This is a genomic window from Paenibacillus sp. sg306046 (genome assembly GCF_059821225.1).
In genome coordinates, this window is the sequence record NZ_JCAMRT010000014.1 from 115,344 (window position 1) to 158,653 (window position 43,310).

Genomic DNA, 43,310 nt, shown 5'->3' on the forward strand with positions numbered 1-43,310 from the left:
GCCCGCTCCCCTGTCTGCGCCATCGAGTCCATATGCATATCAATGCTGCGCGACAGATCGAAGCATAATGCCGGAGGCGCTTCGATATAAAGCTGCTGCAGGATGACAGGCATCGCCGTTCTCTCCTTCCTCCGTCCGGGGCCGCACATCGCCTGGCCGGACAGCTACCCGTTCATGTATTTGGCTTCAACCCTCTTGCCGATCAGCCACATCAGGCCAAACGCAGCCGCAATCACAAGCAATTTCCACGGCTGCCGCAGCAACCCGGCCACATCGCTGCCCGCCAGCGAGACAAGAAAAATCATGATCCCTTTGCCCAGCGCCGTCGCCAGCAGAAACGTCAGAAAACGCATCCGGGACAACGCCGATACAAGGGTTACGACCGCTGAAGGCGTGAACGGGAAGCAGGCCAGTATAAACACCGACGTAAAGCCATGCCCCTCCAGCCAATGCATCAGCCGCCCGGTACGCGGCAGCTTGCGCTCCAGCCAGCCGCGCAGCCGCGAGCCAAACGCCCGCACGATGGCAAATACGCTGACAGCTCCGCAAACGACGCCGATCCACGATAAGAGCATCCCTTCGCCCAGCCCGTAAGCATTGACGTTGGCGATCACAATCGCAAGCAACGGCAGCATCGGCAGGAACGCTTCCACGAAGGGCAGCAGAATGCCTGGAAGCGGGCCCAGCGCCTCGTACCGCTGCAGCCAGTGCTCGACATCCTCCCACGTTAAATTCGATAACGCTTGCGTCCACTCCATACGTCTGTCTTCAACCACCTTTGAAGTTAAACTGCTTCCCTCTATACGATTCACTATACGACGAAACGAAGGGCAAATCAAAGCCGCCCCCTGCACAGGGAGCGGCTGACGATTCGGATTACTCCTGCAGCCGCAGCTGCTGGGAAGCAAATTGCCGGTACAGCTCATGCGTGTGGTACAGCTCGTCATGCGTGCCGATGCCTGTGATCTCGCCTTTCTCCAGAAAGACAATCTGATCGGCGTCCATCACCGTCGAAAGCCGGTGGGCGATGACCAGCGTCGTACGGCCGCGCATCAGGTTGGACAACGCCTGCTGCACGACAATTTCCGACTTGCTGTCCAGACTGGAGGTCGCCTCATCGAGCATCAGCATTTGCGGGTCACGCAGCAGCGCCCGGGCAATCGCAATCCGCTGGCGCTGGCCTCCGGACAGCTTGATCCCGCGCTCGCCGACCTCCGTAGCATACCGGTCCGGCAATTCGTTAATAAATTCATCGGCATAAGCCATGCGCGCCGCCTGCTCCAGCTCGTCCACCTCCACCTCGCGGTCGAGGCCGTAGCACATATTTTCACGGATCGTGCCTGAAACAAGCGGACTTTCCTGCGACACGTACCCGATCCGGCTGCGCCAGGACGCAAGTGTGTAGTCCTGAATCGGCAAGCCGTCCAGCACGATCCGGCCTCCCGTCGGCGTATAAAACCGTTCCAGCAGCGAAAACAGCGTCGTTTTGCCGCTGCCGCTCGGACCGACAATCGCGGTCACCTTGCCCGGCATCACTTGAAATGACACCTCGTGCAGCACCGGCTCGCCGGACTCGTAAGCGAAGGATACGCGCTCCAGCCGAATCGCACCGTCGGTCGCTCCAAGCGGCTGGCCGACAAGCGACTCCTCCGGCTCGTCCAGCATCTCAATGATGCGCTCGGTTGCGCCCATCGCTTTCTGAAATTCGGTGAAAAACTGCGAGATTTGAGTGACCGGCATCACGATCTGGAACACATACAGCAGAAAAGCGACCAAGGCCCCGGCCGTTAAAGCTCCCGACGAAACCCGCAGACCGCCGTAGCCCATAATGAGCACAAACATCAGCAGCATAACCAGCGAGATGATCGGACTGAGCACCGCCTGAACCTTGCCCTCGCGAATTCCGTAGCTCAGCAAATTGCGGATGCCCTCCCGACCGTTCCGATATTCGCGCTCCTCGGCATTGGACGACTTCACAAGCCGCACCTCGGACAGCACCCGGTTCAAGGTGGACGTAAACTCCGCTGTCTCGCCCTGCAGTCCTTTGGAAATCGTATAAATGCGTTTCCCCAGCGGCACCAGCACAGCGGCGGCCAGCGGAATAACGACCAGCATCATCAGCGTCATCCGCCAGTCCAGCACAAACAGCATGACGAGCGCTCCGATAACCGACACAAGACCCGTAAAAAAGCCGGCCACATGCTCGCCGATCAAGCCTTTGAGCACGCTGGTGTCACTGGTCATCCGGCTGATCGTTTCGCCCGTCTGGTGCCGGTCATAATAGGACACCGTCAGCCGCAGCTGCTTGTTCCACAGCCGCTCGCGCAAGTTCGCCACGACCTGCTGGCCGACCCGGCTGAGCAAATAAATCGAGAAGCCGGACGCAAGCGCCTGAGCGACAAACGCCACGGCAATCAACGCCAGCTGCCCCAAGGATAAGCTGGATAGCGTAAACTGATCGACGAGATTACGCGTGAGCAGCGGGATAATCAATCCGGCTACTGTATTGATCAGACTGAGCGCAAGCGCCAGACCGAGGATGCGCCTCGGCGGCTTCGTTTGCAAAATCAGCCTGAGCAGCGCCCTCCAGCCCGGCTGGACGGCCATCGTTTGTTCCATATGCCTGCTTCCTTCTTCCTTTTACGTCGTTACGGCTGCCTCTGGTTGCCTTCCCTTCAAGAATACCGCATACTGAATGTACGTTTCATTACCCTGGGAGGTTGCAGCATATGCACATTGATATTTATTCAGATATGGTATGTCCTTGGTGCCGAATCGGCAAACAAAATCTGTTGAACGCGCTCGCCGCGTGGCCAGGCCGCGATCAGGCCGTCGTACGCTTTCACGCCTATGAGCTGGACCCGGGGCTGCCGCCGGAGGGCAAGCCGTTTCAAGACGTAATGGCCCGCAAGATGGGCGGGGCGGCCCAGGTTGCGCAGGCAACGAATCAGGTGACCGAGGCGGGAGCCGCCGTCGGCGTCACGTTCCGCTTCGATCAGGTCACACGGATGCCGAATACGCGGCTGGCGCACCAGCTGACCGCATTGCTCGCTCCCGAGCGTCAAGCGGCTTGGGTCGAGGCGGTCATGAAGGCTTATTTCGAGGATGGCCAGGACATTGCGCGGCAGGAGGTGCTGCTCGGGATCGCAGCGGAGCTGGGCGAGTCTGTCGGCGAGCTGGAGGCGCGGCTTGCGCAAGGAGACGGCGAGCAGCAGGTGAAGGCCGATCAGCAGGCGGCGGCCCGGATGGGGATTACCGGCGTTCCCTTCTTTGTCTTCAATAACAAATACGCCTTGTCCGGCGCTTACCCGGCTGAGCAAATCGTCAAGGTGCTGGAGCAGACGGCAGCCGATACAGCGGAAGGCTGATGCCCAGTCCTGCTTTGCCATTATGCCTGGCCCGGTACGCAACTCGCGCGCCAGCCGACAATGAACTAGTCAGACAACACACAAGGAGCTGAACCTCGCGACTGGCGGGGTCCAGCTCCTTTCTTTTAGCCAAGAAACGACTTGAGCATCCACACATGCTTCTCAAGACCGGCATGAATGCCTAGCAGCATGTCGCCTGTCGTCTCGTCCTGCTGCGACTGGGCCAGCTCCATGCCCTGCTTCAGCTCGGCGATCAGCACCTGGAAGTCGGAGACAATGGCGCTGACCATGCCTTCCGCTGTTTCACCGCCAGCCGCCTCCTGCACGGAGGCCAGCTGCAGGCTGCCTGTCATCGTCGCCACCGGCGCGCCGCCGAGCGCAAGCAGCCGTTCGGCCAGCGCGTCCACATGGAGCGCCGCCTCGGTGTACAGTTCCTCGAATTTGAGATGCAGGGTGAAAAACTGCGGCCCCTTCACATACCAATGATAATTATGCAGCTTCGTATACAGAACGGTCCAGTTGGCGATTTGCACGTTTAAAACGTCGGTTATTGGGGTTGGCATGCTTCTATTCCTCCTTGAATTTAGGTTAAAAGCTTCCGGGCGAAAGCCGCAGCCCTGCCCGAAACCAGGCTTAGCCTCTCCGCTGCTACGCTTGCTTCAAGCCTGACTTCCCGGCTCGCCCGCAGAAGGGCCGCCCGGCGGCTGCATATAGGCGGACAGGTCCACCCCGAGCCCCGCTGCAAGCCTTGAGCCGTATTCACGGTCAGCGCGGAAGAAATGACAGACAGCACGCAATTGAATTTGTGACGGGACAGCCTGCAGATCGTTGACCAAATTCGCAATCAGACGGTCGCGCTCCTCCGCTGTGAAGCTGCGGTATTTGTCGCCTGCCTGGGTAAAATCATCGACGGTTGCGATACGGCGACGCTCAGCCTGACCGTGCAGCGGCGCAGGAGTATCGCGGTATGCCGCCGCCTCGCGCGGGCTGTCCGCGGAGCTGTTCGGCTCATAATTGTAAGTGGACGCGTCCTGCTTCATCGCCATCGCCCCATCACGCTGGTAGTTGCGGACCGGCGCGTACGGACAGTTGACCGGAAGCTGCAAGTAGTTGGCTCCCAGACGGTAACGCTGCGTATCGGGGTACGAAAACAGCCGGCCCTGCAGCAGCTTATCCTCCGACGGCTCGATGCCGGGCACCAGCGCACTCGGTGAGAAGGCGGACTGCTCTACCTCTGCGAAAAAGTTGTCCGGATTGCGGTTCAGCGTCATCGTTCCTACCTTATGCAGCGGATATAGCTCCTCCGGCCACAGCTGGGTCGGATCAAGCGGATCGAAGCCGTGCGCGTCCAGGTCCTCTACCGGCAGCAGCTGCACATACAGTCCCCAGCGCGGAAACTGGCCTTGTCTGATCGACTCGTGCAAATCGCGGGTAGCGTGGTTGAAGTCCTGTCCCTGCATTGCCCGCGCCTCCTGCGCGGAAAAGCTCACGACGCCCTGCTGCGTTTTCCAATGGTATTTCACGTAGGTAACGCGTCCGTCCGCATTCACCCACTTGAAGGCGTGAACGCTGAAGCCGTCGAGCTGGCGGTAATTGGCCGGCGTCCCGTTGTCCGAGAACAGCCACGTCAGCATATGGGTCGATTCCGGGGACAGCGTCATGAAGTCCCAGTAGCGGGCCGGGTCCTGGATGTTCGTGTCCGGGGCAGGCTTGAGCGCATGCACCATATCGGGAAACTTCATCGCATCGCGGATGAAAAACACCGGCAGATGATTGCCGACGATGTCGTAATTGCCCTCCTGCGTATAAAACTTTACGGCAAACCCGCGCGGGTCACGAGCCGTCTCAGGCGACCCCGTGCCATGAATAACGGTAGAAAACCGGGCAAATACCGGCGTCGTTCGGCCCCGCTCGGCAAACAGATGCGCCTTCGTATAGGCGCTCATGTCATGCTCCGCTTCGAAGACGCCGTGGGCGCCTGCGCCGCGGGCGTGTACAACCCGCTCCGGAATCCGTTCGCGGTCAAAGTGCGCGAGCTTCTCCAGCAGATGGTAGTCCTCCAGCAGGGTCGGGCCGCGTTGTCCGGCTGTCCGCGAATGCTGGTTGTCGCCGACCGGTACGCCCTGATTGGTCGTCAGATAGGACGCCGCAGGCTTCGATTGGCCGGATAGATCAGCCGCAGGCTTGCCGGCCGGGCCGGTTGCAGGTGAAGAGGTAGCATGATTCGGGTTCATCAGATTCGCCATCCTTTATATTTAGACTTAATCTAAATTCATAAGCCAAGTATACAAGGATTGCCCGACGGCATCATGAAGACCACATGAGCATTCCATGAAGAATAGATGAAGGCCGGATGAACCGGCGGCCTGCGATCTATTCGTCGGCCAGCCGGTATCCTACACCACGTACAGTTACAATATAGAGCGGCGAAGCGGCGGGATCGCCGAGCTTTTTACGCAAGCTTTTGACATGCACATCAACGACGTTGCTGCCGCCGAAATATTGGCTGCCCCACAGACGATCCATAATCTCCTCGCGGGACAACACGCCCCCCTCGGCCTCCATCAACAGCAGCAGCAGCTCGAATTCCGTCTTGGTCACCTCGATGCGCCGGGCGGCGCGGGCGACCGTCATCCGTTTCGTATCCAGCACCAGATCCTTGAATACACGCACCGTGCCAGGCTGAGCGGGCCAAGGGCTGGACGAACCCGCAACGGGCAGCTCGGAAGCCGCTGCTGCGATTCCGCCGAGCTGTGCGGCCCGCGCCAGCAGCTCCAGCGACCGGTCGATCGCCACATCCAGCGGACAGGGCCAGACCAGCGTTGCGCTGACGTCTCCGCTGCTGCGAACCAGTGCCGCCTCGGCCGCTTCATCCGGCACCAGCCACAGAAATTCGGCCCGGCTCCGCGTATCGGCCGCTTCAACGTAGAGCTCTGCCGCCTCGCCCGCAGCCTCGGCCGCCCCGGTGTCGACAATAATCAGCTCCACGGGCAGGCCGTTCATCACCGCCGGATCGAAGCGATGAAATACGAGCACATCCAGACAGCGGGTGGACAGCTCGCCTACAAGCCGGTGGACCCGCTCCGGAAAGGCGCTGATCACAGCCACCCGCTGCGTTTCACTGCAATAAGCGCCGATTGGCATCTCGCCCGTAGCCGACGCCTGTGGCGGGACAGTCGGCTCACCGGGCAGGTGGCCCGTATCCGGCGAAGCAGCCGGCGGCGTTAATTTTGAGCGGATCGGCATGCGGCGCAGCTCCCTTCGAATACAACATGTGAACCGTCAACCCGGTAACCCGTCTCCTGCTCGACAGCGCTGATCCAGGCGGCAGGCGTAGCGGCATGCACTTCGTCAACCCGGCCGCACTGCCGGCAGACGATATGGTGATGGTCCTCCATCCGGGCATCATAACGGCTGGCCGCCTCGCCCAGCTTCAGCTCCCGGATCATCCCCATCTCGGACAAATAACGCAAGGAATTATAAACGGTGCCATACGCCAGATGATGCCCCCGCAGCCGCAGCCGCTCAATCACCTCGGCGGCGGTCGGATGATCCTCGCTCTGATGAAGCACATCGTAAATCGCTTTGCGCTGCGGCGTCAGATTCAATTTGCCCATAAGGCCGACCTCCCTGCATATATAGTTCATTCGTGATCTTGAAAGATATGAGGTCTGTGTATCGTAGCATCGCTGGCGCTCCCGAAACAAGAAATAGACCGCCCTTGACCAAAGGATGCGGTCTATTTCTGATCGGCCGATTAGCCTGTTGAAAACCCTCGCGCCTGCAAGCAGCACTGCTCGGGGAATTCTGTTAGCCGTACGCCCCGCGTTACCATGTACGCATTCTTACCGCCAGTGTACCACAACAGGCCGGAAAACGAAATATGCCGCTTGCTCCCGTAAACAGGCAGGGGAATGGAAGTTTCTGTCGAATGGGGGTTAAGGAGTAAGATGAAGACAACAACTGACGTACAATCATTCCAAGGAGGTATTACGTGATTAAGAAGACCTACAGCCTGTGGGCAGCAACGTTGTGCGCCGCAGTGCTTCTCACCGCCGCCCCGGCCAATTCAGAGGCAGCAGCCCCCGACGACTGCCACACCGGAATTTTAGAAGCAAGGCAGCCGCGTCCCAGCGGCACTATAAGTGCAGATGGGGTCGAGACATGGTTCGACTACTCCCACCTGCCTGACCCCAACGAAACGATTTTCGCTTGCGTAAATCATCAGTTTCTGTCCACCGATGTCCCGGTCCAGACGGAAAATGGCTTCTCGCTTATTCCGATGCGAGCGCTGCTGGAGGCGCTGGGCGCAGACATTGCCTGGGACGGTGACAGCCGTACCGCGACCGTCAGCCTGCAGGGCAAGACGATTGTGCTGCAGGTGGACCGCCCCGACGCCACCGTGAACGGGCAAACGATCATGATGGATGTGCCTGCGAGAATGAAGGATGGGCGGGTAATGCTGCCGACACGGTTTATTTCCGAGCAGCTCGGGGGCGCTGTGGCGTGGAATTCGGTCAGCAAAGCTATCCTGATCTACAAACCTCTTCAGGCCGAGGTCACCGCACACCCGCTCCAGATCACGGCGCAGCATACGGCCGGCTACCGCTACGACAATTATTTTTCGACAGCGGACCGGTTTTTATTGGGAAATAATAGTTCTATCATGCTGGTCGAGGACATGGGGGACGAGCTTCACGTGCAGAAGCTGACATCCGACCTCCAAAAAACAGAAGAAAAGCTGATCCCCACCCCTCTGCCACAGCTGGGCGGCGTCCATCTCGGCGAAGACGGCTTCTACTATGTCCTGTCTGGACAGTCCAATACCGAGGAATCACCCACCCAAACCGTCTATACCCTCGTCAAATACGACGAGTCCTGGACCAAATCCGGCCAGCTCGACATTAGCGATGTGTATGTGACCGCCCCGTTTTATGCGGGCAATGTGACGATGGATAGTCAGTCAGGGAAGCTGGCCATCCACGCCAACCGCGAGCGCTATCTGACTGAAGACGGGCTGAATCACCAGTCGAACATCACCTTTCTGGTCGATATGGCCAGCATGACCTTGTTATACAAAGGCGGGCAATGGCCGCGAAATCACGTCAGCCATTCGTTTGCCGCCTATGTTCGCTTCGATGGCGACAAGGTCGTCTATGCGAACCACGGGGACGGGTACCCGCGCTCGGTCGTGCTGCAGGTCGAGCAGCAGGAGCAAATCAGCTCGAAGCTGGATATTCTTGAGTTTCCGGGCGAAATCGGCGACAACTACACCGGCGCTCATCTGGGCGGTCTGGAGGTTGCGAAGGACCACTATCTGGTAGCCGGGTCCAGTGTGTCGCTAACGGAGCAATACGGCGCTTCCAAGACGAAAAATGTGTATCTCGGCGTTGTGCCGAAGGGGGCCCAGGATAATCGGGAGGTCAAGGTGCTGTGGCTGACGAGCCATGCCGTTGATTCGGGCGTCAACATCGTGGAGACGCATCTGGTGAAGCTGAACGACGACAAATTTGTCGTCCTGTGGAAGGAATACGGGGATGACGGGAGCCTCTTCTATGCCGTCGTGGACGGAGCCGGCAACCAGCTGCGTCAGCCGACTGCTCTGCCGGGCGTGCCGTCACCGGGTCAGCTTGATCCGCTAGTTCGCGGCGACAGCGTCCTCTGGTACCATTCCAACAGCCACAGCGTCGCCGAACACGATCCGGTTGTGTTCTACAAGCTTCAGATCGACTGACGGAGCAGGGCCGCCGCAGGCTGTTCGTTATAGCGACAGCTTGCGGCGGCCTGTTTGTGGTTTGTGGGCGGCGGGCTTGTCGTTTTCAGCTGACATTCAGAATTCACTCAGCGTCCGCTCAGTTGTTTCGGTTATAATGTAACCATCCCTACAGGGCTTCCAGAGAGGATGACAATCTATGAATATCAAATCCGTACAAGGCATCCGGCTGCTGCTGGTTGACGATGAACCGCATATTTTACATTTTTTAGAACTTGGCCTGATCAGTGAAGGCTTTCAGGTACGCACAGCCCCGGATGGCATGAGCGCCATCTCGGCCGCCCGCGAGTTTGAGCCGCACATCGTCGTGCTGGACGTCATGATGCCGGGCATGGACGGCTTCGAGGTATGCCGGATGCTCAAGAAATCGGGCCTGCCCCTGTCCATCATCATGCTGACGGCGCGGGATGAAGTGGATGACCGTGTCAAGGGACTGAAGCTGGGCGCTGATGACTACATGGCCAAGCCGTTCAGCTTTGACGAGCTGCTCGCGCGGGTTCATGCGCGGCTGCGCAACCAGTTTCCCCAGCTGCTGGAGGAGGTCGTCCACGGACCGTTCCGGCTGGACGACCGCCGCAAGGAAATCAGCTACAACGGCCGTGTGCTGGAGCTGTCCCCGACCGAATACGAGCTGCTCACCTATCTCGTTCACAATCATGGCATCGTGCTGAGCAAGGCGCTGATTCTCGACAAGGTGTGGGGGTATGATTTCGGCGGGGAGGAAAACATCGTGGAGGTGTACATCCGTTCCTTGCGCGATAAGCTCCAGGACCGCGAGCATCGGCTGATTCGCACGGTGCGCGGCGCGGGCTACCGCGTCGATCTCCCATGAGCCGGGGGCCTGCGGGCCGGATCAGACGGCTGCTGCCCGCAGGCTCGCTGAGCCTGCAGCTGCTGTCCCGCTCGCTGCTTATTCTCGCAGCGCTGCTGGCGCTGATCGGCGCGCTGCAATATGTGCTGATGAGCGAGGCGATTTATAAAAATAAAGCGGAAAGCATGCGCAGCCAGCTAAAATCGCTGCCCCCGGATACGATGTGGGGCAACCGTGCGGCCGGCGACGCGTCTCCCGGCGGCGGCGGGACAGGCGGCAGCGCCCCGCCGCACGCAGGCGGTCAGCCGCACGATCCCGGCGGAGCCAGCGGCGAAGCTGGCGCTGGAGCGGCTGATGTGGAGCAGCGTCACGCCGCTCCCGAAGGCCCGTCCGGCCGCGAGATGGGCCGAAAGCCGGTTGTTTTCCTGCCGGAAGGCGTGATCAGCTCGATCGACGCCGATGGCGAAGTGACCGATCTGCCCAACTGGAACGAAGCCGAAGCGCAAGCGGTTCCGCATTTGACGAAGGAGGAGTACCAGCAGTTCGCCCGCGGCAAGCAGGACTGGACGTACCGCGTCATGAAGGCTGCGGACGGGTCCGAGCAGCTCGTCGTCATCGCGCGCACTGACCGCGGCTCCCGCAGCTCGCTGCAGCAGCTAAGCGTCAGCACCAAGCCGCTGCAGGACGTGCTGCTGCGCCAGCTGCTTATTTTCCTGACAGTTTCGTGCATCGCGCTTATTGCCGGTCTGCTGACCTTCCTGCCGGTGCTGCGCCGGACGCTCGTCCCGCTGTCGAATGCCGTCGACACGGTCCGGCAGGTCGATGCGGGCAATCTGGCGATTCGCATGCCCGACCGGCAAGGGCAAGTGGAGATTGACCGGCTGGCGACCTCGTTCAACAGCATGGTGGAGAGGCTGGAGCATGCCTTTGAAGCAGAGCGCGAAGCCAAGGAGCAGATGCGCCGCTTCGTAGCCGATGCGTCCCACGAGCTGCGGACGCCGCTTACGTCAATCCACGGCTTTCTGGAGGTGCTGCTGCGCGGCGCGGCCGATCAGCCGGATAAGCTGCACCACGCGCTGAAAAGCATGTACAGTGAGTCCAAACGCATCAACAAGCTGGTGCAGGACCTGCTGCTGCTGGCCAAAATGGACCGCGCGCCGATCATTCAGCTGGAGGACGGATCGCTGGCCGGGGTGCTGACGGAAATGGAACCGCAGCTGCGGCTGCTGGCAGGCAGCCGGGGGCTGCAACTGGAGCTGCACAGCGCCGGACGCTGCCGCCTGGAGGCTGACAAGTTGAAGCAGGTCATCCTGAACCTGTTTCACAATGCGATTCAGCACACCGACGCACGTACCGGCCGCATTGCCATTTCGCTGCACGAGCGGGACGGCCAGGTTGAGCTGGCAGTGCGGGACAACGGGTCCGGGATGGAGCCTGACAAGCTGCCGCATATTTTCGAACGCTTCTACCGCGTCGATTCCTCGCGCACCCGCCAAAATGGCGGGGCTGGGCTCGGGCTTTCCATCTCGCAGACGATCATCGAGGCGCACGGCGGCCGCATTGAGGTGGAAAGCGAGCTGCACAAGGGCAGCTGCTTCCGGATTTTGCTGCCGCGCCGCGAGTAGCGGCTGCACCCTCTGCTCAAGCGCCGATGATGGGGGCAGCCTGTTGAGCCAACAGGCATGACGCCAGGCATGGCCGCCGCCATCGGCCATGCCAATGAAGAAGCTCCCGCCGCCGTTTAGATGGCCGGAAGCTTCTTTAGTGTGTCTGCCGGGAAGCTGGTTCAGCTTCATGGCTTCTTGGAAACTCAGCATTGCGTCTAGAGCGTACGAAGCGGCAGCTCCGCTACCCGGGCAACCAACCGGAGGAGATTGCCTGCTCGCTCCCGCACACAGAGCCTATAGTGTGCTTGCGCAGCCTATCGTTTCTAGCAGCCTATCGTTTATAATGGAAGGGCAGCTACCGCTGCCAGGAGAAACCAAACGGAGGTGTCCCGTGAAGCGTGTATTGATCTCATTCCGATTTATCCTGATGCTTATGTTTGTCTTGACCGGCTTCCAGCTGGCCGCACTCCCGCCCGCCCATGCCGAATCGTACTATTACAGCGCCCTGCCCCAAGGAACAGTCGGCATTCAGATGCCGCAAATCCGCTTCGAAATCAGCAACGCCCCGGTGGCGACAGCCGACCGTGTATCGCTCAAGCTGGACGGTCAGCCCGTACAGGGGCAATTTGACGCGGCCGCCTTGACGTATACGTACCAGCCTGCCAAGCCGCTTGCAGCGGGCAAGCATGAGGCAGTGATCACTGTCGAGTTCCCCGGCTACGAGCCCATTGTGCAGCAATGGAGCTTCACGATCTCTTCGCTGGCGGTCGCCGAGCCGCCCGACACGTACTCCGCCAAGCAGCTCGACATGATCCAGGCGATCAATGATTACCGGCTGCTGCACGGTCTGACTGCGCTAAAGCCAAATCCGAATTTGACGATGGCCGCCAAAATGCACGCCGAATATTTGCAGGTCAACCGGATTGAAGAGAAAAAGGTGTCGATGCATGACCAGAGCAAATCGCTCCCCGGCTATATCGGAGCTACACCGGGAGAGCGGACGATGTATGCCGGATATTACAACAACGTCGGAGAGGACGTCTCCTTTTACGCCGGAACCCCGGTCGAATCTGTCGATAGCCTGTTCGACGCCCCGTACCATCGGCTGCCGTTTATGATGCCGGGCGCTGTCGAGATCGGGGTGGCGATGGCCGGGCATTTCGCCGTTCTTGAATTCGGCCTGCAGGACACTGCGAGCCAGCAGTTGGTCGTGACGCCCGCTCCGGGCGAAAAGTACGTGCCCGTCGCCTTCAACGGCCACGAGGAGCCGGACCCGATCCGGATGCACAAGGATGCCGCGTATCCGGTCGGCTATCCGATCGTCGCCCATATCGGAGGCTCCGGCGTCGAGCAGGTCAAGCTGGTCGATGCCCGGCTGACCGACGCGTCGGGCAAACCGGTCGAGCTGCTGCGCAACTCGCCGGCCAATGATGACCACCTGCAGCAGGAGGTTATTCTCACGCCCGTCCAGCCGCTGCTCGCGGACAGCGCGTACACCGCCTCCGTCAAGCTGACAGCCGTCATCGACGGCGTGACCCAAACGTTTGAGAAAACGTGGCCGTTCCAAACCGAGCCTGCCGATACAGTCGGCAAAACGAAGCTGCACGCGGACGCCGCCGCCTACAAGCGGCTGGCCGAGCAAAAAACGGATATGCCGCACACGGTAAGCTTTAGCCTGAACGGCGGCAGCTATACGCTGGACGGCGTTCCGATGGAGATGAAGCTCGCGCCTGTCGTCATCGACGGCTCCTCCTACCTGTGGGTGCGCGACCTCGCTTCTGCGCTCGGCGCGCAGATCGAGTGGAACGAAGCGCAGAAGGCCGCCATCTATACGAAGGACAGCCGGACGATCAGCTTCTTTACGACCCGGCCGACCTACTCGCTGGACGGCCGCGAGGTAACCACAGACGTGCCGGCGCAGCTTGTCAAGGACAGCACGATGATCCCTGTACGGCTGCTGGCCGAGGTGCTGGGCGCGAAGGTCACCTACAACGCCGAGCAGCATAGCGTCAGCATCACTTATTAGCCGGAGCCGCAGCCAGACTGTCAGCATTTCGGCATTCCGCTTCAATCACATGGCGCTAACTGGCGCTAATTCGCGCAGCACGCCCGAGACACCCGCCGTTCGACAAGGCAGAACAGCTTCCAACACGCTGCGCCTACAAAGTCGACAGGCGAACCGGGCGTCCGGTGGACGCCGACTCCAGCGCCGCGCAGGTGACTCGCTGGGTCCGCAGCGCGTCGGCATAGTCGGAGCGGATCAGTGACGTATCGCCCGTCCGCACCGCATGGAGGAACGCATCCGTCTCGGCCCCATACGGATCGGACGGGTCGGCGAGCTGCTCGCAGCCCTCCGACGCCGCAATGTCCAGCTGCACAGGCGTCCAGTCCAGCAGCCCATTGCCGGTATACAGTCGCAAGCCCACCTTGTGCACGCCCGAAGGAAGCGCACAAGTGTTGGTGATACTCGCCACCGCACCGGAAGCAAGCTTCAGCGTCACGGCTCCGACATCCGGGACGGTGACGCCCTCGAATTGCGTATGCACAAGCCGGTTGGCGTAGGAGGCATACACTTCCTCGACCTCGCCTGCGGTGTAACGCAGCAGATCGACGATATGGGTCGTTTGCTCGATGAATTGGCCGCCGGAGCCATCCTGACGCCGCCACCAGCCGACCTGCGGCATGCCTCCCGACCATTCGCCGACAGCCATCGTCACCGTTTGTCCTTCCAGCTCCTGCTTCAGGCGGTCGACGGAAGCCTTATAGCGGAAATGGTAGCCGACAGATGTAATCAGCTCGCGGCTACGCACCGCCTCGGCCAGCTCGGTCGGCAGCTCCAGGTCGATGCCCAGCGGCTTTTCGACCAGAAACGGGATGCCTCTGGCAATCAGCTCCCGCTCAATATCGCCATGCGACAGCGGTGGCACGCACACATATACGGCATCAAGCTGCTCGCGATCCAGCATCTGAACCAGATTGTCGTAGCCGCGGGCGTCGCTATACGCCGAGGCCAGCTGGTCAGCTTTATCCTGACTGGTGCCGCAGATCGCCTGCAGACGAACATCTTCTTTTTGCACGAGCAGGTCGGCATGCTTGCGGCCAAACCAGCCTGTCCCGATAATTCCCAGCTTCATCATACGGCTTCGCCTCCTAAAGTGTGTACAGCCTCTATTTTAACGGATAGGGGAAACGAGTGAAAGCTGTTATATAGAGAGAGAAAGGTGTCGCCCACCATGAGCCAACCCACCAAGATGCTGCTGATCGGCATAAGCGTTATTCTCGTCCTGACAGCAAATAGCTTGCTGTACTTCAAGCTGACGCAAAACGCCTTGACAGCCAATCATCAACGCGAGCTTCGCTCCATCGAAGCCCAGATCGGGCAGCTTGTCGAGCAATCGCTGCGCGGCTCCCAGCTGTATGAGGATATGATCGGTGAAAAGCTGCGGATGGCCTCAATCGCCGTCGAGCACGCCTTGCCCGCTGATGTGGAGCAGGTGACGCAGCAGCAGCTCGTCGCCTTGCGGGATCAGCTGCAGTTGGACGAGCTGACGCTGATGAAGCGAACGGACAGCGACATTACGCTGTACAAGTCAACCAGTCCGCAGGAGATCGGCCTCAGCACCCGCTATTGGGGACCGTGGTTTGCCGCCTTCAATCAATTGCTCGACCGGCAGCAGGTCACGATTGACTGGGGACAATCTTTGCCCAACTTCTGGTCCGGCCCTTATGAAATCTCAACCTCCGACTCCCGGAAAATTATGAAATGGGGCTACTACTACAGCGGGCGGACCAACTACATCATTGATCCCTTTGTCAGCAATAAATCATTCGACAATTACCAGAGGGAAACGGGACTAAACGCCATCTTGACCAACACGTTGAAAACCTATCCGTTTTTGCTGGAAATCGCCGGCATCAACCCGCTGACCTTTGCCAAGGAACCCGCGCCGTCCGTAGAGCCCAACAAGCCGCTCGACCGGCTCGCGCATCGCCCTGTATTTTTCGGCACCTATATGTACGGCCAGCCTGAGAAGGACAAGGAATACGTCCGCATGGCCATCGAACAGCGGAAGCCGGTTTCCTACGTGGAGGTCATCGGGGGCAAGCAGGTAGAAAAATCGTTTATCGCGATCCCGAATCGGCTGTTTGTCGCAGCGCGCACGTGGGAGAAGCAGCCGGAAACAGCTCTGCAAGGCTTTTACGTGCTGAATCTGACCTCGGATGTCGATCAGCTGGAAGAATCGCTGAACAAGCAGTTTCGCAATATGCTCTTGATCGTCTCGGCCATTACCGTGCTGAGCCTGCTGCTGGTGCTGGCGCTGATCCGCCTCGTATCGCGGGCCAGAGACAAGGCGGTTCAGCAAATAAGCGAGACGTATACGGAGGAGTTTAATCAAATGTACCTCGACTTCCGGGGGCAGCGGCATGACTTTCTGAATCACGTCAGCGTCATTCACTCCCTCGTCGAGCTGGGCCGCTACCGGGAGCTGATGGATTATACCGGTACGCTGGTCGGCGACATTCAGGCCGTGCAAAGCATCATCGAAATCGGCCAGCCCGAATTCGCCGCAGTCATTCAAGCCAAGACTATAACCGCAACGAACAAAAAAATTCGCTTCAGCCATCACATCGACATCCCCTCCAAGGTGCTGCCGGGGGCGAAGGCATTTGACATGGTGCGCGTGCTAGGCAATCTGATCGACAACGCGTTCGAGGAGGCGGCACATCTGCCGGTCGAGGAACGCTGGGTGAGCTGCAGGAGCTGGCTAGAGCAGGAATGGCTGCATGTGGAGGTCGTGAATCCGCTATCCGAGCGGGGCTTGGGTACGGCGGACGCCGGAGGGGTTGTATTTCGCAACGGGTATACGACGAAGGGGCGGCATAGCGGACTCGGCTTGTGGATCAGTAAAAAACTGGTTCGAAAAAACCGCGGAGACATTTCGGTAAGCGCAGCGAATCAGCAATTTACCGCCCATGTCCAAATACCTATTTCCTGAATCTTTCGTCCGGGTTGACTGAAATTTTCGACATATTTTGTACCGATCAAGCAGCCAATTTAACCAATCAGCATCCGGTCGCTTTCTTCCGGCGCAGTTCCTGTATAATGATGATCCAGGCATGACTAGGAACTCGTCACGATGAAGGAGACAAAGAAGAATGCGACACAGACAAATCGTTATCGTGGATGATCATTGGGAAGTTGCCAAAACGCTTCAAGACGCCTTGCCTGCAGACAGCTTTACCTTAACGTTAATCCGTTCGCCACAGGACTTACAGGCGAAGCTGTCGGAGCTCCAGCCGGACATCTTCCTGATTTCGCGCCACAACGCCGTATCGGACGGCATCCGTACCGCCCGTTATATCCGCACCAAGCTGCGGCTGATTCAGCCTATTTTGTTGTACGGCGACTGCTCCAACGAGACGGATATGATCGCCGGACTGGAAGCAGGGGCCGACGATTACATCCCCGACAGCTCCACGACGGGCCAGGTCGTCGCCCGCATCCAGGCACATCTGCGCCGGATGGAAGGCTTCAGCGCCTCCCGGGACATTGCCCGCCGGCAAACTTTCACCGGTCTGGAGATGGACGCTTCCACCCGCACCGCCTGGATGGACGGGAACGTCATTTCCTTGTCGGCGAAGGAGTTTGACCTGCTCCACTATTTGCTCCAGTCCAGCGGCCGGATTGTACCGATGAGCGAGCTGTTTGCACTTGGCTGGGGGACAACCGTGGCGCACGATATGCGGACGATTCTGGTCCATGTCAGCAACGTGCGCAAGAAGCTGCGTAATTGCTCTCGAACGGACTGCCGGTACATTCTCACCGTCCGCGGAATCGGCTATATGTTCAACAGCAAGGCGCCCGCCACCGACCTGTCCCCTCATTGGAGCCGTCATAAATACGTGGCGCAAACCCGCTCGTCCGTCTAACCTCTGAACTTGCTGTATACCCGCTCGAATTCCTTGCGCTTGCGGCGCGACAAATCCATCTCTGTATCCAGATAGGTGAGCTTGACCGTATACGTGCCCAGAAAATCAGCGTTGGCATAAACCGAATCGACATAATGCAGGTTGACCAGCTGCGATTTATTCGGCATAAAGATCTGCTCGGAGCATTGCGCCGCAATCTCGGCCAGCGACGACCGGGTCACAATCGGGTCCTCGCCGGCCACATGAACCTGTATCTTTCTATCGCTTTTACAGCGCTCCACGTAGATCAGCTTGTTTTCGTTGATGAACACCGGCCGGTGATTGGACTTGATCTCGATAATCCGGGTATCCGGCGCGCCCCCTGCATACACCAGATCCCGCTCGAACGCACGCGTCGCCTTCTCGACAGCCATCTGCAAGCGCTCAAAGGTAACAGGCTTGGCGACGAAGCCGATAACGTTCAGCTCATAGCCGGCCAGCAGCAGGCTGGAATCCTTGGTACCGGATACGAGAATCAAATAAGGTGTGACCCCTTGATCCGCGAGCCGCTTATATGCGGTAATTCCGTCAAGCTCGGCCAGACCAATATCCATCAGCACCAGATCGGGCTTGCAGGCGATACATTCCTCGATCAGCCATTTGCCTGATCCTACGGTGCTGAGCACGTGCAGCCCCAGACGTTTGGCGTAAAGCCGCAGCTTCTCGCGATCCGGCTCCTGATCCTCAGCGATAACCACCGTCAGCGCTCGTGACATGAACTTCCCCCCTGACAACCAACATCATAACCGTCCTATGTATCGTCTTACGTCTGAACCCGTTGAAGCGTTTCAACAAGTCATCCATAGAAAAAAGAACCTTCGTTCTCCACTTTATCGGCGGAATCGAGGGTTCTTATGAGCAGCGGCTGATTCGTTTCTTCCTTGGAAAAGCGCGGCGCAGCAACGTTAAGCGGTCTGTTGCCGACAGCCGGTCCTTACGCTTACCTCGCTTACGATACGCCGTTCAGCTCCAGCGCATCCTCCCGATCGTTGTTGAACGCCTCACGGTCGAATTCGCCTTCGGAGTCGGCGACGATCAAGGACGCGACCGTTGTACCGGTTGCATTCACCGCTGTCCGTCCCATATCGACGACAGCGTCGATCGCCAGCGTCAGACCGATCCCTTCCAGCGGCAAGCCAAGCGCGGTCAGTACAACTGTCGTGGAAATCGCAGCCGGTCCCGGAACACCCGCTACTCCAACGGAGGAAATGACGCTGACCAGCACGATCAGCACGTATTCGGACAAGCCCAGCGGCACATTGTAAATTTTGGCGACAAACACGGCGACAACAGCCGGCCACACCCCGCCGCAGCCGTTCATGTTAATCGTCGCTCCGAGCGGCGCCACGAAGCTGGCGATCCGTTCGGACACCCGCAGCCGCTTCGTAATAACCTCCAGGTTCACCGGCAGCGTTACATAGCTGCTCCGCGTGGTGAAGGCCACGGCAATCGTCGGATAAGCCTTCTTGAAAAACTTCAGCGGGTTAATTCGGACGACAAACGCCACCAGACCCCCGAAGGTGAAGATGAAATGAATGAGCAGCGCCACATAAGTTGCCAAAATCAGCTTGATCAGCGGAGCCAGCGTCTCGATTCCGTAACGGGCCGCCATCGCTGCGATCAACGCGTAGACACCGTAAGGCGTCAGCTTGATGACGTATTTGATCACCTGATGAAGCACCTCCGCCAGCGAAGCAATGAGCTGCTTCACAGGCGCGACGACTTCCGGCTTTTTCGAGCCGACATGAACGATTGCCACCGCAACAAAGATCGCGAAGATCAGTACGGGCACGACCTTGCCGTTCGCCGCTTCATTAAACGGGTTGGACGGCAGCAGGTCTAGAATCACTTGCGAGAACGTCGGAATGTCACGCGGCTTAAAATCCTTCACCGTCTGCTGCACGATGCCTGCGCCCGGATCAATCAGCACCGCGACGATAACGCCGATCAGCGCCGCAATCCCGGTTGTGATCAGGAAGATCGAGATCGTCTTAATCCCGATTTTGCGCAAATGCCCCAAATTGGTCAGCGAAGCAATACTGTTGATGACCAGCACGACGACAAGCGGGATGACCAGCATCCGCACGAGGTTGACATAAATGCTGCCGATGGTGCTGACATTTTTAAAGTCAAGCTGGAACGTATTAAACAAAATACCGGCGACCAGACCAAGGCCGAGCGCAAGGAGTACGCGGTAGCCGAAGCCGACCCGCTTGCGGCCCAGGAAATAGAGGAAGCCAATGATGACCAGCGAGATCAGCAATGTGATCCAGTTGGATTGAATAGCGGTCAATAAATTGTTGTTCATCTTTCTGTCATCTCCTTACGAATAACAAAACCAAGTTATACACTCGGTTTTATGGACTAAGGTAGATACTACACCGGGCTGACAGGAGCTGTCAACCTTTTTTTGTGTACGCCAACTGACTGCTTGTTCCGTACAATCGCGCTACATCAGTCCGCTGGACGGCTGCGTGCCGCCCCTAACAGCCTCGGCCCGTGCCCTTGCCCGCCCCCTTGAATGTGGAGAGCCGACCGTATGCGATGCGAAATAGGCCAAGCGGACGGCAGCATGCACCGTCTGGCTTGGCCTGAAACATCGGAATATTTTTACAAAAATACAATAGCTAATGGACCTGCCAGCTCACTTGGTCAGCCGGAGCGACACAAGCGTACCTTTGCCCGGCTCCGACGAAACGGTCAGCGCGCCGCCCACCCCGCGAGCCCGCTCCTCCATACTGAACAAGCCGACGCCCTGCTCGGTCAAGCTTCGTTTGGCGAAGCCCTGACCGTGATCCTCGATCGTCGTCTCCACCTCGGACTCCGTCTCGCTGACCGTCACCCACACCTCCGATACGTCGGCGTATTTGGCGACGTTCGTCAGCGCCTCCTGAATGACGCGATACATCGTTGTTTCCTTCTGCAAGCCAAGGCGGGTCCGCAGGCGGCAGTCCAGCCGCACCTCGATGCCGTAGTGACCGGCGTAATTTTCGACAAAGGTGCGGATAGCCGGTACGACGCCGAGGTCGTCAAGGACAGACGGCCGAATTTCCCAAGCCAGGCCGCGAACCTCCGCCATCACATCCGTCAAGGAACGGCGCAGCTTCTCCAAGCCGGCCCCCAGCTCGCCGCCCTCGCTTTTGCCGAGCAGCCGGTCCATCTGGATCATCAGCGAGAACAAGCTTTGGCCGATCCCGTCATGCAGCTCCCGAGAAAATCGCCGCCGCTCCTCCTCCTGAATCTGGATAACGCGGGTCATCATCACCTGCAGCTCCTCCTGCACGCGCTTCAGCTCGGTCACCTCGTTGCGAATCGCCAGGTACTGGTACGGCTCGCCTTGTTCGTCTACAAACGGCACAATCGTCGTATGCACCCAGTAAAAGCTGCCGTCCTTCGCCCGATTGCGGATTTCGCCGCGCCAGATGCTGCCCGAGGAAATCGTCAGCCACAGCTGACGCATAAACGCCTTGTCATGGTAGCCGGAATTAATGATCCGGTGATCCTGCCCCAGCAGCTCCTCGCGCGCATACTGCGAAATTTCGCAAAATTTGTCATTCATATATTGAATTTTGCCGCGTCGGTCGGTCAAGGCGACGATGGACGATTCATCGAGCGCAAACTTGAGATCGGCAAGCTGCTGCAGCGATTGCTTGATGGTCGCCCGCACCTGGCCATCCGTGACAGGCTCATTGAGCCGGGCAAGCAGCGAGGCGACATTTTGCCCGATCACCTGGGGCGGCTCCCCGCTAGACGACATGCGATCCTCGCTACTCAAAGTTCAACAGCCCCTTTTTCATCGCAAATTTAACCAGCTCCGGGCGGGTCCGCAGCCCCAGCTTCTCCATGACATTGCTTTTATGCGTTTCGACCGTCTTCACGCTGATCACCAGCAGCTCGGCGATTTCCTTGTTCGCATACCCTTTCGCGACGAGCGCCAGCACTTCTCTCTCCCGCTCGGAGAGCGTGTCGTAGGTGCATTTGTTTTCGGGATTTTTCAGCTTGTCCAAATATTCGCTCATCAGCCGCTTGGTGGCTGTCGGGTACAGGTAGGCATTGCCAGCCGCTACGGAACGAATGGCCGACAGCAGCTCATCGTGCGGGGCGCTTTTAAGAATATAGCCGGAAGCTCCGGCCTGAATCGCGCGGAATAAATATTCGTCATCGTCATGCATGGTCAAAATGAGCACCGCTGTTTCGGGCAGCGCCTGCTTCAGCTCAAGCGTAGCCGTCAAGCCGTCCTTGCCATGCGGCATGCTGAAATCCATCAGCACCACATCCGGCTTCAGCTCCAGCGCTGTCCGGATGCCTTCGTCCCCCTCCGATGCTTCTCCGATCACATTCAAGTCAGGCTGATCGCTCAGCAGCATCGTCAAGCCGGACCGTACGACCGCGTGATCATCGACTACGATGATGGTAATCACTCGCCGATCTACCTCCTTGTTAAGCCGGTCAGGCTCCTGCCTATTGGCCTTACCCTCATCATAATGCACCTTAACAAAAAAATGAATCCCCCTCATCGCCCAAAACGATGCAGAAGATTCATCTATTCAATCGAACGGCCCCGATCTGCGCATGCCGAATGTCGTCCGCGTTGTAATGGTGGCCCGACCGGCTGCCGAGCAGCAGCACCCCGGCCGCTGTCCCTGCGCCGCTCACCGGCAGCGCGACAGCGGTCTGCAGCTTCTCCGCCAGCATCACCGGACAGCTCCGGGCAAAATTGGCGAAGTCCGCCGCTGCCAGCGGCTCCAGCTGCGGCCCTGCAGTGACATAGCGGCCAAGCCGCAGCGCAGCTCCCGCCAAGCCTGGACTGCCCCGGCGAAAGCTCATCCGCTTGACGCGGTCGCTGCGGTTGCCGAGCAGACAGGTCCACAGGTAGTCGCTCAGCTCCTCCTCCGGCTCCGCTTTCCAGGCTAGCGCCGCCAAGTCGCTGGAGGTCAGCTCCTGCAGCCGCAGCAGCTCGGTCCGCACGCTGCGGAACGGCAGCAACGCGGGCTCCTGCAGCCGCAGCGCTTCCCCAGCCGCCCCGGCGCCGGCCCCGCGGCCCGGCCGCTCGCTTCCTTCCGCTTGATGCTCTGCTTCCTCATCCGTTCCCATGCCGGTTCATCCTCTCTTGTCCCTGATTCCCCTGTGACACTTGTGTTTCTATTGTAACGGTTGAAGAGGGGAAACGGTAGTCAGGGAAATCCCTGATTTCGTCGGCGCGAAAACACGGAGGAAACGCTTGTTATTCCCGCACTGCGCCGCCTTGCCCCTGATACCCGCTGTGATAAACCTCACACAAAGTTCAGGGGATTTTACGCCAAAGATCAGGTCTTCCCCCGATAACGAAACCGGCCGGCGCGAGGTATGATGAAAGCAACAAGAAACCAGGGAGATGATCGGGATGATGACAGGAACCGTAATGACAAGCGGAACGAAGCCGAGACAAGGCGGCAGCCAGCCCATCCGGGAGCGACTGACAAATCCGGCTCAGGAGCAGGCAGGCATCCGGGGCGTTCACGCGGTATTTTCACCCGATAGCTTCGATCGGCTGACTGGCGTTATGTATAAGAAGAAGGCGGAAGCAGGCACGATGCTGTACTGGGAAGGCGATGCCGCCGACAAGCTGTATTTTCTGATCAAGGGCCGTGTGAAGGTGACGAAAAACTCGGATGACGGCCGGACCTTCACCTTGTCGCTGCATCAGGCGGGCGACCTGTTCGGACAGCTCGACCCGTTTCAGGACTCGGTGCAGGCATTTAATGCAGAGATGACGGAGGATGGGGAGATCGGCGTTATTCAACGCAAGGATCTGGAGGTGCTGCTCTGGCAGCATGGCGATCTGGCGATTGAGTTCATGCGCTGGATGGGGCTGACGCACCGGATCATCCAGACGAAAATGCGCGACCTGATGATGTTCGGCAAGCCTGGCGCGCTCTGCTCGCTGCTGATCCGGCTCAGCAATTCGTGCGGCATTGAGAAAAACGGCGCCATCAAGCTGGATATCCGCATGAGCAATTCGGAGATGGCCGATATGATCGGCGCGACCCGCGAGAGCGTCAACCGGATGCTGAACGATATGAAGCGGGAAGGCGTCATCAAGATCGAAAACGGCACCATTACGATTGTTAATCTCGCCTATTTGCGGGGCGTCTGCCAGTGTGAAAGCTGCCCCAAGGAAATTTGCCGCATGTAGGCAGCCTCCCGCGCTGCGCACCGTTTCCAGACTTAAAATCCCCTGCCTCCGCCGTTGACGGAAGCAGGGGATTTCACTTTGACAGGGCAGGAGCGGAGCTTGCCCGTTTATCCGAGAGGAATGTCTCATCCGCTCGACCTGTGCGGCCTGCGGGCTGGGCTGCCGCCTGCTACCTGCTTATGGAGCAGTCGGCCAGCCTGTGTCTCGCCGCGCCGGGGAAACGGGCTGCGCGGACTCGCTCCGCATCAGATAAGGGTACAGCAGGATTAAGCCGGCCACATACAGCGCAAGCGCAAAAAACGCAGGCAGCAGATGCCACCAATCGGTGTAGCCGATCCCCAGATGGACGCCGAACGCCGCTGCAAAGCCAGGCGCTCCGCCCAGCAGCAGCGTGTGCCACTGCCACCGCTCTCCGCGCTGCAGCCCCCATAACGCCATGACCGCAATAACAAGCGCATCCGCCAGCAGCGCTCCGCCGAAGCCCGCACGGTCATGGGCGATCAGCGGAATCAGCCGGGGATTGGCCGCGTCCAGCTGTGCGGGAGTGGTTTGCATATAAACCAGATCCTCCGGCACGAACACCGTCGTCACGCCAACCCCCATAATCGTCACGCCGCCAATTGCCAAGGCAAAGCCAAGCGACACGAAGCACAGCTGCCCCCACATCGCCAGCCGCCATATGCGGTCGTTGTGCAGATGAACCGGCCGGCGGTAAGGCTGATCCTCGTTCGCGCGCATCGCCAGCAGCAGCATCGGGAGCAAAATTGCGGCCGCCGTCGCATGCAGCGGGTCGAAGTACCCGGTGCCCAGGTACAAAAAGAAGCTGGAAAACCCGACTGCCGCGGAGGTAAACACGGCGGTTTTGCTCCAATGCTGGCCCTCCTGCAGCCCGTAACGGGCCAGCCGCATATACAAAATGCCGATGGAAATCATCGTCCCGGCAAGCGTAATCCGGTCATGCGACATGAAATGCAGCAGCCGGTCGTTGACTCGGCGGATCGCGTCGCGGTCCATGCCCAGAAATGCTTCATCGTACGGCAGCAGCACTGCCGTAATCGCCACAAACCAGGCGAGCACGCCGCCGATGACCATTCCGAGCCCAAGCAGCCACATCCAGCCCCAATTGCGCCAGAACGGCACGGGTGTCGGCTCGGGCTGCTGCCGCAGCCGCTCATGCGCGATCGCTTCGTTGACGCGCTTGGGCAAGCCCGGACCGGCATAGACCATGCCGCTATGCAGCAGCACCTGATCGGCTCCGGCCGCGATCAGGTCAAGCGCATCCTGCGGCTCATGGACGCCGCAAGCCGCCTGAAGCGTCAGCCGGGCGGTTGACGCAGCGCGGTCCGAGCGGGCAATGCCGCCAGCCGGCTCAGCTTCATGGTTGCGGTCATCGACGGGCATGACCCGGTCAACGCCGTACGCACGGATCAGGCCAAGCAGCTCCAGCCCCGGAGCTTTGCTGTCCTTCCCGATTCGCACCCCTGCCCCCTCCGGGCTCCCCTCTCCGATCACCATGCCGGTCCAGCCCGCAGCCTCCACGATCGGCAGCAGCTCCAGCAGCGCGGCTTGCGGTGTATCCGGCGGAACGTACAGCAGCAGCGGCAGAGCCGGGCCGCATGCTGAAGCTTCCGGGACCGCCCGTTCAGCAGCCAGCGCAGGAAGGCGGCGAACCAGCTCCAGCGTCTCCGTCCGGCTGCATCCGCTCTGCGACAAATCGACATGAAAACCCGCCGCGCCCGCTCCGATCAGCTGCTTCATCATGCAGGCAAGCTGAGTTAGCGTATCAGTGAGGCGCGGACTCACCTGCGGCTGATGATCTGCGTTGGATATGGCCAGCAGCGGCTGCTGGTTCTCATACGCGCAGGAGATGCCCTCTTCGGTCTGCTGGCCGCCACGCATGCCCGAAGCTCCCTCCACAGGCTGCTGGCCGCCACGCATACGCATACCTGCGCTACCCGCTGCCGAAGGCTGTTCACCGCCATTCACGCCTGTGCTACCCGCCGCCGCGGGCTGTTCACCATACCTGCCCAAGTCACCCGCACCCGGCAGCGGAACAATCCGCACCAGCTGCGGCAGCCGATGACGCGGCCGCTTTAGCAGCTGCACCGCCGCCTCTAGCCCTGTATTCTCTGCATACAGCGGGTAGACAATAGATTCTTGCACGGGATCATGCCGAATATCCGCATCACTTCGTTGCGGCTCGACGGTTACCGGACCAAGCAAAACGAAGCCGAAGCCAAATTGCGCCATGGCGGCATGAGCCGTTCCATCCGGATCGACAGAGCCGGATAACCCGACCGGAGCGCCCAGCTCCAGCGCCCCCGCGCGGCTTCTCAGAATCGGGGAAGGCTCCATATGTCCCAACGTGCGAATAATGAGGCTGCCGCCTGGCAGCCGGCTCAGTCCGCCGATCGCCTGAAAGGTCAACGCTCGGGCGAGCCTCGGCCGCAGGCGGAACAGCAGCGGCCGGAACAGGGTCTGATACGACCAGTCAGGCATGAACGTACACCTTGCCTCTCAAATGATCTCGTCATGTTACCTTGCATTCAGTATACCACAGCTCCGCGCCGTAAAGCCGCAGCGACAAGGCTTTACGGCAGATCGCTTGACTTTACAAATTAAATTGTATAAAATTAAATTTATAGAAATCAATAATTTCAATTTCTTCCCAAATAGAGAGGAGACATGATCATGTCTGAAAAAAACCTGTACGCAACCGAAGTCCGTACCATCCGCGGTGAAACCGAAACGCTGGATCGTTACCGCGGCGATGTCATGCTCATTGTTAACACCGCCAGCAAGTGCGGCTACACTCCCCAATTCGACGGGCTGCAAAAGCTTTACGATACGTACAAGGAACAGGGCTTCACTGTATTGGGTTTTCCGAGCAGCCAGTTTATGAACCAGGAGCTGGAGGAAGAAGCTGCGATTGCCGAGTTTTGCTCGCTGAATCATGGCGTAACGTTCCCGATGTTTTCCAAAATCGACGTCAACGGCGCAAACGCCCACCCGTTATTCAAGCACCTAAGCAGCGAAGCACCCGGACTGCTAGGCTCGAAGTCGATCAAATGGAACTTCACCAAATTTCTGGTCGACCGTGAAGGGCATGTCGTCAAACGTTTCGCTCCTTCCGACAAGCCGGAGGAGCTGGAAGCGCCGCTGCGCGAGCTGCTGCAGGCCAAGCGGCCGTAAGGCTTTCTCTGGAAGCGGCTGCTGTCTAGACTCTAAAATTAAAGAATGCTGACCTGACCAGGGCGGCATTCCTTTTTTCATGCGCACAGCCTCTCCGGGCAGTCCCTTCGCCCCGTCGTCCCCCCTCCATAGGTACTCCTTCTGCCAAGCATTCAGCGCCTGTGACTTTTTGCTTCAAGCTTGCGATCTGTACAGTCAATACGGATGAGTTCCTCATATGATTACGGAGAAGCAAAACGATGAGGAGGGAATAGCTATGCCGATTTTGAAACGCAACAGGTGTAAGCTGACTACGTTTCGGCAATTTCTTATATCATCAATTGGCGATCAGGTATTTTTAAATGAAAGATACAAAAAAGCGTTTTCCCGGTGATCAAAAAAGTATGCCAAACAACCGTCGTTGCCGCATCTGCTGACGGCGGAGAATTTCCGACAAGAAGAATCAAGATAGCGAACATTGTGGCCATCAGTAAAGAAATTCAAAATTTCAGGAGAATTGGCCGGGTCGCTGTTCGCACCAAAACGTTGGGGGTGATCAAAGGTTTTCACCTCAGAAGGTTTGCTGATTTTGTTCAACTGGACACCATCTCTCCTCCTGATGAACAAGGGCAAGCCGATACTGATCATCGGAGGCACAGGCAAGACGGGACGAAGAGTCGCGGAGCAGCTCACGGCTCGCGGGCTTGCTGTCCGGATCGGGTCGCGGTCGGGAAGTCCGTCCTTTGACTGGACCGATCGAGCGTCTTGGCGGGACGTCCTTGAAGGAGTACGGGCAGCTTACGTCGCCTATTATCCTGATCTCGCAATCCCCGGAGCACCGGAGGACATTGCGGCGTTCTCCAGGCTTGCAGTCGAGATGGGCGTTCGCAGGCTCATCCTGTTGTCGGGACGCGGCGAAGAAGGCGCCTTCATCGCTGAGCAGGCGCTCCGGGATTCTGGGGCAGACTGGACAATCGTCAGGGCGAGCTGGTTCAACCAGAATTTTAACGAAAGCTTCCTGTGCCATGCCGTGCGAAGCGGCGTCATCGCCCTGCCGGCCAAGGATGTACCGGAGCCGTTCCTGGACGCGGACGATATCGCAGATGTCGCAGTCGCCGCGTTGACCGACGACCGGCATATCGGTCAAACCTACGAGCTGACAGGACCGCGTTCGCTTACGTTTGCGGAAATCGCAGACATGCTTGCACAGGCAACCGGGCGGGATATTCGGTTCGTACGCATTTCCGTCGAGGAGTTCGTTGCGGGCCTGCGCCATGAAGGGCTTCCTGCGGATTTCATCGAACTGCTCGTCGACTTGTTCACCCGTGTGCTGGACGGCCGCAATTCGGAGCTTGCCGACGGTGTGAGCAGGGCGCTAGGACGGGAGCCGCGTGAATTCCAGGAGTTCGCACGCAGCGCGGCGGCGACCGGGGTCTGGTCGGCAGTGGACTCGCATGGATGACTTCTCCTATGTCTATGTCTTGACCTTTACCGCCGCTGTCTCTGCCGCCGCCGTCGGAGGCGTCTTGTTCGCATTCTCGGGGTTCGTGATGAGAGCACTCGCCCGCCTCTCAGCTGATCGAGGCATTGCCGCCATGCAGTCCATCAATATAACCGTGCAAAGCTTGCTTTGCTCGCTGTTGTTTTTCGGAACGGGGTTGATCGGTATCGTCCTGATGGCGTGAGCGCTCATGAGCTGGGGGTTGCCGGGAACGGAGTATGCGCTTGCCGGAGGACTGTTTTACGTAATCGGAGGCCTCGGCGTGACAGGCGCCTTCAATGTACCTTTGAACATGAAGCTTGCGAAGGTGACCCCGGAAAGCGAAGCAGGCAGCGCCTTCTGGCAAAAGTTCGTTCCCGTCTGGATGGCGTGGAATCACGTCCGGACTGTCGCATGCTTTGCGGCTTCGGCCGCGTTTATTGCAGGCTTACTCAAGATGTGAGGAGGGGTTGTCCCCTCCTTCGCAGCGACAAAATCTCAACGAAATAACAGCGTGACTGTCATACATCCGCTTCGCCTGCAATATGAATGAGTTTAGAACAACAAATGAGGTGAGCCGATGGCAGTCGTGAAAGCCAGGGACCAGGATGTTGACATGTTGGCAAGGTTGCTGCGAGCCGAAGCTGTAGGTGAAGGTGAACGGGGCATGCTCCTGGTTGGAAATGTAGGCGTTAACCGGATCAGAGCGAATTGCTCCGATTTTAAAGGCATCCGGACCATTCCCCAAATGATCAACCAGCCGCACGCGTTTGAGGCGCTGCAGCATGGCATGTATTATCAAAAAGCAAGAGAAAGCGAACGCCGTCTGGCACGCCGGGCTGTGAATGGGGAGCGATATTGGCCGGCCAAATTTTCCCTCTGGTATTTCCGCCCGGGAACGCCCACAGCCCCACAGCCATGCCCGCCGACCTGGTATGGTCAGCCTCTTGTAGCACGATACAAGCTTCACTGCTTTTATCAGCCGACCAGTGAAGAATGCGATAATATCTATAATACGTTTTAAGCCTTCGATATCGACCGATTTTCCTTGAGAAAAAGGACCCCAGCCTCCATTTTACAGTGGAGTTTGGGGTCTTTCGTTTGGAAATCAAAGCGTTCCCATGTCACCGGACCTCCAGCGCCTCCTGACGCAGCTGCGCGATAAATCGGTCCAATACAGCCGAATGGCGTCTGTCCGCATTGTACGCGCAATGAATATCGCGCCGGAACGTATTTTGCGGAATCGGCCGGCAAGCCAGCTCGCCCCGCAGCACTTCCTTTTGTACCGCCTGGCGGGATACGAAGGAAACGCAGTCGCCCAGCATCACGACCTGCTTGATCGCCTCCAGCGAATCCAGCTCCAGCCGCGCATACAGCGGCACGCCGTGGCTTTGCGCCCAGCGGTCGGTCAGCTGCCGGGTGCTGGAGGCCGGACCGTGCAGCAGAAACGGCGTCTCCGCCAAATGCGCGGGCTCCAGCTGCGGCTGCTCGGCAAACCGATGCTGCGGCGCGAAAATCACAACCAGCTCATCCTCGCACAGCGGCTCGCTGACCAGCGGCGCCAGCTGAAACGGCTCGGTTGACAGCACCCCGATATCAATCTCATGATCCAGCAGCAGCTGCTTGATCGCAGGCGCGGTCTTGACCTCCAGCGTCAGCGAAATTCGCGGGTAGCTGCGGGAAAAGGCATGCATCACCCGAGGCAGCATATACGTGCCCGGCACGTAGCTCGCGCCGATCCGCAGTACGCCTCGCCCCAGCTCGTCGAATTCCTTCACCACCCGCTCCGCTTCCTGCGCCAGCGCGTTGATTTTCACCGCATAATGGTGCAGCGATCTCCCCGCCTCCGTCAGCAGCGTTTTGCCCGCCCGCGATTCGAACAGCTGCACCCCCAGCTCCTGCTCCAGGTTTTTCATGTGAAAGGTGATCGTCGGCTGCTTCAGCCCAAGCTGCTCAGCCACCGTCGTAATTTTCTGATGCCTCTCCAGCAACTCGACCATCTGCAGCTTCAGCAAATTCAAATTCACCGGATGCCCCTCCTCGTCATCAACTTGGCTAGCATGGCAACAGTATAGATAAAATCTATGATTTTTAATAGTATCCATTGATAACTTTAACAGAAGCTTTACGTGACGATAACATTCTTCTGCATTTCACCCGGTAAACTGAAGCTAATCACAACAAACAGGAAGGATACCAGCATGGATGTCATGATTCGCGGATTGGCAAAGGCGTTCGGCCAGGTGCAGGCTCTGCACCCCACCGACTTGACGATCAGGAAAGGCCGGTTTACAACATTGCTTGGCCCTTCCGGCTGCGGCAAAACAACACTGCTGCGGATGATCGCCGGACTGGAGCAGCCTGATCAGGGCGACATTACGCTCGGTGAACGCGTCTTATTTTCCGCCTCGCGGCGGATCGACGAATCGGCACATAAACGGCAGTTCGGCATGGTGTTTCAGGATTTTGCGCTGTGGCCGCATATGACCGTCTTCGAAAACATCGCCTTCGGCTTGCGGGCGACCGGGCAAAAGCAGGAGCTGAACCGGCGCGTAGAGGAAGCGATCGACCGGGTTCGTCTGCGGGGCATGGAAAAGCGTTACCCGCACCAGTTATCCGGAGGCCAGCAGCAGCGCGTCGCATTCGCTCGGGCGATTGCCATGAAGCCTGCGCTTGTGTTGTTCGACGAGCCGCTTAGCGCACTCGATGCGGTGCTGCGCGACGACATGCGGCTGGAGCTGATGAATCTGGTGCAGGACGCAGGCTTGACCGCCTTGTATGTAACCCATGACCAGACCGAAGCGATGTCGATGTCGGATGAAATCGTCGTGATGCAAGCCGGACGCATTTTGCAGCAAGGCTCGCCCGAGAACATTTACCGGCGGCCCGAGGACCCGTTCGTCGCGCGTTTTATCGGCAAGTCGAACTGGATCGAAACCGACCGAAAGCTCATCCGTCCGGAGCAAATTCGCTGGACAGACCCGGCGGATGGTCAGCCCGCGGAATGCTTTCAGGGCACCGTGCGCAGCGTCAGCTACTTGGGCGACCGTTACGAAATCGGCCTTGATATGGGCGAGCTGGGCCACTGGATCGCTTACCGGGAAGATCGGCTGCAGACGGGCAGGCAGCTCCCGATTTATGTACTCACCGCACATATTCATCACATCAATCACTTATCCTAAGGGAGGAATTATACGATGATCAGGAAGAAAAGTTGGAAAAACGGGGCTACTTTACTGTTAACGGCCATGCTTGGTATGACAGCGGCAGGCTGCGGCACGGCGGCCAATCCGGCCAGCAACGGTGCGGCGCCGACGCCTCAAGCCGAAAAACCGGCGGCGACCCCGGAAACGAAGCAGGATGAGAAAAAGCTGACCGGCAAGCTGGTCGTCTACAGCGCAGGACCGAAGGAGCTCGCTGAGGGCATCCAGAAGGGCTATGAAGCAAAAACCGGCGTCAAGGTGGAAATGTTCCAGGGAACGACAGGTAAAATTTTGGCCCGGATGGAAGCCGAGAAAGCAAATCCTGTCGTGGACGTTGTCGTACTCGCCTCCCTGCCTTCGGCGCAAGGCTTGAAGAAAAGCGGACTGACGCTGGCTTACCCGACAGCCGCCAATGCGGACAAGCTCATCCCTGACTGGTCCGACAAGGAAGGGCATTTCTTCGGCTACAGCGCGTCGGCGCTCGGAATTGTCTACAATACGAAGCAGGTTGCAGCCCCGCCGAAGGAGTGGAGCGATCTCGCCAAGCCGGAATGGAAGGGCAAGGTTAACATCCCTGATCCGGCGTTGTCCGGCTCGGCGCTGGACTTTATCACGGGTTACTTGAGCGGTAAAGGCGAAGCCGGCTGGGAGCTGTTTGATCAGTACAAGAAAAATGAAGTCGCGCTGGCCGGAGCAAACCAGGAAGCGCTCGACCCGGTCATTACGGGGGCGAAAAGCATTGTCGCAGCTGGCGTTGACTACATGACGTATCAGGCGAAGGCGAAGGGCGAGCCTGTCGATATGGTCTATCCGGCCAGCGGCACCGTGATCAGCCCACGTCCGGCAGCTATTCTCAAAACGAGCCAAAACCAGGACAACGCCAAAGCATTTATCGACTACCTGCTGTCGGACGAAGCGCAGAAGCTTGTTGCCAACACGTACCTGCTGCCGGGCCGCAAGGACATTCCGGTTAAGGACCGCGCCGGCGTCGATCAAATTCCGCAAATGAAGATCGACTGGACGTGGATGGATACAAACGGCAACGATGTGACGAAAAAGTTTAGTCAACTGTTCAAATAATACGGCCTGAGACGGTGATCGAATGCCTTACAGAAGCTTGCTATCCTTTAAAACGTTAGGGATGACCCTCGCTCTGCTGCTGCTGGCGATGCTTGTGGTCGTCCCGCTTTTTTTCATCTTTACGACGAGCGTCTATCCGGACGGCGTGCTGGATGTGTCGGCCCCGCTGCGCGCCATTGTCGAAAACAAGCTCGGCGAAGTGTTCCTCCATTCACTCTGGCTTGGCGCATGTGTCGTAGCCGGCTCCACGCTGCTGGCGCTGCCGCTTGCCTGGATGGTTGCCAAGACAAGTCTGGGCCGCCATGCTTGGCTGGACATCGTGCTGCTTGTCCCATTTATGACGCCGCCGTATATCGGCTCGATGGGCTGGATTTTATTTATGCAGAAAAACGGCTATCTGGAGCAGCTGCTGCCCGCAGCCGCCAGCTGGACCCCGGCCTTCTTCAGCCTTTTCGGCATGGTCGCGATCATGAGCCTGCACCTGTTCCCGTTCCTGTATCTGATTTTGCGCAACGCGCTGCTGCAAATCGGCGGCAGCCGCGAGGAGGCGGCGGCGGTGCATGGCGGACGGTTTTTTTACCGGTTCCGGCGCATTATTTTGCCGCTGCTGATCTCCAGCTACGCGATGGGCGCGCTGCTCGTCTTCGTCAAGACGATTGCTGAATTCGGCACGCCCGCTACGTTCGGGCGCAAGATCGGATTTTACGTGCTCACCTCGGAAATTCACAAATATATTTCCAGCTGGCCGATTGATTTCGGCAAAGCGACGGCGCTCGCCTCCGTGCTGCTGAGCACCTGCTTGCTGTTATGGGTTGGACAAACCGTCATCAGTCAGCGGTTTACGTACCGGCTCGTCGGCGGAAAGGGCAGCCGCTCCAAGCAATACCCGCTGCAAACGCTGACCGGGCTGCTTGTCTGGGGGTATGTGACGCTGCTGCTGGCGCTGTCGATCGGCGTGCCGTACTTCTCGATCGTGTCCGCGTCCTTGATGAAGCTGCGCGGCGTCGGCCTCGCCTGGAACAATCTGACGCTTGGCCATTATATCGAGCTGCTGACCTGGGGCTCCAAAAGCATGCAGGCGCTGCTGAACAGCCTCAGCCTGTCCCTCGTCGCCGCAACGATTTCGGTCATTCTGGGCACCTGGTTTGCGCTGACGATCCGGCAATCGCGGACATGGCCGCAGCGGACCACCGATTTGTTCAGCCTGCTGCCCAACACCGTGCCGGGCATCGTCATTGTCGTCGGCCTGATTTTGCTGTGGAACGCGCCCTGGATGCCGATTCCGCTGTACAACACGTACGGGATGGTTGTGCTGACCTATGTCGTCTTCTTCCTGCCGTACACCGTGCAGTATGTAAAAGCGAATTTCTCGCAGCTGGACGACTCTCTGTTTCAGGCGGGACGTGTATTCGGCGGGAAACCGGCTTATATTTTCCGGCGCATTGTGCTGCCGTTGATCATCCCCGGCATGCTGGCGGGCTGGATGATGACCTTCACGATTTCGATCCGCGAGCTGGTCGCTTCGCTGATGATTTTGCCGCCGTCCATGGAGACGTCGGCGACGTATATTTTCGCCCAGTTCGAGCAAGGCAAAGTGTCGCTAGGGATGGCCATGGCCGTCGTCTCCGTCGGGCTGACCACGCTGATGCTGCTGGGCATCAACCGATTAAGTTCAAAGCAGAAAGTGGACTGATGCAGCATGCAACTTGACATCTGGGGAGGGGCCGGCGAGCACGGCCGCTCCAGCTATTACTTGCTTCACGCCGGACGCCGGGTGCTGCTGGACTGCGGGGTCAAAAAAACAGGCAGCGGAGAATATCCGCTGATCGACCCGCAGGCGGCGGCGCTGCTGGATACGGTGTTTTTATCCCATGCGCATGAGGATCATTCGGTCGCCCTGCCGCTGCTGTACAAATACGGCTACAGCGGCGTCATCTGGACGACCCGCGCTACTGCGCAGCAGGTCGGCGCTTATTTCGCTGCGTGGTCCGGGTATGTGAAGGGCCGTCAAGCCGAGCTGCCCTATAACGAAGAGCATATTCAGGCGCTCCGGTTCGCCTATCTGGACGAAGCGGGCGCAGCCGGAACGTGGATTGAGATTGCGCCTTCGATCCGTGTCTGCTGGGGGCGCAGCGGACATTTGCCAGGCTCCGTCTGGCTTCTGCTGGAGCTGGAGGGTCGGCGTCTATTTTTCTCCGGAGACTATACGGACGAGTCGCCGCTGCTGGCGGCTGACGGCCCGGAGCGGCTGCCTTGGCCTCAAGGCGAAGCTCAGCCGGAGACGATTCACGCAGCGCTGGTGGACGCCGCATACGGCATGGATGAGGAGCCGCAGGCGGTCAAGCTGGGCAAGCTTGCCGACCGGATTACGGCTGCGCTGGCGCAAGGCGGCTCTGTGCTGCTGCCCGTCCCGATGTTCGGGCGGGGCCAGGACCTGCTCGTCTGGGCCAGCGAACAGTTCGCCGACGCCGCCCTGTACGCCGAACACGAGCTGATCGAAGCGCTTGCGCAGATGGCCAGTCAGCCGGAATGGCTGCGCCCCGAAGCAAGCGGGCGGATCGCCCGCTGTCTGACAAGCCCCCGGCTAACGGTCATCGAGACGGAGGAGCAGCGCAGCCGGGCGTTTACAGCCGGGCGGTCCGGGTTGTATTTCACCGGCGACGGCATGATGCAGTCGGCGCGCGCGCAGGAATATTACCGCAGACTGTCTGCTGCCGGACGCGGCTGCGTTGTGCTGACCGGCCACTTGGCCGAGGGCAGCTTCGGACAGCGGCTGCTTTCCAGCGAAGGAAAAAGCACCGGCCGCGCTTTAACGGCTAGCGGCCCGGTCGGTTCAGCCGATCTTGCTCCTGCCGACAGCTCCAATAACCGGAAGCCTGCCCGGAACACCCTGGCTCCCGTTGAAGCGGCAGCGCTCCAGTCTGACCCTCACGATGTAAGCGCTGTACATATGGAGACGATCAAGCTGCGCTACAAGGTGCATCAAGGCCTTAACGATGTGCGGCGCATGCTCAGCGCCTTCAGCAGCGAGGTGACCATTCCCGTTCATACTGGACGCGAGGCGACGGATGCCGTATGCGCGCAGCTGACGGCTGAGGGCTTCACGGGGCTTCGCTCCGCTCGACCCGGCGAACGACTGCTTGTATGAAGTAGGAAACGCCATAATGGGCTGTCCTATGATAAAATTGCGGGACAACAATACCCTCCATCATCGGGCTGATCGAGGGTATCTTGTATCCCGTGAAAACGGACGAAGAGTTTGAACGAGTGTACGCTTAATTGTAGATTACATAGGATTACTTAGGATTACAGACATCATGCTCACGCACACACCGGCCTCTTCAGGCCGGTGTGCGCGGTTTCAGCGAACGCCCGGAAGCTGGCTATGCGTGCCTCTGCCTTACTTCAGCTTCTCCCGCAGCGCCGCCAGCCGGGCGTCGTCCGGCTGCCTCTCCCCGTAGCGGCTCTCCTCGTACGGCTCCAGCAAAGCCTCGCCCAATTCGGCCTGCTCCTGAATATGCAGCTGATCCGCCTGCCGCAAGGGCTGCTCTCTCCCCCACCGCATGACGTCGGACACCGTTTCGCGCGGCGTCAGCTGCTTCTGGACCGGGTACCCGCGCCCGGCTTGCTTCCGCAGCCAGCTCCGATATAAATACCGGACCCGAGCCGCTCCATCGGGCAGCTCCTCCCAACGCGCCTCCTTATGCCCGGAACGCAACCGGCCGGAGCCAAGCTTCCGCCAGGGACGGCTGAATGACTCCCACGACCAGACGTCCTGCTCCTCGTCCACATAACCGACGCCGGTCATCGGCTCCGGCGAACGCCGCAGCAGCGCCAGCAGCCGGTCCAGCGCCGCCTTGATGATTGGCGGCCCTTTGCGGTACAGCACAAGCAGCAGCGCGACAGCCAAAGCCAGCAGCAGCAGCGTGCCGATTGCATAAAACAGCATATTCATCAACTGCGCGAGCCAGCCGGGCTCCTGCGGCTCCTCCATGGGCCAGGCGGGTGGCGGCGCCTGGGGCTCTGCAGGCTGCCGAGCGGCTGGAGGCGGCTCTGCTTCCCCGCTCAGCAGCCAACCCAGCAGCGCTTTCACGCCCCGCCACACGATTCCGCTCAGGCTGCCTGCCGCAATAGCAGCCAGCAGCAGCACGCTTACATACCAGCGGTTATGCCGACGCAGCGCAGCAGCCAGTACGGCAGGCCGGTCGCCGGACAAGGCCACCGTATGCAAATACGCGCCATTCATCGAGAAAAGTGCGATGACCAGACTGAGCAGACCGGCCGCCGTCAATACAGGCAGCAGCGGCGTCCACTCCGGCCGAAACGGAAACACGATGGCCGCAAGCATATAGCTGAATGCTCCAGCGACATACAGAGACAACGCATTTGCACGGCTGAACGCGGTCATGCCGAGGTACATGGCTGCCACCGTAGCAAGCAGCCGCAGCCATGAGCCGGCCGTCACAGCCGCGATATCTGCGCCAGCGGTCGCGGCTCCGCCCAGCAGCCAGCCCGCCGGCAGGCCGAGCAGCAGCGCAGCCAGCAGCTGCTGCCACCGCCATTTGCAGCGGAAGCCGATCCAGGCGGCAGGCAGCACTAACACTGGCAGCGCACCGAGCCATAACCAAGGCGCTGCCCCGCTCGTTGACCCAGGCGGCCACCCGTAGCCCGCAGCCGCCAGGGCAATCGGCAGAACGAAAAGCAGCTCCGTCAGTCCGCGACTCCACAGTCTCGGCAGTCTCGGCAGTCTCGGCAGTCTTGGCGCCCCCGGCCGGGAGGCCGCATTCGCAAGCTGTTCGCTCATACCGCCCCCACCTCCGCGTCGGCTTCCACTTCCGGGATCAGAAGCAGCTCCACCCGGCTGCCCTGCGCGCTCAGCCGATCAGCCCGCTCCAGCAGCGAGGCGGCCGTATGACAGGTCAGCAGCACATAATCCGCCGGCGACTCTCGGCCTGCCGCAGCTGCGTCGCTTTCCAGCCGCAGCGCTTCCTGCTCCAGCAAGCCGTTTATCGTGACTACGGTTTCCAGCTCCAGCCGGGCCAGCTGCTCCAGCAGCGCGATGAATTGGCGCTCCCCTCCCCCCGGCGCGAGACGAACCGGCTCAAGCGAGCCGCCGGACAACCGGCCGTTGCACAGCAAGCCGACCTCCATGCCGTGACGGACCGCATACGAAGCAATAGACGCGGCATAACGGATGCCCTGCTCGATCCGGGACGGGTTGGTAACCGCCTTCCACATGCCGTCCGTCACGTCAAGATTCAGCACGATCATCAGCCGCTGGTCGGCGGTAAACTCCTTCCGGTGTACCTGCAGCCCCCCGATCCGGGCCGTCGCCTTCCAGTTGACCGCCGATAGCGGATCACCCGGACGATAATCCCTTACACCTGAGGTCAGAAACGGGTCCTCCGCAATCCAGCGGCGCACCGGCAGCTCACCCAGCCAGCTGCGGACCGGCAGCGGCAGCTCGTCCAGCGCAGCAGGCTGCGGGTATACAAGCAGCTCCGCCTCCAGCGCAAATCTGCGCGAGCCGGTAAACAGGCCAAACGGGTCGCCCGCAGTGACCGTCGCCGAATCGAGCCGGTACAGGCCGCGTTTGGCACAAAGCACCTCATGGCGGCGAATCAACTGCCGGTACGGCCGGAGACTGAACAGGCTGATATGATTCTGAAACAGCTCGCCGCTGCGAATATCCAGCTGCGTCTGCGAACCAAATACGAGTCCGCGCGCAATCAAGGCCTCCAGTCTCAACCACGGCAAGGGCAGCAGCTTGCGGTTCACGATCCGCTCCACCATTTCGACCCGGTCGCCCGCATAAGCGGCTGCCTGCGAGAAGTGGCGCGAATACTCCAGCCTGTGCAGCGCTCGCCAGCGATATACAAGCCCTACAACGGCGAGCATCACCACGGTACCAAACAGCAGCGAAGGAATGCCCATCACCTACCGTCCCCCGGACAGCCGACCAGCCGCAGCTGCAGTTCCAGGTCCCGTTCCAGTTCCGATTGCTCCCGGTTCCGTCCCTTCCGGACCCGTCGGCTCACTCGGTACCTCGACAGCCGCCAGCAGCCGGCGAACGACCTCCGCGCTCTGGCCGCCGCTGCCCCGAACCCGCAAGCCGCCCTGCACCAGCAGACGGTGGGCTAACACCGGGACAGCCATCGCCTTGATATCATCCGGCGTTACGTAATCGCGTCCGCGTACAAGCGCATACGCCTGCGATGCTCGCAGCAGCGCCTGCATGCCGCGCGGGCTGACGCCAAGCGCCACATCCGGCTGTCGGCGCGACGCCTCGGCCAGCCGGACGATGTAGCCGACCAGCTCATCGTGAACGCGCACCTCTGCAGCCTGCTGCTGAGCGCTCACGACTTCATCGGCGCTGGCGACTGCAGATAACCGTTCCAGCGGCTGCGCCTGCCGAAAGCGCTGGAGGATGCCCATACTTTCCTCGAAGGTCGGATACCCCATCTCGATCCGCAGCAAAAAACGGTCGAGCTGCGCCTCCGGCAGCGGAAACGTCCCTTGGTTATCGACCGGATTTTGCGTGGCGACAACCAGAAACGGCCGCTCCAGCTGATGGGTCACCCCATCAATCGTAATCTGGCGCTCCTCCATACATTCCAGCAGGCTGGATTGCGTGCGCGGCGTTGCCCGGTTTATTTCGTCCGCCAGCAAAATACCGGCAAACACCGGACCCGGACGAAATTCAAACTCACCGGAGCGCTGATTATAAAAGTTAATGCCGCTCAGATCGGAGGGCAGCAAGTCGGGTGTAAATTGTATGCGCTTAAATGAACATGCCAGCGAACGCGCTAGCGACTTCGCCAGCAAGGTTTTCCCCGTCCCCGGCACATCCTCCAGCAAGGCATGGCCGTTCGCCAGCAGCGCCGTAAGCAGCAGGTCCACGACCGCCTCCTTGCCGACGATCACTTCCGCAATATTGGCACGAATTCGTTCGATCCACGGTCCGATCATTTGCCCAGTCATCACGTATCCCCTCTCCCGGCATCATTTCCTCAAGCTTCCAGTTCATCCTCTTCATCATAGCAGAAAGCCCGACGCTTGTGGAAATTCAAGCTCAGTTACGGCTTCCGCCCAGGCATGCGAATGCAAACTGGCGATTATTGGGTATAGTATCCTTAGTACCTATTTTATGCATCATGCACAGCTTCTCACTAAAAAGGCAGGTCATTCGATGACGATACGTAAACAAATCGCGACAACCCGGATGTGGCCCGGACACCACCCAGCTTCCACTGAGAGCGTTCATGGCATTCCGCCGCAGCCCCTGCATGACTGCAAGTCGTTCATAGAAAAACGCCTGACAAGCCAACGATGCGCACGGATGCGGGCGCTGTCGCTAACCGCCGCCTTGCTGCTGCCCCTGCTGGCAGGCTGCTTCAACAGCAGCAGCAACGGCTCCAGCAGCAGCGACGGAACAACAGCCCCGCCCGCTGCGGAAGCTCCCGGCGGCTCGGGAAACAGCAGCAACAGCCCGCAACCTGCTCCATCTCCGCTCGCCGACCCGGTTGAAGCCGCGCTCAGCCAGCTCTCAGCGGAGGAGAAGCTTGGACAGCTTGTGCTGATCGGCCTGGATGGACTAAAGCTGGATACGCAAGCCGCCTCCTTTATTCAGGACCGGAAGATCGGAGGCGTCATCCTGTACAAACGCAATCTGTCCACGCTGAATCAGACCGCCTCACTCATCCGCGAGCTGAAAACTGCGGGCAGAAAGCAAAAGCTCCCGCTTTGGCTAAGCGTCGATCAGGAGGGCGGAGCCGTCAGCCGGCTGCCCGCCGACTTTTCGGCGCTGCCGGACAACGCCCGCATCGGCAAAACGAAGGATGCGCAGCTGGCCCGCAGCATCGGCGAGCTGCTTGGCGCAGAGCTGCGGGCGCTCGGCATGAATATGAATTTTGCCCCCGTGCTCGATGTAAACAACAACCCGGCCAATCCGGTGATCGGCCCCCGCTCTTATGGAACCGATGCTGCGCTGGTCGCCGAGCTGGGCGTACAGGCGATGAACGGCATTGCCGCCCAGGGCGTCGTTCCGGTCGTGAAGCATTTTCCCGGCCACGGGGATACGGATACGGATTCGCATCTGGAGCTGCCTGTTGTGCGCAAATCCGCCGAGCAGCTGCGCCGCCTGGAGCTGGTCCCGTTCAAGCAGGCGATTGATGGCGGAGCCGATGCCGTGATGGTTGCTCATCTGCTGCTGCCCAAGCTGGACGAGCATAACCCGGCCTCGCTGTCCCCCGGAATCGTAACCGGACTGCTGCGGGAAAAGCTTGGCTTCACCGGGGTTGTCCTGACAGACGATCTGACGATGGGCGCCATCGTCAAGCAGCAAAGCATCGGCGAAGCCGCCGTCGCCGCCGTTCAGGCCGGTGCAGATATCGTGATGATCGCTCACGACTATAACCTGGCCCGCCAAGCTATGGATGCGCTGCGCAGCGAATTTGACGCCGGGCGGCTGACGTCTGAGCGGTTGGATGCCAGCGTTCGCCGGATTCTTGCGCTCAAGCAAAAGTACAAGCTGAACCACGAGCTGCCCGGCGAGCCGACGATCGAGCCGATCAACGAACGGATTCATCAGCTGCTTGAAGCACATCCGGCCGTGCATGCCCCCGCCTCCACCATCATGAACACCATCCGTATGAGGATGGTGTTTTGCTTTATATTTGTAGAGAAATTTAGTAAAATGTACATATGTTATAAAAGTTAATACAATTAAATGATCGCGGTGAAATTGTATTGAGAAAGATTCGGCAGGCCCAACTCCCTGAACATGTACGACCCGAAGTGCTTGAAGCATTTTTTGATGTGTTTGAAGAAGATAAGGGCATTCTTGAAGACTTAGGGGACCGATGAGATGACCCTATTCCTGACCAAAGAAGAGGTTATTTCAGCCCACTATTTCATCATGCGAAAAATGAATGACGCAGATCAGGCAGGAGTGAAGGATCACGGGTTGCTGGAATCTGCGGTACATAGACCGCAACAAAGTATTTTTGGAGAAGATGCTTATCCCCATTTATTTGATAAAGCTGCTGCCCTGCTAGAATTTCTGGTGAAGAATCATTGTTTCCACAACGGAAATAAACGGACAGCCTATTTGGTTGCCAAATCGTTTCTTATGATGAACGGCAAACATGTAAGAATGGAACGTGAGTACGCTGTAGAGTTTATTGTTGATCTTGCAAAAGGAGTTCACTCGCTGGAGGTTGCTGCAACCATTTTAAAAAAATTTTCTGTAGACAGATAACACCATCCGACGTGATAGTGTTTTGCCGTGCCCTTACCTTACTAAGGTATACCTTGTGCTTCTCCCTGATCCAACAGAGTAAATTAAGTTTTTTCTCACCATGTCATGGAGCACCCTGCCCGCGGCTGTTTGACCCACGTTTATATAGTTGTTCAACCGTTTTTCTGACCATATAGGGATTGGTTTCCAAATATCTCAATACAGTATCTTCTGCGGACATAGTTTCGATATCTGCTACTTTATCTGAGCTAACAGATTGATTCCTATTGTATAGTGTAATCACAAAAGCATTGTCCGAAGCCTGCAGTTCAGGTCCGAATTCATAACCCTGGTAACTGGTCATTATTTTGCTGATTCCCGTACCATAGGCTTCAATGAGCTTAAGACGATAAAAGATAGAAGCCAGCTTTTCATTTCTTGGTTGGGAAATACCTAGCATAATATCATTTATGGTAATCCCTTTTACAAGACCACCAAGCGAAACGAATTCGATGCGATCAGTATATATATTGATCAGAGTGCTTCCGCTGAAGGAATAATCTCTGTGAACAATGGAATTGAGTAAGGCCTCACGTATAGCGGCTTCGGGATANGAATTCGATGCGATCAGTATATATATTGATCAGAGTGCTTCCGCTGAAGGAATAATCTCTGTGAACAATGGAATTGAGTAAGGCCTCACGTATAGCGGCTTCGGGATAATCTCTCCTGTCGATTCGGCTGATTCCTTTGAATTGCGCGGCGGTCTTATTATGCAAATCGATATACGCATACACTCCTGTAAGTTGCTGCAGTAACGAGCCTGTAAATTCCCTTCTGTCTTTAAAAATGCTTTTATCGGGACCGTCAAAAACGGCGGCTTTGACAGTATGAGAGCATTGATCGGATAGTAGTAAACCTAAGTTGGTAAATACGTGATCGGGATTAATCAAATGTAATGTTTTCATCTGGCTTTCCAAAAGCTAGCTCTTGGTGTTTAAAGGCATTGGCGGTTTCTACGAAGGTGATATCCTGATTTATGGAACGAATATCTTCATATTTTTCGCCGTCAGTCTCGATAATCTTTCGCCTAATGGCAGCCTCAGATGCTGGGACGGACGACGTACCTTGTCTCACATAGACGCCAGATGGTTTAAGTCCTTTTTCTGCGATATAATAAGGCCTTGAGGTACCTCTCTGAATGGCAAGAACGATCACCTGAAGACCGTTAACTAGCGTGATGTTCGGGGAAATAAACATCGAGATATCAGGCTTAACGGAATCGCGAAGCATATTCATAATTCGCGTCAGTACGAGTTCTGCATGACTCACACCCACTACGGTGCCGTCATCATCAATTCCTAGTAGAACGCTCCTGAAATAACGTTGTAAACTTAATGCTCTAGCCCATAGCTCCAACGATGGGGCACCGGG

General features: G+C 58.7%; 40 protein-coding genes (1 of these 40 only partly in view). 19 read left to right on the forward strand and 21 right to left on the reverse strand.

Annotated features, from left to right (window positions below):
- The 3 genes from AC6ROY_RS15775 to AC6ROY_RS15785 all read right to left on the reverse strand — a co-directional run.
- A protein-coding gene (locus tag AC6ROY_RS15775; RefSeq protein ID WP_500101527.1) for an SRPBCC family protein crosses the window boundary here: on the reverse strand, positions 1-113 show its start. The gene continues 373 nt to the left of window position 1, outside the view; the window shows 113 of its 486 coding nt (coding positions 1-113); the start codon lies at positions 111-113; its stop codon lies beyond the left edge, outside the window.
- Positions 114-164: 51 nt separating this feature from the next.
- The gene (locus tag AC6ROY_RS15780; RefSeq protein WP_500101528.1) at positions 165-758 is read right to left on the reverse strand and encodes a TVP38/TMEM64 family protein; all 594 of its coding nucleotides are present in this window, start codon (positions 756-758) and stop codon (positions 165-167) included.
- A gap of 118 nt (positions 759-876) precedes the next feature.
- Complete coding sequence (locus tag AC6ROY_RS15785; protein ID WP_500101529.1) at positions 877-2,619, reverse strand: ABC transporter ATP-binding protein; 1,743 nt, start codon at positions 2,617-2,619, stop codon at positions 877-879.
- 110 nt (positions 2,620-2,729) lie between these two features.
- On the opposite strand from AC6ROY_RS15785, the gene AC6ROY_RS15790 reads away from it, so the two are divergent.
- Positions 2,730-3,368: a DsbA family oxidoreductase gene (locus AC6ROY_RS15790; protein ID WP_500101530.1), complete on the forward strand. Its 639-nt coding sequence runs from the start codon at positions 2,730-2,732 to the stop codon at positions 3,366-3,368.
- A gap of 125 nt (positions 3,369-3,493) precedes the next feature.
- Here the strand turns inward: AC6ROY_RS15790 and AC6ROY_RS15795 are convergent, their stop codons facing one another.
- From AC6ROY_RS15795 to AC6ROY_RS15810, 4 genes are all read right to left on the reverse strand, one after another.
- The gene (locus AC6ROY_RS15795) at positions 3,494-3,931 is read right to left on the reverse strand and encodes a Dps family protein (RefSeq protein ID WP_500101531.1); all 438 of its coding nucleotides are present in this window, start codon (positions 3,929-3,931) and stop codon (positions 3,494-3,496) included.
- Between the two features lie 96 nt (positions 3,932-4,027).
- Positions 4,028-5,602, reverse strand: a complete 1,575-nt coding sequence (locus AC6ROY_RS15800; protein ID WP_500101532.1) for a catalase — start codon at positions 5,600-5,602, stop codon at positions 4,028-4,030.
- 139 nt (positions 5,603-5,741) lie between these two features.
- A complete protein-coding gene (locus AC6ROY_RS15805) occupies positions 5,742-6,614 on the reverse strand; it encodes a winged helix-turn-helix domain-containing protein (protein WP_500101533.1) in 873 nt (290 codons plus the stop codon).
- On the reverse strand, positions 6,593-6,985 hold the full coding sequence (locus AC6ROY_RS15810) for a Fur family transcriptional regulator (protein WP_500101534.1): 393 nt from the start codon (positions 6,983-6,985) through the stop codon (positions 6,593-6,595). Before AC6ROY_RS15810 ends, AC6ROY_RS15805 begins: the two co-directional genes overlap by 22 nt.
- A gap of 377 nt (positions 6,986-7,362) precedes the next feature.
- Here AC6ROY_RS15810 and AC6ROY_RS15815 point away from each other — a divergent pair, with 377 nt between their 5' ends.
- From AC6ROY_RS15815 to AC6ROY_RS15830, 4 genes are all read left to right on the forward strand, one after another.
- A complete protein-coding gene (locus AC6ROY_RS15815) occupies positions 7,363-9,102 on the forward strand; it encodes a copper amine oxidase N-terminal domain-containing protein (RefSeq protein ID WP_500101535.1) in 1,740 nt (579 codons plus the stop codon).
- 178 nt (positions 9,103-9,280) lie between these two features.
- Complete coding sequence (locus tag AC6ROY_RS15820) at positions 9,281-9,973, forward strand: response regulator transcription factor (RefSeq protein WP_500101536.1); 693 nt, start codon at positions 9,281-9,283, stop codon at positions 9,971-9,973.
- A complete protein-coding gene (locus AC6ROY_RS15825) occupies positions 9,970-11,577 on the forward strand; it encodes a sensor histidine kinase (RefSeq protein ID WP_500101537.1) in 1,608 nt (535 codons plus the stop codon). Before AC6ROY_RS15820 ends, AC6ROY_RS15825 begins: the two co-directional genes overlap by 4 nt.
- A gap of 373 nt (positions 11,578-11,950) precedes the next feature.
- A complete protein-coding gene (locus AC6ROY_RS15830) occupies positions 11,951-13,585 on the forward strand; it encodes a stalk domain-containing protein (protein WP_500101538.1) in 1,635 nt (544 codons plus the stop codon).
- 133 nt (positions 13,586-13,718) lie between these two features.
- Here the strand turns inward: AC6ROY_RS15830 and AC6ROY_RS15835 are convergent, their stop codons facing one another.
- Positions 13,719-14,696: a Gfo/Idh/MocA family protein gene (locus AC6ROY_RS15835; protein WP_500101539.1), complete on the reverse strand. Its 978-nt coding sequence runs from the start codon at positions 14,694-14,696 to the stop codon at positions 13,719-13,721.
- A gap of 96 nt (positions 14,697-14,792) precedes the next feature.
- Between AC6ROY_RS15835 and AC6ROY_RS15840 the strand changes: the two genes are divergently transcribed.
- Together AC6ROY_RS15840 and AC6ROY_RS15845 are read left to right on the forward strand one after the other, a co-directional pair.
- A complete protein-coding gene (locus AC6ROY_RS15840; protein WP_500101540.1) occupies positions 14,793-16,556 on the forward strand; it encodes a sensor histidine kinase in 1,764 nt (587 codons plus the stop codon).
- Between the two features lie 160 nt (positions 16,557-16,716).
- Complete coding sequence (locus AC6ROY_RS15845) at positions 16,717-17,490, forward strand: response regulator transcription factor (protein ID WP_500101541.1); 774 nt, start codon at positions 16,717-16,719, stop codon at positions 17,488-17,490.
- On the opposite strand, the gene AC6ROY_RS15850 is transcribed toward AC6ROY_RS15845, so the two are convergent.
- The 5 genes from AC6ROY_RS15850 to AC6ROY_RS15870 all read right to left on the reverse strand — a co-directional run bounded on the left by AC6ROY_RS15850 (position 17,487) and on the right by AC6ROY_RS15870 (position 22,623).
- Positions 17,487-18,245 carry a LytR/AlgR family response regulator transcription factor gene (locus AC6ROY_RS15850; RefSeq protein ID WP_500101542.1) on the reverse strand — a complete coding sequence of 253 codons (759 nt, stop codon included), beginning with the start codon at positions 18,243-18,245 and terminating at the stop codon, positions 17,487-17,489. The two genes, AC6ROY_RS15845 and AC6ROY_RS15850, sit on opposite strands and share 4 nt — an antisense overlap.
- 233 nt (positions 18,246-18,478) lie before the next feature.
- Positions 18,479-19,837: a dicarboxylate/amino acid:cation symporter gene (locus tag AC6ROY_RS15855; RefSeq protein ID WP_500101543.1), complete on the reverse strand. Its 1,359-nt coding sequence runs from the start codon at positions 19,835-19,837 to the stop codon at positions 18,479-18,481.
- Positions 19,838-20,173: 336 nt separating this feature from the next.
- Positions 20,174-21,286 carry a PAS domain-containing sensor histidine kinase gene (locus AC6ROY_RS15860; RefSeq protein WP_500101569.1) on the reverse strand — a complete coding sequence of 371 codons (1,113 nt, stop codon included), beginning with the start codon at positions 21,284-21,286 and terminating at the stop codon, positions 20,174-20,176.
- Positions 21,287-21,296: 10 nt separating this feature from the next.
- Positions 21,297-21,950 (reverse strand): response regulator transcription factor, encoded by a 654-nt coding sequence (locus AC6ROY_RS15865; protein WP_500101544.1) that lies wholly within the window; start codon positions 21,948-21,950, stop codon positions 21,297-21,299.
- Positions 21,951-22,068: 118 nt separating this feature from the next.
- Entirely contained in the window at positions 22,069-22,623 is a 555-nt protein-coding gene (locus AC6ROY_RS15870; protein ID WP_500101545.1) for a GAF domain-containing protein, read from the reverse strand.
- A 289-nt stretch (positions 22,624-22,912) separates the two neighbouring features.
- On the opposite strand from AC6ROY_RS15870, the gene AC6ROY_RS15875 reads away from it, so the two are divergent.
- Complete coding sequence (locus AC6ROY_RS15875) at positions 22,913-23,704, forward strand: Crp/Fnr family transcriptional regulator (RefSeq protein WP_500101546.1); 792 nt, start codon at positions 22,913-22,915, stop codon at positions 23,702-23,704.
- A gap of 177 nt (positions 23,705-23,881) precedes the next feature.
- On the opposite strand, the gene AC6ROY_RS15880 is transcribed toward AC6ROY_RS15875, so the two are convergent.
- Positions 23,882-26,203, reverse strand: a complete 2,322-nt coding sequence (locus AC6ROY_RS15880; RefSeq protein ID WP_500101547.1) for a dihydroorotate dehydrogenase — start codon at positions 26,201-26,203, stop codon at positions 23,882-23,884.
- Positions 26,204-26,395: 192 nt separating this feature from the next.
- Here AC6ROY_RS15880 and AC6ROY_RS15885 point away from each other — a divergent pair, with 192 nt between their 5' ends.
- On the forward strand, positions 26,396-26,896 hold the full coding sequence (locus tag AC6ROY_RS15885; RefSeq protein WP_500101548.1) for a glutathione peroxidase: 501 nt from the start codon (positions 26,396-26,398) through the stop codon (positions 26,894-26,896).
- A 327-nt stretch (positions 26,897-27,223) separates the two neighbouring features.
- Here AC6ROY_RS15885 and AC6ROY_RS15890 read toward each other — a convergent pair whose 3' ends face one another.
- Positions 27,224-27,472: a hypothetical protein gene (locus AC6ROY_RS15890; RefSeq protein WP_500101549.1), complete on the reverse strand. Its 249-nt coding sequence runs from the start codon at positions 27,470-27,472 to the stop codon at positions 27,224-27,226.
- Here AC6ROY_RS15890 and AC6ROY_RS15895 point away from each other — a divergent pair.
- The 4 genes from AC6ROY_RS15895 (at position 27,465) to AC6ROY_RS15910 (ending at position 29,379) form a co-directional block, all read left to right on the forward strand.
- Positions 27,465-28,337, forward strand: a complete 873-nt coding sequence (locus tag AC6ROY_RS15895; protein ID WP_500101550.1) for an NmrA family NAD(P)-binding protein — start codon at positions 27,465-27,467, stop codon at positions 28,335-28,337. The two genes, AC6ROY_RS15890 and AC6ROY_RS15895, sit on opposite strands and share 8 nt — an antisense overlap.
- On the forward strand, positions 28,330-28,560 hold the full coding sequence (locus tag AC6ROY_RS15900) for a hypothetical protein (protein WP_500101551.1): 231 nt from the start codon (positions 28,330-28,332) through the stop codon (positions 28,558-28,560). The genes AC6ROY_RS15895 and AC6ROY_RS15900 overlap by 8 nt, the downstream gene beginning before the upstream one ends.
- A 6-nt stretch (positions 28,561-28,566) precedes the next feature.
- A complete protein-coding gene (locus tag AC6ROY_RS15905) occupies positions 28,567-28,818 on the forward strand; it encodes an anthrone oxygenase family protein (RefSeq protein ID WP_500101552.1) in 252 nt (83 codons plus the stop codon).
- 117 nt (positions 28,819-28,935) lie between these two features.
- Positions 28,936-29,379, forward strand: coding sequence for a cell wall hydrolase (locus AC6ROY_RS15910; RefSeq protein ID WP_500101553.1), 444 nt, complete (start codon positions 28,936-28,938; stop codon positions 29,377-29,379).
- A 100-nt stretch (positions 29,380-29,479) separates the two neighbouring features.
- On the opposite strand, the gene AC6ROY_RS15915 is transcribed toward AC6ROY_RS15910, so the two are convergent.
- On the reverse strand, positions 29,480-30,382 hold the full coding sequence (locus AC6ROY_RS15915) for a LysR substrate-binding domain-containing protein (RefSeq protein WP_500101554.1): 903 nt from the start codon (positions 30,380-30,382) through the stop codon (positions 29,480-29,482).
- Between the two features lie 174 nt (positions 30,383-30,556).
- Here AC6ROY_RS15915 and AC6ROY_RS15920 point away from each other — a divergent pair, with 174 nt between their 5' ends.
- From AC6ROY_RS15920 to AC6ROY_RS15935, 4 genes are read left to right on the forward strand one after another with little or no spacing between them, the layout of a single operon-like run.
- The gene (locus tag AC6ROY_RS15920; RefSeq protein WP_500101555.1) at positions 30,557-31,537 is read left to right on the forward strand and encodes an ABC transporter ATP-binding protein; all 981 of its coding nucleotides are present in this window, start codon (positions 30,557-30,559) and stop codon (positions 31,535-31,537) included.
- A gap of 15 nt (positions 31,538-31,552) precedes the next feature.
- A complete protein-coding gene (locus AC6ROY_RS15925) occupies positions 31,553-32,638 on the forward strand; it encodes an ABC transporter substrate-binding protein (protein ID WP_500101556.1) in 1,086 nt (361 codons plus the stop codon).
- Between the two features lie 22 nt (positions 32,639-32,660).
- A complete protein-coding gene (locus tag AC6ROY_RS15930) occupies positions 32,661-34,331 on the forward strand; it encodes an ABC transporter permease (RefSeq protein ID WP_500101557.1) in 1,671 nt (556 codons plus the stop codon).
- Between the two features lie 6 nt (positions 34,332-34,337).
- Positions 34,338-35,786, forward strand: a complete 1,449-nt coding sequence (locus AC6ROY_RS15935; protein ID WP_500101558.1) for an MBL fold metallo-hydrolase — start codon at positions 34,338-34,340, stop codon at positions 35,784-35,786.
- 252 nt (positions 35,787-36,038) lie between these two features.
- On the opposite strand, the gene AC6ROY_RS15940 is transcribed toward AC6ROY_RS15935, so the two are convergent.
- Genes AC6ROY_RS15940 through AC6ROY_RS15950 form a run of 3 tightly spaced genes read right to left on the reverse strand, consistent with a single transcriptional unit; the run spans position 36,039 to position 39,619 of the window.
- Positions 36,039-37,442 carry a hypothetical protein gene (locus AC6ROY_RS15940; RefSeq protein WP_500101559.1) on the reverse strand — a complete coding sequence of 468 codons (1,404 nt, stop codon included), beginning with the start codon at positions 37,440-37,442 and terminating at the stop codon, positions 36,039-36,041.
- On the reverse strand, positions 37,439-38,572 hold the full coding sequence (locus tag AC6ROY_RS15945) for a DUF58 domain-containing protein (protein ID WP_500101570.1): 1,134 nt from the start codon (positions 38,570-38,572) through the stop codon (positions 37,439-37,441). Before AC6ROY_RS15945 ends, AC6ROY_RS15940 begins: the two co-directional genes overlap by 4 nt.
- Positions 38,573-38,575: 3 nt before the next feature.
- Positions 38,576-39,619, reverse strand: coding sequence for an AAA family ATPase (locus AC6ROY_RS15950; RefSeq protein WP_500101571.1), 1,044 nt, complete (start codon positions 39,617-39,619; stop codon positions 38,576-38,578).
- A 208-nt stretch (positions 39,620-39,827) separates the two neighbouring features.
- Between AC6ROY_RS15950 and nagZ the strand changes: the two genes are divergently transcribed.
- Together nagZ and AC6ROY_RS15960 are read left to right on the forward strand one after the other, a co-directional pair.
- Entirely contained in the window at positions 39,828-41,357 is a 1,530-nt protein-coding gene (nagZ, locus tag AC6ROY_RS15955) for a beta-N-acetylhexosaminidase (RefSeq protein WP_500101560.1), read from the forward strand.
- A 147-nt stretch (positions 41,358-41,504) separates the two neighbouring features.
- Entirely contained in the window at positions 41,505-41,897 is a 393-nt protein-coding gene (locus tag AC6ROY_RS15960; RefSeq protein ID WP_500101561.1) for a type II toxin-antitoxin system death-on-curing family toxin, read from the forward strand.
- A gap of 103 nt (positions 41,898-42,000) precedes the next feature.
- Here AC6ROY_RS15960 and AC6ROY_RS15965 read toward each other — a convergent pair whose 3' ends face one another.
- Both AC6ROY_RS15965 and AC6ROY_RS15970 read right to left on the reverse strand, forming a co-directional pair.
- Positions 42,001-42,516, reverse strand: a complete 516-nt coding sequence (locus tag AC6ROY_RS15965) for an ATP-binding protein (RefSeq protein WP_500101572.1) — start codon at positions 42,514-42,516, stop codon at positions 42,001-42,003.
- A 305-nt stretch (positions 42,517-42,821) separates the two neighbouring features.
- Positions 42,822-43,310, reverse strand: a 489-nt coding sequence (locus tag AC6ROY_RS15970; RefSeq protein ID WP_500101562.1) for an AlbA family DNA-binding domain-containing protein, incomplete at its 5' end; no start/stop codon positions are given.

Coding starts and splice junctions, on each gene's coding strand:
- AC6ROY_RS15780 (WP_500101528.1), bottom strand. CDS start 758: ATGGAGTGGACGCAAGCGTTATCGAATTTAACGTGGGAGGATGTCGAG.
- AC6ROY_RS15785 (WP_500101529.1), bottom strand. CDS start 2,619: ATGGAACAAACGATGGCCGTCCAGCCGGGCTGGAGGGCGCTGCTCAGG.
- AC6ROY_RS15790 (WP_500101530.1), top strand. CDS start 2,730: ATGCACATTGATATTTATTCAGATATGGTATGTCCTTGGTGCCGAATC.
- AC6ROY_RS15795 (WP_500101531.1), bottom strand. CDS start 3,931: ATGCCAACCCCAATAACCGACGTTTTAAACGTGCAAATCGCCAACTGG.
- AC6ROY_RS15800 (WP_500101532.1), bottom strand. CDS start 5,602: ATGAACCCGAATCATGCTACCTCTTCACCTGCAACCGGCCCGGCCGGC.
- AC6ROY_RS15805 (WP_500101533.1), bottom strand. CDS start 6,614: ATGCCGATCCGCTCAAAATTAACGCCGCCGGCTGCTTCGCCGGATACG.
- AC6ROY_RS15810 (WP_500101534.1), bottom strand. CDS start 6,985: ATGGGCAAATTGAATCTGACGCCGCAGCGCAAAGCGATTTACGATGTG.
- AC6ROY_RS15820 (WP_500101536.1), top strand. CDS start 9,281: ATGAATATCAAATCCGTACAAGGCATCCGGCTGCTGCTGGTTGACGAT.
- AC6ROY_RS15825 (WP_500101537.1), top strand. CDS start 9,970: ATGAGCCGGGGGCCTGCGGGCCGGATCAGACGGCTGCTGCCCGCAGGC.
- AC6ROY_RS15835 (WP_500101539.1), bottom strand. CDS start 14,696: ATGATGAAGCTGGGAATTATCGGGACAGGCTGGTTTGGCCGCAAGCAT.
- AC6ROY_RS15840 (WP_500101540.1), top strand. CDS start 14,793: ATGAGCCAACCCACCAAGATGCTGCTGATCGGCATAAGCGTTATTCTC.
- AC6ROY_RS15845 (WP_500101541.1), top strand. CDS start 16,717: ATGCGACACAGACAAATCGTTATCGTGGATGATCATTGGGAAGTTGCC.
- AC6ROY_RS15850 (WP_500101542.1), bottom strand. CDS start 18,245: ATGTCACGAGCGCTGACGGTGGTTATCGCTGAGGATCAGGAGCCGGAT.
- AC6ROY_RS15855 (WP_500101543.1), bottom strand. CDS start 19,837: ATGAACAACAATTTATTGACCGCTATTCAATCCAACTGGATCACATTG.
- AC6ROY_RS15860 (WP_500101569.1), bottom strand. CDS start 21,286: ATGTCGTCTAGCGGGGAGCCGCCCCAGGTGATCGGGCAAAATGTCGCC.
- AC6ROY_RS15870 (WP_500101545.1), bottom strand. CDS start 22,623: ATGGGAACGGATGAGGAAGCAGAGCATCAAGCGGAAGGAAGCGAGCGG.
- AC6ROY_RS15875 (WP_500101546.1), top strand. CDS start 22,913: ATGATGACAGGAACCGTAATGACAAGCGGAACGAAGCCGAGACAAGGC.
- AC6ROY_RS15880 (WP_500101547.1), bottom strand. CDS start 26,203: ATGCCTGACTGGTCGTATCAGACCCTGTTCCGGCCGCTGCTGTTCCGC.
- AC6ROY_RS15885 (WP_500101548.1), top strand. CDS start 26,396: ATGTCTGAAAAAAACCTGTACGCAACCGAAGTCCGTACCATCCGCGGT.
- AC6ROY_RS15900 (WP_500101551.1), top strand. CDS start 28,330: ATGGATGACTTCTCCTATGTCTATGTCTTGACCTTTACCGCCGCTGTC.
- AC6ROY_RS15905 (WP_500101552.1), top strand. CDS start 28,567: ATGAGCTGGGGGTTGCCGGGAACGGAGTATGCGCTTGCCGGAGGACTG.
- AC6ROY_RS15910 (WP_500101553.1), top strand. CDS start 28,936: ATGGCAGTCGTGAAAGCCAGGGACCAGGATGTTGACATGTTGGCAAGG.
- AC6ROY_RS15920 (WP_500101555.1), top strand. CDS start 30,557: ATGGATGTCATGATTCGCGGATTGGCAAAGGCGTTCGGCCAGGTGCAG.
- AC6ROY_RS15925 (WP_500101556.1), top strand. CDS start 31,553: ATGATCAGGAAGAAAAGTTGGAAAAACGGGGCTACTTTACTGTTAACG.
- AC6ROY_RS15930 (WP_500101557.1), top strand. CDS start 32,661: ATGCCTTACAGAAGCTTGCTATCCTTTAAAACGTTAGGGATGACCCTC.
- AC6ROY_RS15935 (WP_500101558.1), top strand. CDS start 34,338: ATGCAACTTGACATCTGGGGAGGGGCCGGCGAGCACGGCCGCTCCAGC.
- AC6ROY_RS15940 (WP_500101559.1), bottom strand. CDS start 37,442: ATGAGCGAACAGCTTGCGAATGCGGCCTCCCGGCCGGGGGCGCCAAGA.
- AC6ROY_RS15945 (WP_500101570.1), bottom strand. CDS start 38,572: ATGGGCATTCCTTCGCTGCTGTTTGGTACCGTGGTGATGCTCGCCGTT.
- AC6ROY_RS15950 (WP_500101571.1), bottom strand. CDS start 39,619: ATGACTGGGCAAATGATCGGACCGTGGATCGAACGAATTCGTGCCAAT.
- nagZ (WP_500101560.1), top strand. CDS start 39,828: ATGACGATACGTAAACAAATCGCGACAACCCGGATGTGGCCCGGACAC.
- AC6ROY_RS15960 (WP_500101561.1), top strand. CDS start 41,505: ATGACCCTATTCCTGACCAAAGAAGAGGTTATTTCAGCCCACTATTTC.